At 42.1% G+C, this 57,671-nt stretch carries 46 protein-coding genes and 1 pseudogene (2 of these 47 only partly in view); 24 read left to right on the plus strand and 23 right to left on the minus strand.

Annotation, left to right across the window (positions count from 1 at the left end; translation table 11 throughout):
• From I2I13_RS06710 to I2I13_RS06720, 3 genes are all read left to right on the plus strand, one after another.
• Nucleotides 1-254: the end of a TonB-dependent receptor gene (locus tag I2I13_RS06710; RefSeq protein WP_195649191.1), read on the plus strand. 2,977 nt of this gene lie to the left of the window's left edge; 254 of the gene's 3,231 nt are visible here — the last part of the coding sequence; its start codon lies off the left edge, out of view; the stop codon is at nt 252-254.
• A gap of 13 nt (nt 255-267) precedes the next feature.
• Complete coding sequence (locus I2I13_RS06715) at nt 268-2,280, plus strand: RagB/SusD family nutrient uptake outer membrane protein (protein WP_195649152.1); 2,013 nt, start codon at nt 268-270, stop codon at nt 2,278-2,280.
• A gap of 344 nt (nt 2,281-2,624) precedes the next feature.
• On the plus strand, nt 2,625-3,374 hold the full coding sequence (locus tag I2I13_RS06720) for a GNAT family N-acetyltransferase (RefSeq protein ID WP_195649153.1): 750 nt from the start codon (nt 2,625-2,627) through the stop codon (nt 3,372-3,374).
• Nucleotides 3,375-3,433: 59 nt separating this feature from the next.
• On the opposite strand, the gene I2I13_RS06725 is transcribed toward I2I13_RS06720, so the two are convergent.
• Nucleotides 3,434-4,432, minus strand: a complete 999-nt coding sequence (locus I2I13_RS06725) for a M28 family metallopeptidase (RefSeq protein WP_195649154.1) — start codon at nt 4,430-4,432, stop codon at nt 3,434-3,436.
• Between the two features lie 49 nt (nt 4,433-4,481).
• A complete protein-coding gene (locus I2I13_RS06730; RefSeq protein ID WP_195649155.1) occupies nt 4,482-5,579 on the minus strand; it encodes a leucine-rich repeat domain-containing protein in 1,098 nt (365 codons plus the stop codon).
• A gap of 118 nt (nt 5,580-5,697) precedes the next feature.
• On the opposite strand from I2I13_RS06730, the gene I2I13_RS06735 reads away from it, so the two are divergent.
• The 4 genes from I2I13_RS06735 (at nt 5,698) to I2I13_RS06750 (ending at nt 7,688) form a co-directional block, all read left to right on the plus strand.
• Nucleotides 5,698-6,123 (plus strand): phospholipase, encoded by a 426-nt coding sequence (locus I2I13_RS06735; protein WP_148365240.1) that lies wholly within the window; start codon nt 5,698-5,700, stop codon nt 6,121-6,123.
• 102 nt (nt 6,124-6,225) lie between these two features.
• Nucleotides 6,226-7,038: a metal ABC transporter permease gene (locus tag I2I13_RS06740; RefSeq protein ID WP_007757858.1), complete on the plus strand. Its 813-nt coding sequence runs from the start codon at nt 6,226-6,228 to the stop codon at nt 7,036-7,038.
• Nucleotides 7,039-7,050: 12 nt separating this feature from the next.
• Entirely contained in the window at nt 7,051-7,464 is a 414-nt protein-coding gene (gene tsaE, locus I2I13_RS06745) for a tRNA (adenosine(37)-N6)-threonylcarbamoyltransferase complex ATPase subunit type 1 TsaE (RefSeq protein ID WP_195649156.1), read from the plus strand.
• Nucleotides 7,461-7,688 carry an immunity 17 family protein gene (locus tag I2I13_RS06750; RefSeq protein WP_117934321.1) on the plus strand — a complete coding sequence of 76 codons (228 nt, stop codon included), beginning with the start codon at nt 7,461-7,463 and terminating at the stop codon, nt 7,686-7,688. The genes tsaE and I2I13_RS06750 overlap by 4 nt, the downstream gene beginning before the upstream one ends.
• 54 nt (nt 7,689-7,742) lie before the next feature.
• Here the strand turns inward: I2I13_RS06750 and I2I13_RS06755 are convergent, their stop codons facing one another.
• From I2I13_RS06755 to I2I13_RS06780, 6 genes are all read right to left on the minus strand, one after another.
• Nucleotides 7,743-9,053: a DUF58 domain-containing protein gene (locus tag I2I13_RS06755; RefSeq protein WP_195649157.1), complete on the minus strand. Its 1,311-nt coding sequence runs from the start codon at nt 9,051-9,053 to the stop codon at nt 7,743-7,745.
• A gap of 82 nt (nt 9,054-9,135) precedes the next feature.
• Nucleotides 9,136-10,110: a MoxR family ATPase gene (locus I2I13_RS06760; protein ID WP_148365243.1), complete on the minus strand. Its 975-nt coding sequence runs from the start codon at nt 10,108-10,110 to the stop codon at nt 9,136-9,138.
• A gap of 11 nt (nt 10,111-10,121) precedes the next feature.
• Complete coding sequence (locus tag I2I13_RS06765) at nt 10,122-11,393, minus strand: DUF4350 domain-containing protein (protein ID WP_148365244.1); 1,272 nt, start codon at nt 11,391-11,393, stop codon at nt 10,122-10,124.
• On the minus strand, nt 11,390-12,007 hold the full coding sequence (locus I2I13_RS06770; protein ID WP_148365245.1) for a DUF4129 domain-containing protein: 618 nt from the start codon (nt 12,005-12,007) through the stop codon (nt 11,390-11,392). The genes I2I13_RS06765 and I2I13_RS06770 overlap by 4 nt, the downstream gene beginning before the upstream one ends.
• A 16-nt stretch (nt 12,008-12,023) precedes the next feature.
• Entirely contained in the window at nt 12,024-12,962 is a 939-nt protein-coding gene (locus tag I2I13_RS06775; RefSeq protein WP_148365246.1) for a hypothetical protein, read from the minus strand.
• On the minus strand, nt 12,943-13,905 hold the full coding sequence (locus I2I13_RS06780; RefSeq protein ID WP_148365247.1) for a stage II sporulation protein M: 963 nt from the start codon (nt 13,903-13,905) through the stop codon (nt 12,943-12,945). The genes I2I13_RS06775 and I2I13_RS06780 overlap by 20 nt, the downstream gene beginning before the upstream one ends.
• A 101-nt stretch (nt 13,906-14,006) precedes the next feature.
• Here I2I13_RS06780 and I2I13_RS06785 point away from each other — a divergent pair, with 101 nt between their 5' ends.
• Nucleotides 14,007-14,732 carry an RDD family protein gene (locus I2I13_RS06785; RefSeq protein WP_148365248.1) on the plus strand — a complete coding sequence of 242 codons (726 nt, stop codon included), beginning with the start codon at nt 14,007-14,009 and terminating at the stop codon, nt 14,730-14,732.
• A 212-nt stretch (nt 14,733-14,944) separates the two neighbouring features.
• Here I2I13_RS06785 and I2I13_RS06790 read toward each other — a convergent pair whose 3' ends face one another.
• Genes I2I13_RS06790 through dnaE form a run of 3 tightly spaced genes read right to left on the minus strand, consistent with a single transcriptional unit; the run spans nt 14,945 to nt 19,501 of the window.
• Entirely contained in the window at nt 14,945-15,280 is a 336-nt protein-coding gene (locus I2I13_RS06790) for a hypothetical protein (protein WP_004307939.1), read from the minus strand.
• A gap of 41 nt (nt 15,281-15,321) precedes the next feature.
• Entirely contained in the window at nt 15,322-15,636 is a 315-nt protein-coding gene (trxA, locus tag I2I13_RS06795) for a thioredoxin (protein ID WP_004307938.1), read from the minus strand.
• 58 nt (nt 15,637-15,694) lie between these two features.
• Nucleotides 15,695-19,501, minus strand: a complete 3,807-nt coding sequence (dnaE, locus tag I2I13_RS06800) for a DNA polymerase III subunit alpha (protein ID WP_195649158.1) — start codon at nt 19,499-19,501, stop codon at nt 15,695-15,697.
• 161 nt (nt 19,502-19,662) lie between these two features.
• Here dnaE and I2I13_RS06805 point away from each other — a divergent pair, with 161 nt between their 5' ends.
• The 3 genes from I2I13_RS06805 to I2I13_RS06815 all read left to right on the plus strand — a co-directional run bounded on the left by I2I13_RS06805 (nt 19,663) and on the right by I2I13_RS06815 (nt 21,425).
• Complete coding sequence (locus I2I13_RS06805) at nt 19,663-20,349, plus strand: phosphatidylserine decarboxylase family protein (RefSeq protein WP_004299219.1); 687 nt, start codon at nt 19,663-19,665, stop codon at nt 20,347-20,349.
• 10 nt (nt 20,350-20,359) lie between these two features.
• On the plus strand, nt 20,360-21,067 hold the full coding sequence (gene pssA / locus I2I13_RS06810) for a CDP-diacylglycerol--serine O-phosphatidyltransferase (RefSeq protein ID WP_148365263.1): 708 nt from the start codon (nt 20,360-20,362) through the stop codon (nt 21,065-21,067).
• 67 nt (nt 21,068-21,134) lie between these two features.
• Nucleotides 21,135-21,425, plus strand: coding sequence for a DUF4834 family protein (locus I2I13_RS06815; protein WP_148365264.1), 291 nt, complete (start codon nt 21,135-21,137; stop codon nt 21,423-21,425).
• Between the two features lie 14 nt (nt 21,426-21,439).
• On the opposite strand, the gene I2I13_RS06820 is transcribed toward I2I13_RS06815, so the two are convergent.
• A complete protein-coding gene (locus I2I13_RS06820) occupies nt 21,440-21,877 on the minus strand; it encodes a nucleoside deaminase (protein ID WP_148365265.1) in 438 nt (145 codons plus the stop codon).
• Nucleotides 21,878-21,915: 38 nt separating this feature from the next.
• Entirely contained in the window at nt 21,916-22,149 is a 234-nt protein-coding gene (locus I2I13_RS06825; protein ID WP_004299215.1) for a hypothetical protein, read from the minus strand.
• Nucleotides 22,150-22,216: 67 nt separating this feature from the next.
• Here I2I13_RS06825 and I2I13_RS06830 point away from each other — a divergent pair, with 67 nt between their 5' ends.
• The 4 genes from I2I13_RS06830 to I2I13_RS06845 all read left to right on the plus strand — a co-directional run bounded on the left by I2I13_RS06830 (nt 22,217) and on the right by I2I13_RS06845 (nt 25,085).
• Entirely contained in the window at nt 22,217-22,582 is a 366-nt protein-coding gene (locus I2I13_RS06830) for a YraN family protein (protein WP_148365266.1), read from the plus strand.
• 46 nt (nt 22,583-22,628) lie between these two features.
• Nucleotides 22,629-22,985 (plus strand): MmcQ/YjbR family DNA-binding protein, encoded by a 357-nt coding sequence (locus tag I2I13_RS06835; protein ID WP_148365267.1) that lies wholly within the window; start codon nt 22,629-22,631, stop codon nt 22,983-22,985.
• A complete protein-coding gene (locus I2I13_RS06840) occupies nt 22,969-23,727 on the plus strand; it encodes a biotin--[acetyl-CoA-carboxylase] ligase (protein ID WP_195649159.1) in 759 nt (252 codons plus the stop codon). The genes I2I13_RS06835 and I2I13_RS06840 overlap by 17 nt, the downstream gene beginning before the upstream one ends.
• 65 nt (nt 23,728-23,792) lie before the next feature.
• Entirely contained in the window at nt 23,793-25,085 is a 1,293-nt protein-coding gene (locus I2I13_RS06845) for a zinc-dependent metalloproteinase lipoprotein (RefSeq protein ID WP_148365269.1), read from the plus strand.
• Nucleotides 25,086-25,117: 32 nt separating this feature from the next.
• Here I2I13_RS06845 and I2I13_RS06850 read toward each other — a convergent pair whose 3' ends face one another.
• Nucleotides 25,118-25,801, minus strand: a complete 684-nt coding sequence (locus tag I2I13_RS06850) for a lipopolysaccharide assembly protein LapB (RefSeq protein ID WP_148365270.1) — start codon at nt 25,799-25,801, stop codon at nt 25,118-25,120.
• Nucleotides 25,802-25,913: 112 nt separating this feature from the next.
• Between I2I13_RS06850 and I2I13_RS06855 the strand changes: the two genes are divergently transcribed.
• Nucleotides 25,914-27,242: an MATE family efflux transporter gene (locus I2I13_RS06855; protein ID WP_195649160.1), complete on the plus strand. Its 1,329-nt coding sequence runs from the start codon at nt 25,914-25,916 to the stop codon at nt 27,240-27,242.
• A gap of 54 nt (nt 27,243-27,296) precedes the next feature.
• Nucleotides 27,297-28,007, plus strand: coding sequence for a UMP kinase (pyrH, locus tag I2I13_RS06860; RefSeq protein WP_195649161.1), 711 nt, complete (start codon nt 27,297-27,299; stop codon nt 28,005-28,007).
• Between the two features lie 105 nt (nt 28,008-28,112).
• Here pyrH and I2I13_RS06865 read toward each other — a convergent pair whose 3' ends face one another.
• From I2I13_RS06865 to I2I13_RS06895, 7 genes are all read right to left on the minus strand, one after another.
• Nucleotides 28,113-29,666, minus strand: coding sequence for a hypothetical protein (locus I2I13_RS06865; protein ID WP_195649162.1), 1,554 nt, complete (start codon nt 29,664-29,666; stop codon nt 28,113-28,115).
• Between the two features lie 10 nt (nt 29,667-29,676).
• Entirely contained in the window at nt 29,677-31,089 is a 1,413-nt protein-coding gene (locus I2I13_RS06870; protein WP_195649163.1) for an agarase, read from the minus strand.
• 3 nt (nt 31,090-31,092) lie between these two features.
• A complete protein-coding gene (locus tag I2I13_RS06875) occupies nt 31,093-33,756 on the minus strand; it encodes a glycoside hydrolase family 2 TIM barrel-domain containing protein (protein WP_195649164.1) in 2,664 nt (887 codons plus the stop codon).
• An 11-nt stretch (nt 33,757-33,767) separates the two neighbouring features.
• Nucleotides 33,768-35,882 carry a BACON domain-containing protein gene (locus I2I13_RS06880; protein ID WP_195649165.1) on the minus strand — a complete coding sequence of 705 codons (2,115 nt, stop codon included), beginning with the start codon at nt 35,880-35,882 and terminating at the stop codon, nt 33,768-33,770.
• A gap of 25 nt (nt 35,883-35,907) precedes the next feature.
• Entirely contained in the window at nt 35,908-37,521 is a 1,614-nt protein-coding gene (locus I2I13_RS06885; RefSeq protein WP_195649166.1) for a RagB/SusD family nutrient uptake outer membrane protein, read from the minus strand.
• 14 nt (nt 37,522-37,535) lie between these two features.
• Nucleotides 37,536-40,595, minus strand: a complete 3,060-nt coding sequence (locus I2I13_RS06890) for a TonB-dependent receptor (protein ID WP_195649167.1) — start codon at nt 40,593-40,595, stop codon at nt 37,536-37,538.
• Between the two features lie 131 nt (nt 40,596-40,726).
• The gene (locus I2I13_RS06895; RefSeq protein WP_195649168.1) at nt 40,727-44,758 is read right to left on the minus strand and encodes a response regulator; all 4,032 of its coding nucleotides are present in this window, start codon (nt 44,756-44,758) and stop codon (nt 40,727-40,729) included.
• 377 nt (nt 44,759-45,135) lie between these two features.
• Here I2I13_RS06895 and I2I13_RS06900 point away from each other — a divergent pair, with 377 nt between their 5' ends.
• From I2I13_RS06900 to pelA, 7 genes and pseudogenes are all read left to right on the plus strand, one after another.
• Nucleotides 45,136-46,047, plus strand: coding sequence for a DMT family transporter (locus I2I13_RS06900; RefSeq protein ID WP_148365279.1), 912 nt, complete (start codon nt 45,136-45,138; stop codon nt 46,045-46,047).
• Nucleotides 46,048-46,098: 51 nt separating this feature from the next.
• Complete coding sequence (gene frr / locus I2I13_RS06905) at nt 46,099-46,659, plus strand: ribosome recycling factor (RefSeq protein WP_004299198.1); 561 nt, start codon at nt 46,099-46,101, stop codon at nt 46,657-46,659.
• A gap of 98 nt (nt 46,660-46,757) precedes the next feature.
• Nucleotides 46,758-47,690, plus strand: coding sequence for a ribosome small subunit-dependent GTPase A (gene rsgA, locus I2I13_RS06910; protein ID WP_148365280.1), 933 nt, complete (start codon nt 46,758-46,760; stop codon nt 47,688-47,690).
• A gap of 97 nt (nt 47,691-47,787) precedes the next feature.
• Nucleotides 47,788-48,873, plus strand: a complete 1,086-nt coding sequence (locus I2I13_RS06915; RefSeq protein ID WP_148365281.1) for an efflux RND transporter periplasmic adaptor subunit — start codon at nt 47,788-47,790, stop codon at nt 48,871-48,873.
• Between the two features lie 15 nt (nt 48,874-48,888).
• Nucleotides 48,889-51,921 (plus strand): annotated as a pseudogene (locus I2I13_RS06920) (efflux RND transporter permease subunit).
• Complete coding sequence (locus I2I13_RS06925; RefSeq protein ID WP_195649169.1) at nt 51,918-53,261, plus strand: TolC family protein; 1,344 nt, start codon at nt 51,918-51,920, stop codon at nt 53,259-53,261. Before I2I13_RS06920 ends, I2I13_RS06925 begins: the two are co-directional and overlap by 4 nt.
• A 33-nt stretch (nt 53,262-53,294) precedes the next feature.
• Nucleotides 53,295-54,389 carry a pectate lyase gene (gene pelA, locus I2I13_RS06930; RefSeq protein WP_195649170.1) on the plus strand — a complete coding sequence of 365 codons (1,095 nt, stop codon included), beginning with the start codon at nt 53,295-53,297 and terminating at the stop codon, nt 54,387-54,389.
• Between the two features lie 151 nt (nt 54,390-54,540).
• Here the strand turns inward: pelA and I2I13_RS06935 are convergent, their stop codons facing one another.
• Together I2I13_RS06935 and I2I13_RS06940 are read right to left on the minus strand one after the other, a co-directional pair.
• Nucleotides 54,541-56,178 carry a fumarate hydratase gene (locus I2I13_RS06935; protein ID WP_148365285.1) on the minus strand — a complete coding sequence of 546 codons (1,638 nt, stop codon included), beginning with the start codon at nt 56,176-56,178 and terminating at the stop codon, nt 54,541-54,543.
• Nucleotides 56,179-56,310: 132 nt separating this feature from the next.
• Nucleotides 56,311-57,671: the 3' portion of a DUF4954 family protein gene (locus I2I13_RS06940; protein ID WP_148365286.1), read on the minus strand. It continues 631 nt past the right edge of the window; the window shows 1,361 of its 1,992 coding nt (coding positions 632-1,992); the start codon falls outside the window, past its right edge; its stop codon occupies nt 56,311-56,313.

Consider the following 57,671-nt stretch of genomic DNA (forward strand, 5'->3'; position numbering starts at 1 on the left):
CACAGACCCGATATTTGCAAAATGCGGCTTACTGCCGTTTGAAAAATGTTACCATAGGTTATACATTACCGAAATCATTGACAGAAAAATTCTGCGTAAACAATCTGCGTTTCTTTGTTTCAGCAGAGAATCTATTTACTATCACCAGTCTGGCCGATACGTTTGACCCCGAAACTGTCGGCATCGGTAACTGGGACGGATGTACCTATCCACTATCCAAGACTATATCATTCGGTTTAAGTGCAACATTTTAAAAGATAAACGATTATGAAAAAACATATCAAACTTTTGACAATAGGGACATTGCTATTAACCGGACTGACCGGTTGTAATGATTTTCTCGACAGGGAACCACTGGATAAAGTAATTCCCGAAAAATATTTTGCATCTGAGAGTGATCTGGCTGCATACACTATCAATGCTTACCCATTTGAAACAGTGACTGATGCGTATGGCATTAATTTCTTCGGCAAAGATAATGATACCGATAATCAAGCCAGTGATGGCTCACCAGCATTCTGGATACCCGGCCAAAAGAAAGTACCGTCAGGCGAAGGCGAATGGGACTGGAGCAAAATACGAGCTTGCAATTATTTCTTTGACAACACTTTGCCAAAATTCGAAGCAGGTATCATTACCGGCAATCAAGATAACGTGAAACATTACATCGGAGAAATGTATGTGATTCGGGCATATAATTATTATAAATTACTAGTTTCTTTGGGAGATTTACCTATCATCACTACTGCTTTGCCCGACATAGAAGAAACTTTGGTGGAATCCAGCAAGCGCCAACCACGTAATAAGGTGGCACGCTTCATTCTGGACGATTTGCAAAAAGCAACAGAATTATTGCTTGACAAAGGTCCCGGTGGAAAGAATCGCATCAGCAAAAACGTAGCCCACTTGCTACGTGCACGCGTTGCCCTCTTCGAAGCAACTTGGGAAAAGTATCACAAAGGAACCGCTTTTGTACCCGGTGGAAAAGGATGGCCGGGTAATCCCGCAGATATAAGCGGTTTTAATATTGATACAGAAGTAGCTTATTTTCTTGATGAAGCAATGAAATCATCAAAAGTAGTAGGCGACTATATCGTCGGAAAACTGGCAGATAATACCGATACCCCCGAAGGTATGAATACCAGTCTGGTTTCCATCAATCCTTATTACACCATGTTCTGCGATGAAAACATGGAAGGATATGATGAAATATTAATGTGGAAACAATTCAAGGAAGGATTAGTAACCAGTAATTTGCAAATGGAGCTGGAGCGCAATGGCGGTGGTTCCGGATGGACTCGTGGCATGATCAATTCTTTCCTGATGCGCAATGGTCTTCCTATCTATGCAGCTGGTTCCGGCTATGATTCCGAGTGGGAAAAAGAAGGAGTAAACTCTACTTTGCAGAATCGCGATTCCCGCATTGTTATCTTTACCAAAAAGCCGGGCGATGCCAACACCGAAAACGAAGGTGACGTGAATTATTACGGAAATGACGGAGCTCCCAGCTATTGCTCAATCCGCTTCATTTATGGTGATAAAGGAAGTTTGGCAACAACTGGATTTATCATCAAAAAAGGCAAGCACTATTCAAGCCACATGGCAAATGATCACAATGCAGGAACATCAGGTGGGATCGTTTTCCGTGCAGCAGAAGCGATGCTAATTTATATGGAAGCCTCATACGAGAAAAATGGTAGAATTGACGGAACAGCCGATGGATATTGGAAAGCTTTACGCCGACGCGCCAAAGTGGACGAAGACTATAATAAAACAATCGCTGCAACACAAATGAGTGAAGAGGCTAAAGGCGATTTCGGTGCTTATTCTCATGGACAATTAATAGATGCAACATTATATAATATCCGCCGTGAACGCCGCAACGAACTTTGTGCAGAAGCTTTGCGTTGGGAAGATTTGAAACGTTGGCGTGCATGCGACCAGTTGGTGTCCAAACCTTACCGTATAGAAGGTATGCTATACTGGGGAAGCAAATATGAAACACAACTGGCAGATTTATGCAAAGTAGACCCGGCAGAAGGTAATATGTCCTCGCCAGATTTAAGCAAATATATTCTTCCTTACGAAAAAATCACGAAGAATAATCTGATTGCCGGGCAGAATGGTTTCCTCTTCACACCGGCTCATTATCTGGATCCGATAGGTATGGCTGTATTTCGTCAGACAGCCTCGGATAAGAACGACTTTACAAGTTCAGTCGTTTATCAGAATCCGGGCTGGAAAATTGAAGGCGATACCGGCGCACAGCCTGTAGAATAATAAAAAGATAAAAGAACAAGCTCATTGAATTTACAAATATATCGACCTTACTATTATATACCTGTTATCTTTTTATTTTTTCAGCTTCATTGTCTCACTTTAGATTAGGTAGAACTGCGGTCAATCGAATCCTAAGTAAGGCAATGAAGTTTTACATTAGGATGGCTCCCTGCCCCTTCACCGGATATACGAAATCATCCTTTGTGATTTCTAGGCTCTTCCAACAGAGATAATCCGCATAAATTCACTACATTTGTACTTAATTGTTTGTCAACCGTGCCAATTGAATATTACAATTACCACACTAGCCGATTGATAATATCTAACTTGAAACGAAGGTGCATATGAATACTGATTTCGTAAACTTAACAGCAGAAAATCTTTCCAATGAGCATTTATGCTGCATTATCCGTAGTAAAAAATCTCATCCGGGCATTGAAGCAAAACGGCAATGGCTTTCCGACCGACTGAAGGAAGGTCATGTTTTTAGAAAGTTAAATGCAAAAGCTACGGTCTTTATTGAATATGCTCCTCTTGAAAAAGCCTGGGTTCCGATAATAGGAGGCAACTACTATTACCTCTATTGCTTATGGGTTTTAGGCAGTCCCAGAGGAAACGGATATGGAAGTTCGTTGATGGAGTACTGTATAGCTGATGCTAAAGAAAAAGGTAAATCCGGCATTTGTATGCTTGGAGCAAGAAAACAGAAGAATTGGCTTTCAGACCAATCATTTGCAAAGAAGTTCGGCTTTGAGGTGGTTGACACTACCGATAATGGATATGAATTGCTTGCCCTTTCTTTTGATGGGACAACCCCGAAATTCACTCCAAATGCTAAAAGGCTAAAAATAGAAAGCGAAGAACTGACTGTTTATTATGATATGCAATGCCCTTATATCTATCAATACATTGAGATGATTAAACAGTATTGCGAAACAAATAATGTTCCTGTTTCTTTCATTCAAGTGGACACATTAGAAAAAGCAAAGCAATTGCCTTGTGTTTTCAACAACTTCGCCCTGTTTTATAAAGGAGTTTTTGAAACTGTGAATCTGCCAAATATCGACTACTTGAAAAGAATACTCAAAAAATAAGAAGTACAATCCTGACACATTTTCCCGTTCATTATCAGGATTGTATTTTATCTGTTTCCTTAAAATGACTTCTCATTCGCCATCTTCCACATATTGAGAAAAGATGCTTTGGTAATTTCCACTATTTTATCCCAATTCAATCGATCTGCATGATCGGAAGGCTGGTGATAGTCAGGATGCCCGTCGGTATGATACCAGATGATCGGAATATTGACTTTGGCAAACGAACCGTTATCACTTCCTCCTATCGGATGATCCCAGGCGCGATAATCCGGTTCCAACTGTAAGCCGTGTTTTTTGATATCCTCTTTCAGCCAATCACCAAAAGCCGGATGAGCAGCTGTATAGAAATAGACAACATGTTTAGGCTGTTGAGGTTTGTTATTACGTCCAATCATGTCAAAGTTCAGATACCCTTTTATTTGAGACAAGAAAGGACAAGTTTGTACAAAATATTTAGAGCCTAGCAATCCTTTTTCTTCTCCATCCCAAAAGGCAAAGATTACATTCCTTTCGGGTTGCTGTCCACTGGCAAGAAAGGCTCTCGCTATCTGCAACACTGCCGATACACCGGAAGCATTATCATCAGCACCATTGTATATTTGATCGCCGTCGAGTGCAGGATCGATGCCTAAATGATCGAAATGAGCCCCTACAATCACATATTCTTTCGTGTTTTTACCAGGAATCATTCCCAATACATTCCTCATAGAGAGCTTCTGATGGACTTCCTGTTTCAGTTTAGCTATGGAATCAGGATGTACTTCCAGGCGCCCTTTTTTCTGGCGTTCTTTGCGATAAGCATCAAAAGGCTGGAAATAACTGTCAGTCAAAGGTGGGATTCCCATCCATTGCAATAAAGAGGCAATATACTCCGAAGTCACACGTGAACCGTGAAAACCCGCCTCACGACCTTGCAACTCATCGCCTGCCAAAAAGTTGATAGTAGCCTCGGCGGAGGAACGATTGATCGTATTTAACCCTCTCTCAATAGAAGATTGGGCAAAAGTAATGTTTCCAACAAACAGGAATGCTAATAGTAAATAATTTCTCTTCATTATACTTCAAATATCTTAAGTCGTTTTTCATTTATTGATAAGGTAAGTTTCAATTCACCCGCCAATGTTTATTCTGTAATATAGTCTCATCACAATCTGCCGCTCCCGGATTATTCTTGTACATAATCACACATTTATCATAATAAGCGGGATACCCTGTAACATCCGGCAAAGTATTAAAGATATTATTAAGTTGATCTTTATCCAATTTGTTATATCGGCAATCAAGTTTTCTCAAATTATTATTCATTGGGATAGACAAACTCTTTAATTGATTATTATAACAATCCAAATACCACAGTTTTTTATTACCAGATGTATCAAGGTCTGTCAATTTGTTAGAGCTACAATATAATTCAGTCAATGACATTAACTTGTTCAAAAAGTCCAGTTTCTGAAATACACATCCTTCAATATGCAATACACTAATCATATTATCATCATCTATTTCCAAAGCCGACAACTGCGGTGTACCGGTTAACTCTACCGTATGTAATGCTGGTAACTTTTTCAATGAAAGTGAAGTTATTCCATTATCTATACAATACAACGAGGTCAAAAATTCACAATGCCCCAATTTTATGGAAGTCAATTTCGGATTAGTGTATACCTGTACCGTTTTCAGATTCAGACACTCATCAAAATGTAATTCTTCCAAACCCTCCCAATTTCCAATATTCATATATTCCAAATTAGGGCAGGAAGTATTCAAATCTAAGAAACTGCTTTCTTTTATACTATTTAATTCAATCCTCTTCATCCTGGGAAAATCCCCCAAATGCATATTACTTACCGGCATCAACACACCACTAACACTGAAAGCTGTCAATTCCTCTGCCCAAACCCTTACCGTGAAACTCCTTGAAGGCTTATATCTGTATTGAATCGAAGCATTATCGGGATGTTCGATTTTTTGTAATCGTCCATCACCCCATTCGATAGCAATTCGTCCACCACCTGCATTCATTTCTATCACCTTCCATTCACCGCTAGCATCTACCGTGAATTGAATAGTATTTGCATCTGTCAATTCAGGAATCTCGAAGTCGTCCCCAAACACACTTTTGTCTTCACTGGAACAGGAAGAGAATCCTAATAACAAGCATACTCCTATCAAGCTAAATAACAGTTTCTTTTGTTTCATCATGTATGAACTTTAGGTTAGTAAGATACAAAAGTAAGAAAAGAAATAGATAGCCTAACATGATAGAATGCAAATTTATAAGTAACTTTGCACAAATTTGATTTGTAACTGTTATATTGTCATGTGGATACTTATTATAAGTCTGGTACTGCTGGGTGTTATCGCGCTGATAGCCGGAATCATCCGCAACAAAAGACTACAAAAGAAAATAGAGAAAGGCGAACTGGACCGTATGCCGGAAGTGAAGGAAGTAGATGTGGAATGCTGCGGCCAACATGAAGTATGCGAACGGGATAGTTTGTTGGCTGCTGTCAGTAAAAAGATAGAATATTACGATGATGAAGAGCTGGACCAGTTCATTGGCAGACCTGGAAATGCATATACGGAAGAAGAGACAGATATGTTTCGGGATGTACTGTATACAACATTGGATGTAGAAGTGGCCGGATGGGTGCGTAGTCTTCAACTCCGTGGCATCGAACTGCCGGATGATCTCAAAGACGAGGTCTTTCTAATTATCGGAGAAAGAAGAAACGGAGAAAGTTGAGAGGTAATAGGCAATAGGTGATAAATGATAGGTGAGAGATGATGGCCTGTTGTTATCATCTAATCACGGTCTTTAATTTTTAATCTTTAATTTTTAATTTACTTGGATTTACTACAATATACATTCTTTCAACACGCCTTGTTGGGTAGTCTGCTGGCAAGCATTGCCTGTGGGATTATCGGTACCTACATCGTTACCCGCCGCCTGGTATTTATCAGTGGAGGAATCACTCATGCTTCTTTCGGAGGAATCGGGTTAGGATTGTTTGCCGGCATTTCCCCGATACTCTCGGCGGCTGTATTCTCGGTTTTATCAGCCTTCGGTGTGGAGTGGCTCAGCAGACGGAAAGATATGCGCGAGGACTCTGCCATTGCAGTATTCTGGACGTTGGGAATGGCACTCGGAATCATGTTCAGCTTTTTGTCACCCGGATTTGCACCAGACTTATCAGCTTATCTTTTCGGGAATATCCTGACCATCAATCAAATTGACTTATGGATGCTCGGCATATTGGCACTCATACTGACCGGATTCTTTTATCTGTTTATCCGTCCTATTGTATATATTGCCTTTGACCGTGAATTTGCACGTTCGCAGAAGATTCCGGTAGAGATATTCGAATACGTGTTGATGATGTTCATCGCATTGACTATTGTAGCCTGCCTGCGGATGGTAGGTATTGTGTTAGCCATATCTCTTCTCACCATTCCACAAATGACGGCCAACCTCTTCACTTATAGTTTCAAGAAAATCATCTGGTTGTCCATCGGTATCGGTTTCTTGGGATGCTTGGGCGGATTATTTATTTCTTATCATTGGAAAGTCCCCTCGGGAGCTTCCATCATATTCTTCTCTATCCTGATTTATGCTGTCTGCAAAATCGGAAAGAGTTGTTGCAGGAAAAAGTCATCATAATAGATATAGTATATGGAAATCAAAATTCAATCACTGGAAAGGATCCATGAAGCAGCCCGGGAATTCATCGCTGCTATGGGCGACAACACTGTATTTGCTTTATACGGAAAGATGGGTGCCGGTAAAACCACATTTGTGAAAGCACTCTGCGAAGAATTGGGTGTAGCCGATGTTATCAGTTCTCCGACTTTTGCTATTGTCAACGAATACCGTTCGGACGAAACCGGGGAGTTAATCTATCACTTCGATTTTTACCGCATCAAGAAACTAAGTGAAGTGTACGACATGGGATACGAAGATTATTTCTACAGTGGTGCTCTCTGCTTTATCGAATGGCCGGAACTGGTGGAGGAATTACTACCGGGTGACGCCGTAAAAGTAACAATTGAAGAATTGGAAGACGGAAGTAGAGTGATTAAACTATGACCGGGCAATATATCGTACAAGGAATCTTTGCGCTGGCAGGAACTGTCTCCCTGCTGGCGTCATTGCTTAACTGGGACTGGTTCTTCACAACACGTAATGCGCAAACCATTGTCAGAAACGTAGGACGCAACCGGGCACGACTCTTCTATGGGATATTAGGGATTATCATTATCGGCATGGCTATATTCTTTTTTGTGGAAACACGAAAAGCCATAGGATTATAAGTTCTATGGAATAATAAAGAAGAATAAAAAGTCTGACTATTATTGATATTCATATTACAATAGTTGCCGTGACTTCATCTCCAGATACTTATTAATCACATCAATTGAAAGGTTATCCGGTGTGGTTAATAAGGAATAGATTCCATGTTGTTTCAAAGTAGATACAATCAGCCGCTTTTCGTAAGCAAACTTTTCTGCGATCACGTGACGATAGTAACTTTCCGTATCTTTTGCGGGTTGAGCTATATATTCTTTCAGATCGACATCCTCGAAAAAGACTACAAGCAAGCGATGCTGGCGGTTTAATTGTTTCAAATAAGATAATTGACGGTTCATACCTCCTATACTCGAAAAGTTTGTGTATAGTACTAACAAGCTACGTTTGCTGACATGCTTGTTCAAATGGACACAAAGAGCCGAGAAATCCGTCTCTCCGAAAGTGGTCTGCTGACTATAAAGATTCTCTAGCAAGGTTTGCATATATCCCGGTTGCTTAGAAGCAGGAACAAAAGAATCGAAATGCTCATCAAAGGTCACTAAGCCGGCTTTATCTTCTTTCCGCATGGCAACATACGATAATACCAGCGAAGCATTAATCGCATAATCCAACAGAGTCATCCCTCGGAAAGCTTGCTGCATCACTCGACCTTTATCTATCACATTATAAATCTGTTGGGAACGTTCGTCCTGATATACATTCACCATAAGTTCATGTCGGCGGGCACTTGCTTTCCAATTAATCGTGCGGTAATCATCACCTTTTACATACTCTTTGATCTGCTCAAACTCCGTATGATGTCCTACCCGGCGAATACGCTTTATTCCCAATTCAGTCAGATTATCACTTATTGCCAACAATTCATATTGATGGAGCATCAGATAGGACGGGTACACTTTAATATCCAGAGGTTCCGCACAAGTATAACGTCGGGATATAAAGCCGATTTTTCCGGTCACAAAAACTCTGATATGACCGAAAGAGTAAACACCACGATGAGTAGGGCGAAGATGATAGGTAACTGTTTTTCCCTCGTTTGCTCCAAGCTTCACCTGAAAGTCAACATCACGTTTCTGAAAGATAAAAGGAATCTCATCTATGATCTCTAAAGATACAGGATGCGAATAACTACTTTCCACCCGAATACTCACTTCATTTTCGTCACCATTGGAGAAGCGGTCGGCACACTGACGGAAAGCGCGGATTCCACGAATGCGATAAAGAGAATATGCATCTGCCAGTACCACCAGAAGCAGGACAAAAAGAGTCCACTGCCCGATGACAAAGAACGGAGCAAAGACGTATCCGCTACCCAATAACAGGATAACTACGACAAGGGCAATATAGAAACGACGAGTTAAAAACAACTGATTAACAGATTAATTAGAAATTAAAGATTAAAGACTGTGGTTAGATTGTAGCAATAAACTATCAACTATCATTTATCAACTATTTCGGAACTTCCACTTTATCAATCAAACGTTGTGTCACTTTCACCGGAGAATAACCTTCCATTTCAGCTTCCGCAGTCAGGATCAGACGGTGCTGAAGTACATAGGGAGCTACAAACTTAATATCTTCCGGCGTCACAAAATCACGTCCCTGCAAAAGGGCATAAGCTTTCGACGATTGCAGCATGGCTACAGATGCACGTGGAGAGGCTCCCAAATATACGGCTTTACTGGTACGGGTCTGCTGCACAATCAATGCGATGTATTGAAGCAACGTTCGATCTACAAACACCTGATTCATGAAAGCACGGAGCGACAGCACTTCTTCTTTGGTAATGGCGGGAGTGATATCATCCAACTTCACCAATGCAGCATTAGTATGATGACGTTCCAGAATGTTCACTTCTTCCTCTAATGAGGGATAATCCATTGTTATCTTCATCAGGAAACGGTCGAGCTGTGCTTCGGGAAGTTTGTATGTTCCTTCCTGCTCTACCGGATTCTGGGTAGCCAGAATCGTATAAAGATCTCCCATCCGATGAGTAGTTCCGTCAATACTGATCTGACGTTCTTCCATTACCTCAAACAAGGCGGCCTGTGTCTTGGCAGGAGCACGGTTGATTTCATCCACCAATACAATATCTGCAAAAATCGGTCCCTGATGAAAATCAAAGCCATTGGTCTTCATATTAAACACAGTCGTACCTAACACATCACTCGGCATTAAGTCCGGAGTAAACTGGATACGACTGAAATCGGCATCAATCAGACGGGCAGTCAAACGAGCCAACAGTGTCTTAGCAACACCCGGAACACCTTCTATCAATACGTGTCCATTCGCCAGAATAGCCGTCAGTACCAAATCGACAGTCTGCTCCTGTCCTACTATGACGCAAGCAATCCGGTCTTTCAACTCTTGTATCTTCTCGGAAAAGAGAGTTAAATCTACTCGCTGTTCTGTATTCTCTTCCATAAATTTCTTCTTTAGATATGATTGATTATTTCATTCATTTTATCAATATACACTTTCATCTGATCCGCATCAATCGTACGTCCTCCGTAAATCACCGGACGTACTTCGCGGATCAGTTCCGCAATCTCTTGTATATCCATTCCTGTTTTCCGGGCAATTCTGTTGAAAGAGCGTTCATCATCTTCCACTTCTTCAATATCTACCTGAATCTCCCTCCGAAGTTCTTCGGCCAAATAGGAAAACTTCTTTCGGACCAGATCCGCATGATCTTTCTTTTGAAAGTAAAGTGTACCTATCAGTTCGGTAAATTCAAGAGATTTATTGGCCGGTTCCTGAATAACAGGGATAGCCCGTTGCCGTCTCTTCGCAGTAAATATCATGAAGAGTATGATGGTAATCATTGTCAGATATAACGCCCAACGAAGCGGCTGGTGTGCCAAAAGATAGCGGAAAGGCGATTGCTGCACCTGTGCCGTCTCCTTCATGTATCCCTCTGTACGAACTATGGGCAGTTTTCCCATCTGTGACAACAGACGGAAAATATAGGTTGCATTCTTGCCATCCAATATACCGTAATTGGTGAAAATCAACGGAGTGGAAACTAAAATGACCTCTCCTTTACCCCACTGACGGGACATCGCTACAGGCATATAAGTAACACTATCCGTGACCAGTGAGTCCGCCTCGGTTTCGTATTTAAATTCATTCGACTCAAGGACTTTTTGTGCCAGCACCCTTTCAGGAAGCGAATCTCCCCAAAAATAAGAAGAGCACAACTGGGGATAAAAATAAAAGGTCTGACGGGGATAAACCGCCGAATCTCCCACCCAGCACAGACTGTCTTTTAACAAGAATGAAGTTGCATATTTCTTCAAAGCCATCGGACTGAAATAAGAATAATAAGACCTGAAACTCAAAGTATCTTCCAGATATCTGCCAAACAAGGTACTCACCAGCATGATCTTATCTCCACGTTCCGCCATTTTCAACAGAGCGTTTACATCAACATCCGACAATCTCAAATTATCAGAGATTACCAATACCCCTCTGCGCTGCGTCGTATCTTCCTGCTCCAACTGATAGAGACTTTTTTTCGAAAAGGTGTAGCCCTGTGGCAAAGAAGAAGACAACAGACTATCGAATATCGCGCATCCGAAAGGTTGCTCATCATAATGTCCGAAAGTGGGCTTCCATACAAAGTTCTTCGGCAAATGATATTCTATTGCAAACATGATAAATAGAAAGGCGGCAATAAAGATAATGAACCAGCGGCTTCCTTTCATGAGACGCCTCCTTTCTTTATTTCTCCCTGTAGAGACTGCATGGTCAGGAAGAGTTCTTCCGTCGCCTCAAAGTTACCATAACGCACCCGCAAGAAATGATTGGTCAGTTGCCGGAATGCCGGCATCCGTACTTCATTAATATATTGGGTAGGTGTTTTATAAAGTTGCCAGTCAATACGTTCCGCATCACTAAGTTGTTTCAAAGTTTGCAAATAAAGCAAACGTACCGCTTCCCGGTAATCCTGACGGGAAAGTGCCTCTGCAATACCTCCCGGAAAATCCACACCGTAAATTGTATCCTCTTCAATCGTATAAGGCAATGCATTCTTACGAGAGACCATAAACAATTCGGGACGTTTCCGATAGAGAAACCAAACAATCAACAGCAAAATAAAAATCGCAATACATATCAGGATAAGCCCTGAATACTCTTCAGCAAAACGACTGCCAAATATTTTACGCATCAATTCCCCAAACTGCCTGCTGATCCACTCAAAGACATTCATCTCCGGAGTAATCAATTCACGGTTATAGTTGTATGCCGGATCAGACTGCCAAAGGGCAATCTGCACCGTATCACAGACTAATGTATCAGCCGGGGAAGTGAGATTCATTTAGTTGAGGTCTGTTTTAGAGTTTGTCAAAATTATCAATATCACTTTCTACCGTTATGCTATCTACCACTTCCGATGCATGACCGTACTGATAAACCAAGCCGACGATACTGAATATAGCCGACAAGTAAGAACCATACAACATCAGGATAGAGAACAAATATTGTGCGAAGTTCAGTCCGACTGATGAAGAAGTTGCCCCCCCATCACTCATCGTAAAGATCATTTTGACAATATAGATCACATACCAGGGTATAGAAACGATTCCTTGCAATACGCTGGCAATAAGCCCCATCACCAGTAATATCAGAAAGACTCCGCCCCACGTAGCAAATCCTAGCCGGAATGTTTTCGCAAATGCCTCGCCCAACGAAATGTCTTCAAACAAGTAGATGGGAGCCATTAATGCCAAAGGTACCATAAATGCGAATAAAAGCGGGATGGTCAGAATGAGCGTGAAAGGTGTTAACACAGCCAATAGAACAACAAGGATCACCGCAAAGAAGAACAAGAAACCACAAGCAATTCCCATCAGGAACAGCCTCTTGACATTACGGAGCAGCAACGATTTTATATCGCTAAATACAATTCCATTCAGGCGTTCTTCCCGTTCATTGTACAATCGTACCATCGCATAAATCAGGGAAGTCAGCAGCAAACCTCCCAAGCATGAGAAGAAGATCACTCCTGCATAATTCAATGCAAATGAGGGTCCCAGAGCAGCCAATGGATTCTCACCTATTCCTCCTGAAGTCTGCATAGCAGTAAGATCTGTCATACTTCCCATTAAACCACTAAAGTTAGCAGCCTGAATGATGCATATAGGAAGTATCAGATAAGTTGAATACTTAAACAATTGTTTCCAATTCTCTTTTATAAAATCAAAAGAAGCGTTCAACTTCTCACCGAAAGGACGTTTCACATACATCGCAATCTTAGGTTTCTGTGATTCCATGTTTTTTTCTATTTGGTAAATAAATATAGTAGAATATAATAAATGCCAGAGAAGTGAGTATCACACCAAGCCTCAACATATCGGGAAGTTCTGTGTGACGGGTAATAAAACCTTCTATAAAGCCTGCCATAATGAATACCGGGACAGTGCCGATCACTATTTTCAAGCCTCGCTTCGCCCCTCTTCTGAAAGATTCCAGTCGGGAATAGGTGCCGGGAAACAGCCAGCCGTTGCCTAAAGCTAATCCGGCAGCACCGGCCACAATAATCGCCCAAATCTCAAGCGTTCCGTGCAGCCAGATGGCAAGACTGGATTCCCACAACAAATCGTGTTGATAAAAGAAAGTTTGAAAAGCTCCTACCATGATGCCATTGGAAAGAAGCATATATCCTGTGCCGAAACTAGTCAGCAATCCCATGGCAAAACAGTTGAAAGATACCATCACGTTATTAAGCGTAATGCCTAGAAACATCGGTACTTCAGAAGAACCGTTATACACGGCCATGGGCTCACCATTGGCTATATTATCAAGTGTCATATCTACATAACCGTTTCCTAATATCAGCCGGACAAAATCCGGATCATTCGCTGCTGATAATACACCGATTAATGCGCTGGCTACAAAAATCAGAAAGGAGGTCAGTAATTCGCGGCGTGCATCGTGCATGGTTCGTGGCACTTCCTGTGTCCAGAAGGTAATAATGCGTGTCCACTTCTCGCGTTTATTCCGGTAAATCTCGTTATGTAATGCCGAAGCCAGATTATTCAGATAAATAGTAATACGGGAAGTCGGGAAATGTGTTTGAGCAAATGCCAAGTCAGCTGTCAAGTCCGTATATGCATCGGCCAGTTGATCGGGAGACAGACTCGCCGCCCGCTCCACAACCTTCTCTGTCTCCTTCCATTTTTCAATGTTCCGACGAATAAACGTTACTTCTTTCATGCTTATCAATAGATTTCAGATAAGTTTTGTCCGAAACCGGAAGCAAAAATAAGAGAATTATGATATATTTGCAACGGAATCCTAAAAATGTTTAACCTGAAATGGCAGAATCTACGATAATAACCGGACAATTCGTTCGTATCAGCCAAACGCCAGCCAGTATCGGCGAACGACTGATGGCTTTAATCATCGATTATTTTCTGATCGGGCTTTACATCTTGTCCACTGCCACTCTCTTATCCGAATTAAGTTTACCGTCAGGATTCAGTTTATTCTTTTTCCTATGTATCGTTTATTTGCCGATTCTCGGTTATTCTTTTCTTTGTGAAATGTTCAATCACGGACAGAGTTTCGGAAAGAAACTTATCAATATCCGTGTTGTAAAAGTGGACGGTTCCACTCCCAGTATAGGCTCTTATCTGTTAAGATGGATTCTTTTCCCCATTGATGGTCCCATCACAAGCGGGCTGGGGCTTCTGGTCGTTTTATTGAATAAAAACAATCAACGGTTAGGGGATCTTGCTGCCGGTACGATGGTGATTAAAGAGAAAAACTACCGTAAGATACATGTCAGCCTGGATGAATTTGATTATCTTACCCAGAATTATAATCCGGTATATCCGCAATCGGCTGATTTATCACTCGAACAAGTGAATGTAATTACCCGAACACTGGAATCCAGCGAGAAAGACCGGGCAAGACGTGTCATGGCACTTGCTAAGAAAGTACAGGAACTGCTTTCCATTACTCCTCGTGACGATAATCAGGAAAAATTTCTTCAGACTATACTTCGCGATTATCAGTATTATGCATTGGAGGAAATATAACCAGAATACGCTGTTTCAGACTATTCAGGCAAGGGATTATTCTCACCACAGTGAGAATTAATTCTCATTGCAATGAGTATTTTTTCTCATCGCAGTGAGAACTTTTTCTCATAGGCATAAGAATGTTTGAGAAAAACACCGCACAAAAAAGGGGTATACTCACAGAGCACACCCCTTATCTTAATTTTATCTACAATGAGACCGGACGTCGTTTAGTCCACTTGTCCCAGAGAGTTTCCGTATTCCATCTCTCCCTGAACCACAAAGAGGACTTCTTCAGGATCATATTCTCCTACTTCATCCTTTTTGGCTTCTTTTACAATGTAAGCCACAACCTCTTCCAAATCGATGTTGACATAACCATCTTCATCAGGCTGAGCGTCGAGAATGCCACTTTCAGAGTAATACTCGTCGATTAAATCGAGAAAATAATACAATTCGTCGTCCGAGAACTTTTCCTTCAGTTCTTGAGGCAGATAGTTTTTGATAAACTCGATGGTCTTTTCGTCATCGGCATCTGCTAATAAAAAATCGTCTTCCAGTCCCATGATAATTTAAGTATTAAGTAATAGGTATTAAGTATTATCGACTATAAAAGCTTCTTTACTTTTTCCGCAAATACCGGTTTAGCAACTGCACCTACCTGCTTGTCTACTATTTCACCGTTCTTGAAAAACAATACAGTAGGAATATTACGGATACCATATTCGGCAGCCATATCGCCATTTTCATCTACATCGCATTTACCGATGATTACTTGTCCTTCAAACTCCGCAGCCAATTCTTCAATGATAGGAGCCACCATCTTGCAAGGGCCACACCAAGGAGCCCAAAAATCTACAACAACCGGTTTTCCTTCTGCAAGAACCTCTTTATAGTTGCTGTCTGTAATTTCTAAAGCCATTTTTTAAGTATTAATTATTAAATGTTATTTTGTTAGCTTATTCTCGCCACAAATATAATCAATTTATATGAAATCCCAGTTCGGGACGTTCCTTTAAATATGTTATTAAATCCCGGCCTACTGAAAGCCTAACCGGACGGGAAATCAAATCAACCGACATATGAGTTACATCAGCATCATCTGTCACCTTGAAGTATAGTTCCGTATTTCCCGGATGTTCCTTTGTCAGAGTAGCGAGTTCAGTGACCAAAGCCGAGTTCAAGACAGACAGGGGAATGATAATCGTGATCTTCTGCACCAGTTCTTCTTTCACGTCGGGAAGAAGTTCCATAGAGGTGATTTTCACTTCCAGCTCATCTTGCCGCCATTGCTTGGCCTGACAGCGGGCCTTAATATACAAGAACGTTCCTTCATTAAGATATCCCTGGTAAGTCACCCAGTCATTTCCCCAGAATGGTATCTCGGTAGAACCTGAATAATCTTCGATCTTGGCGATACCATACGGATTTCCGTTCTTGCTGACTCCACGACGAACACTGGTCACAATCCCTCCCATCGTTATTTCACGACCGACAAGTGCGGCTTTATCTTCCAAATCCGCCATACGTGTATTGCAAACATGTTCTAATACGATAGAGAATTCATCCAACGGGTGAGCGGAAAGATAGATACCAACCAAATCACGTTCACGGTTCAGACGGTCAAGATCACTCCAACGTTCTACCCCTTGAGGTATTTCAGGAGTTGCAACATCAATAACGTTTTCGCCGCCGAACAGGGAATTGACGGCAGCCGCCTTATCTGCCTGATAACGGTTACCATAACGCATCAATGTTTCCAGGAACACTTCCCCCTTAGAGTTTACAGCAAAATATTGTTCCCGTTTCAGTTCCGGAAAACTATCAAATCCTCCGGCTAATGCCAGACATTCCATATTTTTCTTGTTGCAGGCATTGAGGTTGACACGTTGTACAAAATCAAAGATTCCAAGGAAAGGACCATTCAGCCTGCGTTCTTCCATAATACTTTGCACGGCAGCTTCACCTACACCTTTGACAGCTCCAAGTCCAAAACGAATATCGCCATCATGGTTTACGGTAAACTTCAGGTTACTTTCATTCACATCCGGCCCCAGTGTCTGAATACCCATTGCTTTACATTCGTCCATCAGTTTCGTGATATCGGTAATGTTAGACAAACTTCGACTCATCACAGCCGCCATGTATTCAGAAGGATAATTCGCTTTCAGATAAGCTGTCTGGTAAGCTACCCACGAATAGCACGTAGCATGCGACTTGTTGAAAGCATAAGACGCAAACTTTTCCCAGTCTGTCCAAATCTTCTCAAGCACTTTCGGGTCATGTCCGTTCTTTCTTCCGCCTTCAATAAATTTAGGTTTCATGTGATCCAGCTTGTCACGCAACTTCTTACCCATCGCTTTACGAAGCGCATCAGACTCACCACGGGTAAAATCGGCCAATAAGCGCGACAAAAGCATCACCTGTTCTTGATAGACCGTAATCCCATACGTATCCTTCAAGTATTTCTCCATTACCGGAATATCATACTCAATCGGTTTGCGGCCATGTTTACGATCAATAAAATCAGGTATATAATCCATCGGTCCCGGACGATAGAGGGCATTCATGGCAATCAAATCTTCGAATGTAGAAGGCTGCAATTCACGCAAATACTTCTGCATACCGGCAGATTCAAACTGGAATGTACCAATTGTACGTCCGTCACTATATAATTTATAAGTAGCCGGATCAGAGATATCGATCGCATCGACATCCACCTCAATATTACGACTTAAACGGATATTTTCAACGGCCTCTTTAATGATAGACAAGGTTTTCAGACCGAGGAAGTCCATCTTAATCAATCCGGTATCTTCAATGACCGAACCTTCATATTGAGTGACAAGCATCTTTTCACCCGTTTCCTTATCATCAGCAGTGCTGACAGGTACCCAGTCGGTAATATCGTCACGACAGATAATCGTACCGCAGGCATGCACACCCGTACCACGTACGTTGCCTTCGAGCATTTTGGCATACTTGATCGTATCCCGCAACAGTGGATCAGATGACGCTTCTGCTGCTTGCAATTCGGGAACATAAGCAATGGCATTCGGCAAATTCAGTTTCTTGTCAGGGATCTTGTCAGGAACCAATTTACACAAACGGTCTGATTCTGACAAAGGCAACTTTTGCACACGTGCAACATCCTTGATAGCCATCTTTGTCGCCATGGTACCATACGTAATAATATGCGCCACCTTTTCCTGACCATATTTATTCGTCACCCAACGAAGCACCTCACCACGACCGTCATCATCAAAGTCCACATCGATATCAGGCAAGGAAATACGATCCGGATTCAAGAAACGCTCAAACAGCAAATCATATTGGATAGGATCTATCTTCGTAATACCCAGACAATAAGCCACCGCCGAACCGGCAGCCGAGCCACGTCCCGGACCAACCGATACACCCAGTTCCTTACGTGCGGCATTGATAAAGTCCTGTACAATCAAGAAATAACCGGGGAAACCCATTGTTTTCATGATGTACAACTCAAAATTCATTCGTTCTTCGACTTCTTCCGTCAGAGGTTCGCCATAAATTCTCTTAGCTCCGTCAAAAGCTAGTTTTGCCAGATAGTCTCCTTCAAGTTTAATACGATAGAGTTTATCATAGCCACCCAAACGTTTGATTTTCGCTTTCGCATCCTCTTCACTCAATACCACATTGCCATGTTCATCCTGAGTAAACTCGTCGAACAAGTCTTTTTCCGTAAACTTCGCCCGATAGCCTTCCTCCGTTCCGAAATCTTCCGGAATAGCAAAAGTAGGCATGATAGGTGCATGATCGATAGAGTAATATTCTACCTTGTCAAGAATCTCCAATGTATTGCTCAATGCTTCGGGCACGTCAGCGAAGAGTTCATTCATCTCTTCGCGTGTTTTCATCCATTCCTGTTTGGTATAAAGCATACGGGTAGGATCATCCAAATCCTTACCGGTACTCAAACAGATCAAACGGTCGTGCGCTTCCGCATTCTCTTCATCTACAAAGTGAACGTCATTCGTACAAATCAGTTTGATATTGAATTTCTTAGCATACTCTATCAGATGCTTATTCACATTCACCTGTAACGGATAACACTCGTGATTGGCACGGGGGACAGTCGCTTTATGGCGTTGTAATTCCAAATAGTAGTCATCCCCAAACAAGTTCTTATACCATTGTATTGCTTCTTCGGCTTCTGCAAATTGTCCGGCAGTAATCCGTTTCGGCACCTCACCACCAAGACAGGCCGAACAGACAATAAGTCCTTCGTGATATTTTTCCAGTTCGCTACGGTCAGTACGCGGACGCATATAATAACCACGCGTCCACGCGTGTGATACTAATTTGATAAGGTTGTGATAACCTGTTTCATTCTTAGCCAATACGATCAGGTGATAACCACTCTGGTCGGGCTTGCCTTCTTTCAGGTCCATGGTGCGGCGTGCCACATACATTTCACAACCGATAATCGGTTTGAATAGTTTGTTTTCCGCTTCCACAATCTTAGCTTTGCAAGCAGCAATCTCCGCCTCCTTATCCTCGCACTCTATCGTGCCGGCCTCAATTCCTGCAATTCGCTTCTTCAGATCCTTGACTTCACCTTTCGGACCACTGTTCTTTTTATTGACGTAGTTCGTAAATTCCTTGATACCGAACATATTTCCATGATCGGTCACGGCAATACCCTTCATCCCATTCTTCATGGCTTTATCGACCAGACGAGCTACACTAGCCTGACCATCCAACAAAGAATATTGAGTATGGACATGTAAATGAACGAAATCCTGCATAATGATAAGTAGTTAATTTGAAGGCATAAAATTACTACCTCCTGGGTTATAAACAAAAATAATCCTCAAAAAGTTATCAACATTCGCATTTCTATGCTCATTTACTTGCTGAATTTTTAAATTAAGTATATTTTTGCAGACAATATCATTAAACAGCATTCATGGGCCGACTAAAGAAATTGAAAAAAATACGTATTCACCGCGAAGGAACACATATATTATGGGCTAGCTTTTTGCTATTGCTATTGATTAATGCGGCTCTTTATTGGGGAATCGATTGCAAAATACCATTTTATGTGGTAGCAGTAGCGAGTATAGCAGTCTATCTGCTGATGGTGAATTTCTTTCGATGTCCGATCCGTCTCTTCGGACAGGACACTGAAAAGATTGTCGTTGCACCTGCCGATGGAAAAATCGTCGTCATCGAAGAAGTCGATGAAAACGAATATTTCCATGACCGCCGGTTAATGATATCCATCTTCATGAGCATTGTGAATGTACATGCCAACTGGTATCCGGTGGACGGTACCATTAAAAAGGTAGCACATCATAATGGAAACTTTATGAAAGCATGGTTGCCGAAAGCCAGCACAGAAAACGAACGTTCTACGGTAGTGATCGAAACTCCGGAAGGAGTGGAAGTACTCACCCGGCAAATTGCTGGTGCAGTGGCACGCCGTATTGTCACCTACGCTGAAGTAGGAGAAGAATGTTATATTGACGAACACATGGGATTTATCAAATTCGGTTCCCGTGTGGATGTGTATTTACCCATTGGCACAGAAGTATGTGTCAGCATGGGACAATTAACGACCGGTAACCAAACGGTTATCGCCAAACTTAAATAATTCTGTCACAATGACAAACGTTATTAAAAACAGTATTCCGAATACCGTAACCTGCCTAAACCTTTTCTCCGGTTGTATTGCCTGTGTTATGGCTTTTGAAGGGAAATATGAACTGGCTCTACTTTTCATTGCTTTAAGTTCCATTTTCGACTTCTTCGACGGATTGTTGGCTCGTATGCTCAACGCACATTCCATTATCGGAAAAGACTTGGACTCATTGGCAGATGATGTCAGTTTTGGAGTTGCTCCTTCACTGATCGTATTCTCTCTGTTCAAAGAAATGTATTATCCGGCAAGTATGGAGTTCATCGCTCCTTACCTACCCTATTTGGCATTCTTAATTTCTGTTTTTTCAGCATTGCGTCTGGCTAAATTCAATAATGACACGCGACAGACCAGTTCTTTTGTCGGACTTCCGGTTCCTGCCAATGCGTTGTTCTGGGCCTCTCTAGTAGCAGGGGCGCATGATTTCCTGATATCAGACAACTGCCATCCTGTCTACCTTCTTATACTTGTCTGTCTGTTTTCCGGACTACTGGTATCAGAAATACCGATGTTTTCGCTGAAATTTAAAAATCTGTCATGGAATGACAACAAAATCAGTTTTATATTCCTGATTATCTGTATTCCCCTCCTTATATTTCTGGGGATCAGCAGCTTCGCCGCCATCATTGTATGGTATATTTTACTTTCACTTTTTACAAGAAAAAGTAAATAAACAATCTCTTGGCACGTTTGTTGTACTATGAGTTTTATCGAAGTAACAACATAAAAATCATAGCCCAATGCATATACTTTTATTTATACTCATTTTTATCATCGCCATTTTTGTATTTGGCCTTTCTATTGTCGGCTTCATACTAAGAACTATTTTCGGATTAGGACGTGGTTCATCTTCATCCCGCCCGAGACAAACGGAATCGGGACATACAAACCAACAGGACTATGACCAGGGAAATCGTCGTCCGATTAATGATGAAGAGGAAATATATTCCGAGAATATTTCGGAAAAAAGACATAAAAAAATATTCACCCAGGATGATGGTGAATATGTAGATTTTGAGGAAATCAAATAAACAGGATACCGCTTCTATTTTCGTTTCGCAGCAAAGAACTCTTTCATTAGTGCAGCACATTCGTCAGCCATTACTCCTTTTACAACCACAGTTTTAGGGTGTAGAGCTGAACCTGCATATTTCTGATAGCCGCGTTTTTCATCTTCGGCACCAAATACTAGCTTGCCAGTTTGTGCCCAAGCGATAGCTCCTGCACACATCACGCAAGGTTCAACCGTGACATACAAGGTACATTCGTTCAGATATTTGCCACCAAGCACATTGGCAGCAGCTGTAATAGCCTGCATCTCGGCATGAGCCGTTACATCATTCAATGTTTCTGTGAGATTATGGGCACGTGCGATAATACGCTCCTTACAAACCACGACAGCCCCAACAGGAACTTCTCCCCGATCAGCAGCTTTGCCTGCCTCTATCAAAGCCTGTTTCATGAAGTAAATATCGTCCAGCATCCCCCTTTAATTTTCAATTATTAATTTTTAATTATCGATTATCGTCTCATGTCATGTTCACCAAAAAGGGTCGGATAATCTTCTTCCATATTTTTATGGATAAACATGAGAATGGTTTCACGAAGCCAACGGGATTTGTTCGTTATCTTATATTTCTCCAGATAACGATCTACAATCAGCTGTTCTTCGTCGCTCAACAAAATGCTCATTCGTCGTTCCCTTTTGGTACATTCGACATGCATTTTCAGGCACTTTTTACTCCTTTTTCTCATATCTTCTGCAAAATTACTTTTACTTCTGTAAATACAAAGAATAAAAGCAGTAAATTTGCAAAAAAAGATGGCTAAACATAATGATTTAGGAAAAGCCGGAGAAAATGCCGCTGTAGCTTATCTTGAACAGAAAGGGTATTGCATCCGTGATCGGAACTGGAGAAAAGGACATTTCGAACTGGACATTGTAGCAGCAAAGGACAATGAACTGATTGTAGTAGAGGTGAAAACCCGCAGCAATACCCTATTTGCCGAACCGGAAGACGCTGTTGATTTACCCAAAATAAGACGTACGGTACGCGCAGCGGATACCTATATCAGATTGTTTCAGCTTGACACTCCTGTACGCTTTGATATCATTACGATAGTAGGCGATGAGATAAATTTCAAGATTGAACATATAGAGGAAGCATTTTACCCTCCTTTATTTTAAAATTCAACGCTGAAAGACACTGAATGAGTATATAATTAATAGAATTATGAATATAGAGACAGCCAGAGAATACAGCCTCAACAAAAAAGCTGTAACGGAAGATACACCTTTCGGTGATGATTTCCTAACCATCAGGGTCATGGGTAAAATGTTTTTATGTATCAATTTCAATACACCTGACAGGATTACCATGAAATGCGATCCTGAATATGCCATTGAATTGCGTGACCATTATAATGGCGTGGAAGGTGCATGGCATTTCAACAAGAAATACTGGAATCAGGTATTCTTTGACCGAGATGTGGATGATAAATTGATCAAGCAACTGATTGATCACTCTTATGACGAGGTAATCAAAAAATTTACCAAAAAGTTACGTGCAGAATATGATGCTCTCCCCTGAAATATTCCCGGTTCCATTGATTCATATCAGCGAGACTAATTCTACCAACAACTATCTGCAGTCTCTCTGTTCTAAACAGAAAGTGGAAGAACTCACTGTCGTAGTCGCCGACTTCCAGACTTCCGGTCGTGGACAACGCGGCAACTCTTGGGAATCAGATTCCGGTAAGAATCTTCTTTTCAGCACCGTCATCTTCCCTGAATTCCTGGAAGCACGACGCCAGTTTCTTATTTCACAAATTATTTCTTTGGCTATTAAGGAAGAACTGGAGACCTATACCACCGATATCTCTATCAAATGGCCGAACGATATTTATTGGAAAGAAAAGAAAATATGTGGAATGTTGATAGAAAACGATCTGATGGGACGGAACATCAGTCAAAGTATTGCAGGAATCGGGATCAATATTAATCAGGAAACATTTCACAGTTCTGCCCCTAATCCTGTTTCACTGCGACAAATCACCAGAAAAGAGTTCGATCTATTTGAAATACTGAAGAACATCATGTTGCGCATCCAGTCTTATTATAACTTCCTCAAAAAAGGGAATACGGAATCAATAGCCTGTCAATATGAAATGTCTCTTTTCAGAAAGAAAGGAATGCATCGTTTTAAAGATGCCAACGGTGAATTTCTTGCACGAATCATTTGTGTAGAACCCGAAGGAAGATTAATACTGGAAGATGAGATGCTTAACAAAAAAGGCTATATGTTTAAGGAGGTAGAATATTTACTGAAATAAACCATCCTATTTCAGATCAAAACATTATCTTTGAAACATGCGTTTTATATAAAACTCTTTTATTTATGAAAACAAGATTAATTTTTCTTCTTCCATTACTATGGATATTAATAGGATGCGATGATTCGGATTCTGCCACGTTAAATATATCAGAATCAAAGTTCAATAACATTAGTGCAAGCGGTGAATCATTGACGATAGATATTACTTGCAGTTCTTCATGGACTGTAACAAGTAATAAACAATGGTGTATTCCTAATACACAAAAAGGGGAAAATGATGGAAAGTTAATCTTAACTATTAATGCTAATTTGGAATCTGCTTCCAGAACAGCCACTGTCACTATTATAAGCCATAAGGTTAGCAAAACAATTCAAATAACTCAAAATGGCTCTACCAACACTGCTGAAGAATACCATTATAAAATCCCTGTTATCTTTCATGTATTGTATAAAGAAGATAGAAATTCTCTACAGAAAGTAAATTCAAGCCGTTTATCCTATATACTTGACAAAGTAAACAGCCTGTATAAAAACAAGAATAACAGCGTAGACATGAATCTTACTTTTACATTAGCAACAACAGATAAAAATGGAGAAACATTACCCAATCCCGGAGTAGAATATATCCAATGGTCAGAATCATATCCAATCAACTGCGATGATTTTATGAATGATGATTCGGGTAAATATGTAAAATACTTATGGGATCCGAACTCATATATCAATATTATGGTTTATAACTTCGATTCGGGCTCTAATTCTAATTTAATAACATTAGGTATCTCCCATATTCCTTTTTCTACTGCAGGTAACCACTATTTAGAAGGGCTTAGTAAAACAGACTACTCTCATCTAACATTAGCAAATTTACAATTCCCACTATGTGTCTCTATTAACAGTCTATATATTAATGAAGAATCTACTTCAACTAAATATACTACAGCAGACATCACTGTCACGTTAGCTCATGAATTAGGACATTATCTAGGACTACATCATGTCTTTGCCGAAACAACTAATGGAACGTGTGAAGATACTGATTATTGCAAAGATACTAAAAGCTATAACAAACAAGAGTATGATAGCTATTGTGACTATATATATGAGAATGAGGAAGCAAAATATACATTTGAAAATTTGGTAAAACGAACAGGATGTGACGGTATAGAGTTTATCTCTTATAATATCATGGATTATGCTATCAGCTATTCAAATCAATTCACTCAAAACCAACGTGAACGTATCAGACATGTCTTATCATATAGCCCGTTAATACCCGGACCAAAGAAAGGAGACATTAATACTCGTGCACTTAATGAAGGACCTTTGGATTTGCCAATACGAACTATAAAATAGCAAATTGAATATAATAAAAAGAGGTGAACCGCTTAGCGATTCACCTCTTTTTCTATTCTCAATATCTTATCCAATGTCTTTTGAGCTTCTGTCGATGGGAAACGTAGAACAACTTTCTGCAACGAACTACGTGCTTTCTCATATCGGGTAGTAAATAACTTCGATAATCCGTCCCGATAGCGGGCATACTGCATTTTAGTGGGAGAAGGAAGTTTCTTGTAATCCATTTCTAACTTTTTCTTCTCCTGCTCTGCCATCAAATAATAATAGTTTCCTAAAAAGATATTAGCAGCCAGATTATCCGCATCGAGTTGCAATATTTTTTCGTACATACGCAAAGCATCTTTTTCTTGTCCGCGACACACTTGCATTTCTGCACATGTTTCCAAACAATCTACATTATTTGGGTCCTTTTGCAGCAACTCTTTGTAAAACAAATAAGCTTTGTCGTAATTTCGTTTCTTTTTATAGGCGAGAGCTAATTCGGTAGCCAGTTTGGAGCTAATTTCACTATTCTTGTCCACATTCGTCCAATAATACATTTCCGTACGGTCTATATTCAGAGGAATAGTCTGCCGGAAATAGCTCACAGCCTGTCCATTCTGCCCAGCCTCAATAGCGGCAGATACTTTCTGCAACATCTCATCAACCGACTGTGCATTCAGCGCCAGCGGCAGTGAGAATAAAGATAAAAGAAAAATAGTTAAGGTCCTCATAATCCATCTGATTGCTATTTAGTTCGTGATTCACAAAGATACAACAAAAAAATAAAAAATGTACCTTTGCGGACGAAAAGAACAATCAATTTGATAAAAGTGTTTCTATAAAATGATAGATAAAAAACAATCCTCCGAAAACAGACGAATATTACGGATAGCCATACCATCGATTATATCAAATATCACCGTCCCGCTACTGGGACTTATCGATGTTACCATCGTAGGACACCTCGGTTCTCCGGCCTACATTGGAGCCATCGCTGTAGGGGGAATGTTGTTCAATATTATCTATTGGATTTTCGGATTCCTGCGTATGGGGACGAGTGGCATGACCTCACAAGCATATGGTCAGCATGATCTAAATGAAATCACCCGGTTACTGTTACGTTCCGTTGGCGTAGGATTATTTATAGCTCTTTGCCTGTTGATACTCCAATACCCTATCCTAAAATTGGCATTCACTCTGATACAAACCACACCGGAAGTCGAGCAACTGGCAACTACTTATTTCTATATCTGTATCTGGGGAGCTCCCGCCACATTAGGACTTTATGGATTCGCCGGTTGGTTTATCGGAATGCAGAATTCACGTTTTCCCATGTATATCGCTATTACTCAGAATATTGTCAATATTGTAGCCAGCCTATCCTTTGTCTACTTACTGGATATGAAAGTGGCAGGAGTGGCAACAGGAACTTTAATCGCACAATATGCAGGTTTCTTCATGGCCATATTGCTATATATGCGCTATTATAGTGCACTAAAAAAGCGAATCGTATGGAAAGAAATTATACAGAAACAAGCCATGTACCGTTTCTTCCAAGTCAACCGAGACATTTTCTTCCGTACCCTTTGCTTGGTTGCGGTCACCCTATTTTTCACCTCTGCAGGAGCCGCCCAAGGAGAAATTGTATTAGCCGTAAACACCTTACTCATGCAACTATTCACTCTGTTTTCCTACATCATGGACGGATTTGCTTATGCCGGTGAAGCATTGACCGGCCGTTATATAGGCGCCAAGAATCAAACAGCCTTACGCAACACAGTACATCACCTTTTCTATTGGGGATTGGGTCTTTCATTAATATTCACCATCCTTTATGCAATCGGCGGAAAAGAATTTCTGGGATTGCTAACCAATGACACTTCAGTAATCAACGCTTCAGACACTTATTTTTACTGGGCACTTATCATTCCGCTAGCTGGTTTTTCTGCTTTCCTGTGGGATGGAGTATTTATTGGTGCCACCGCTACCCGTCAGATGCTTTACTCCATGTTAGTCGCCTCCGCCAGCTTCTTCGGAGTATATTACGCTTTCCATCCTCTTCTGGGAAATCACGCCCTGTGGCTGGCTTTTCTCATTTATCTTTCCCTGCGAGGAATTGTACAAACCTTTTTGGGAAAGCAAATAATGAAAAAAGTAATCGCATCCCGGTGAGGCTATCCGATAAATTATCTCTATATTTGCGGCAAACAATAAAAAGCAAAAGGTATGGCAAAGTATAAAAGAATCTTACTAAAGCTCAGTGGAGAGAGCTTGATGGGCGAAAAGCAATATGGCATTGACGAAAAAAGACTGGCAGAATATGCTCAACAAATCAAAGAAATCCACGAACAAGGGGTACAGATTGGTATCGTCATCGGAGGAGGCAACATATTCCGCGGATTAAGCGGAGCCAATAAAGGTTTTGACCGTGTGAAGGGGGACCAAATGGGAATGTTGGCTACCGTTATCAATAGCCTCGCTCTAAGTTCTGCTCTTGTAGCTACCGGTGTAAAAGCACGTGTATTGACCGCAGTACGGATGGAACCTATCGGTGAATTCTACAGTAAATGGAAGGCCATCGAATGTATGGAAAACGGTGAAGTGGTTATCATGTCTGCAGGAACGGGAAATCCTTTCTTTACTACAGATACCGGTTCTTCACTAAGAGGAATAGAAATCGAAGCAGACGTTATGCTGAAAGGTACTCGCGTAGATGGCATTTACACAGCTGATCCTGAAAAAGATCCTACCGCAACCAAATTCGATGACATTACGTATGATGAAGTATTGAAACGTGGTCTGAAAGTTATGGATTTAACTGCGACCTGTATGTGCAAAGAAAATAATCTGCCTATCGTCGTATTTGATATGGACACAGTAGGTAACTTAAAGAAAGTAATCAGCGGAAAAGAGATAGGTACGTTAGTACACAATTAATCAGAAAATAAAAAGTGCGAATTTTGCAGTAGTAGTTTTTATCAAAGCTATACAGCAAAATTCGCACTTTGTCTTTCTTTTCAAATATTATATCGAAACGAATACCTATTTATCAAAATACTGGATCAAATCATACGCATTAAAATTCAATTCGCGGGCAAAGAAAGATAAATAAGGAAACAACTGATAAGAATTATCATAAAGACCCTTATTGGCAGGTTTCGACGAATTATCCGTACCATCATCATCCTGATATTTAAACCAATGCCATCCGATACAATTCTTAGCTTCAAGCAATCCTAATGTAAAATGCTGATAAGCATAAGCCCTCTCATTTTGTGTAGGAACAGAATATCCGGCTCCCGACTGGTTATTCAGATCGGAATCCTCCACCCCTTTCGTATAAAACTCACTTACAAGAAACGGCTTATCCGCCCAACTTGCCCAGTCTGCAATCGCTGTTGTCAGTTCGGGATTCCAACGACTATAATAGTTGATAGAAATGACATCACAATATTTTCCGGCAGCTCTCATCACTCCCTCCATATATTTAGGAGTTCCATGCAATCGAGTCCCCAGATAAAGCAGCTTATCATCTACTTTCATCACTGCCTCCTTCACTGCTTTATAATATTTCTCTGCTACGATACCTGCAAACTCATTATTCAAGGCATCCGTCACACTTTGTGTACCCTTGGAATCCATAAAGGCTTTTGCTGCAACATAAGCCGGGTCATTCGAACTGTTAATAGCCAGGAAACGATCCAAAATCCGGGAACTGTTTGAAGAGAAGTTTATCTCATTATCCGAGAAGAAACCCAATACATTTGGATCACGCAGATAATCTGCGAAAGCACTACCTGCCAAATATGATTCACACCATTCAGCCCATCCATTATAAAACACAAAGCCTGCAGCATTATCATCACTTCCTCCGGGATAATTATAAGATTTCGCACTCTTAAACTGACTTAGAAAAGCAAAGGAAGGTGCCAAAGTCAACGGACTGCTCGGATTGGAAGCATTATGAGTCTGAATCAACGAGTACGTTCCTGTACAGAATGCACCTGTACCATGAAAACCGATCTCACTCAATTCACGTTGAGTGGTGGACAACCACTTCTCATCAGTTCCAAACCTATTATTCCAAGCTGTTTTATTACGACTGGAAGTCCCCTTACGCAAAGAAGTCGCACTACGTTCCAGATGCAGATAACCTTCCGGATCAACCAACCACCAACGCCCGTCTATCTTCTTCGTATAAAACCTGCCCGTAGCTGCTTGTTTCGGAAGCGTTGTCGAACTTCCATACTTATTCACCGACTCCTGATATGCTTTCAATGTCTTAATAGCCGGTTTATATCCATCCATATAAGCAATAATACGTGTATTCCCCGTTGTCCAACTGGATATGGGAGGATAGGCACTGGAATACTTGACACTGATAGGACGATACATATTGGTATTTAATGACGGAGCATATACCACAGAAGCTCCGGGAACGGGCAAATCTTCCGGGTATTCCGACTCCACATCTCCCTCACCCATCACTATATCAGGAGGCATAAAATTAGGGTCCTTATCATCATCATCCGTACAAGAAACCATAGGAATAGAACTTATAAACAGTAAAGCTCCCAGTATAAATATTTTTTTCATGGTATGTATTTTATTGATTGTTATTTGATTGTTGATCGAACCAGTCGGCCAAACGATAGGCATTGATATTCAATTCTTTCATAGCATCGGCCAACGGTTTATAAAGATTGTATTCATTATCTATCAGTCCCTTGTTAGAGTCCAGATTCGAAGGATCTGCCCCTTTTGCCGTCGGATCATTATCCTGATAACGAAACCAGTGCCATCCGACACAATTTCCACTTTCCAATAATCCTAAAACAAAATGCTGATAGGCATATCCACGTTCCTGTTGAGTTTGAACGGTAAAACCTGCTCCTGTCGTATTCGCCAGTCCGGAATCCATTCCTTTCGTATAAAATTCCGTAATGATGAAAGGTTTTTGAGCCCATTCTCCCCAATGCTTCATGGTCTTCTCACTCGGCGTCCACGCTCCATAGTAGTTAATTGCAACGACATCACAATACCTGCCTGCCGCTTCCACAATCTGGCGGATAAACTTCGGTTTTCCATGTAAACGACTGCCTAGATAGAGATGATTGGGATCATACTTCCGAATCGCTTCCGATACCACTTTATAATATCGTTCAGCTACCACCCCCGCAAACTCCTCCCGGTGCTCATCGGTTATTTGCTGCAAAGTAATTCCCTGTTTTTTCAACCAGGATTCCGCATACACTCTTCCCGGATCACCAGGGTTCTGTAAAGTCAGATAGCCTTCCAGATTCTTGGGTCCGAACGGAAGTTCATTATCCGAGAAATAACCAATGATGTTTTTATCCATTTTATTTGCAACCAGTTTTTGCGCCATCTCATCACAATAAGTTTCGAATTCCGGGTCAAAAACGAAAATACACTGATTAGGATATCCCGTGTTACCAGGTAACTGATAAGTTCCTCCCCGTTTCTTACCATATCCGCTCATCAAGTTAAGAATGATTGAGCGGGTCAAAACCTCCTTGTGGGATGCATTGTAAGAAGCAATCGCCTCTTCGTTACTCCAAGAGCCCGCACCGGAAAAGCCTAGTGAATGAATCATCTGTGCCGTCCCTTCGATCCATTTTTCTTCCGTGCCGAACTTATCCAGCATGGCTTGTTTATTGCGTTCAGAGGTACCCAAACGTACTCCAACCACCACTTTTTGTAAATGCCGATATCCATCGGGATCAATCATCCACCAACGATTTCCAATACGTTCCACTCTAAAAAATCCAGTAGCCCGGTGCCTCGGAGCATCCAAATCACTTCCATACTCATTTACATGCACTTTATCAGTAGCTTTAAAACCATCCAATTGAGCAATGGTACGGGTATCATACTCCTTCCATGGAAGATCTTTCTGTCCTTTCACCCACGGACGGGCAGTGACCTTAAATGCGCGCCCCTGTCCATAGCCCAACTGGGATAACAGCAGTAAAAACAATATAACTATACTATTTTTCATCTTCTAATATTCTTTTACGATTCGTATTGCATTTAAAATAGGCACAGACTCTACCGCTCCAAAACGAACGACAAGCCCTTTTCCCTGTGAAACCGGAACAATATACTTTTTAATGACCGCACGTTCGGAACCGTATTCTTCTGCAATATTCATTTGTCTGGCAACAGATACCCCATTTATATCCACAGAAAAGACCCGGTTTGCATACTCCTCTTTCACCACATCATTACCTAAATTATACACCAAAGCCTCTCTTTTATTTTCGGAAGTAAGTTCCGTCCAATACAAATATACAGCATAGACACCATCCGGCACATCCGCTTTAAAGGCCTCAATACCTACCCGTTGCGTCTGAAAGATAGGATCCTGATCCGTTCCCAGTATATCAGTGTCGCTGGCAGGCAAAGAACCGTATCGAGTCTTGTTCGGAGCCACTTCTCCGCCAATATATCCCCATGAGCCTTTTTCATAAGCCTGTTCGGGTATCCAGCACAGTTCTGCTGTCCGGTCCTCGAAATAGCGTTGAGCGCCCAGTAATACATTGACTTCCGTAAAGCCGTTCTTCACATTGACACATTGGAAATTGCAGACATACTGGTCACGATATTCGCGTCCCTCTTTTTCAATTACAGCATCTACCACATTCTCTCCGTTAACAAAAGGAATATCCACAGAAACGACCTTATCCGATACCGGATATACTCCCAAACTCTTTCCATTTAAAAAGACTTCCACCTTATCTGCATTGGTATACACCTTCAAAGGTTGCGTACAGCTCTTTCCATCCCGACTGGCTCCTGCCCTGTTCTTCCACGATTTAGAAGCAATGTGCAGGACAGGTGCCTCTTTCAGATAAGCCTGATAAAGATAATATCCATCTTTACGTTCTCTATCCGTACTTACCAACCCTTTATTGTTCACATGAGGCATGGCGTTTCTTCTGGCTTCAGAATAAAAATCATTCAAGTTCCAAACCATAGTTCCCACGATATAATCCCTCTTTAGAATTTCAGGCAAGTAATGTTCGTGGTAGATGGAACCAAATTCACAACTAAAGTCAAACCGCATCGGCGAAAAAGAGTGAATACGAGTATCCACATCCGCCCCATATTCGGTAATGAGCAACGGTTTGTGGGGAAACTCCCTGTGAAGTTCTTCCAGTTTCTCTTCAAATCCACTCAAGCTACCACCATACCATCCATTATAAAGATTAAAACCCAATAACATCGGTAATTCTGTAATTCCCGCTTCCTGATAGATTTGAGAAGTAGAATGACAAGGCAACATGGTATAGCGTTCCGAATCCAAACTTCTTATCTGCGCCTCAACCGCCGAAGCTATTTGATGAAGGAATGTCATGTAGTCCGCCCGCTCCTTCTTATTTTCCGGATTAAAAGTAGGACGCAAAAGCACTTCATTCATATAAGCCCAAATAATAACAGATGGATAATTATAGTTCTGACAAACCATTTCTGTCACCTGTTCCACGCAATTATCCATAAATGCCTTACTTTGAGTGATGGCATTCACTACCGGAATTTCAACTGAAGTCAATAGTCCTAACTTATCACACATTTGCATCACAACCGGATCTTGCGGATAATGAGCCACTCGCAGGAAATTACTTCCCATATCCTTACTCAACTGTACATCCCGGATATGCATTTCATCCCGCAAAGCATTTCCCATTCCTTTGTAATCCTGATGCCGACTGGTACCAATCAATTTCCGATATTTCCCATTCAAGAAAAAACCTTTCTCCGCATCAAAACGATATTCACGAATTCCCAACGGATTGACAACACAATCGAGCACCTCCTCTTTTTTATTCTTCAGACGGCTATACACCTTATATATATAAGGAGAGTCCACATCCCAACGTTTAGGCTGCGTAATAGTCATGAGCGATTCAAAAGCTACATTCTTTTCTTCCGCCTTCACATTTACTTTCTTTTGTGAAAGCGCTACTCTGTTACCATCTGCATCCAAAATCTCCGTTTCAAGAATCAATGATTGATTACTCTTCAAAGCATTGGACAAGAATGTCTTCACTGAAATATTTGCTTGCAAATCCGTAATCTTCGATGCTTTGAGATACACACCACTAGAAGCGTAATGAGTAGTAGACAGTTGCACAGGAGAAGTATACACCAGATAAACATCCCGATAGATTCCCCCGAAGAAAGTAAAGTCCGCCGAAAGAGGAGCAATATCCGGATTATGCGAGTTGTCAACACTCACAGCTATCAGATTGCGTCCGGCATGAACATAATCAGTCACGTCAAACGTAAAAGCGGAATAACCACCTTTATGATTTCCTACAAACGTTCCATTCACAAACACATTCGTTTCCTGATTGGCTCCCTCAAAACTAAGATAGACTCTTTGTTCAGGGATCATTTCCTCCACTGTCACCAATTTCCTGTACCAGCCTTTTCCCCGGAAATAACCGGGAATTTCATCATCTGCATCTTTTGCATTCCACGTATGAGGAATGGAAACGTCAGTCCAACCGGAAATATCAAAGTCAGCAGTGGACGCATCTCCCTCAAAGAGGGAGAACTTCCAACCATCATTAATCGTTTGCGTCACACGCTGGCTATAAACCGTGCCGGTCATAACCAGTAACAAACAGGCTAAAATTATTTTTTGATATACCTTATACATACCTAATACCATTATTTCGAAATTGAACGGACTGCACGAACAAATCTTTTACCATCTTTTTTAGCATTCGATTTATCCCAGGCAAGCGGTTTTCCAAAACGTACATAAAATGCGCTTGTACCGCTCGACGTTTCACGACTAGCCCAATAAGAATCTCCGGTAGCAGATGCTGCTGCCGTATTCATGATAGTTCCTCCTGCACCAGTAATCACTTGATCCCAAGCTGTACGGTTTGCTTTCTCAAAATCAGTAATCGCATCCGGGTTATTCTCCGTTGCATCTGCCACTGCAGTCCCATTATAAGTTTCAAACATCTGTTCCAAATCCGTTCTCGTAGGCCAATACCATCCGGAACCTTTATCCATACAATATTTAAGAGCGGGCATTTCTGCTGCATTCGGCAATGCTGCCAACGCAGTAGTATTTGCCAAGCCATTGTCATTGGATAAAGTTAAACCGGTAGAAGCCGGAGAGCTTGCCGTAGACCATGCCAGATTCTCTCTGTCCAATGACATAATCTTAGCCTTACCACGATTAGTACCATCTACCCAGAACACAATGCCTCCTTTTAACGAACCATTATCCGCAATCACCTGTCCCACCGCAAACTCGGAACTTAAAAGCCCTCTTTGTGTAATAGTAACTTCTTGCTTAGGTGCATTCGCTCCGCTTCCGGCTATTACCGTAGCAGTCGTTATCCGGTTAGAACTATTCAAATTAGGAGATAATGTCCAGAAATAAAGAGTTTTACTTGTTACATCAACATACGCTTTCACCCAAGACTCATCAGTTATATTTACTGTAAACTCTGTTTCATCAGAAATCATCGTTATTCCTTCTGATTTCGTCACAGCATCAGGAGTAATAGTCACGGTATTTGTACTTAACTCGAGAGAAGCGCCTCCTTCAGCCGCAACATTCTGATTCACCGTTACCTCCACCGACTTAGCGGCTGTGCCAGTACCGGCTGTAACCGTAGCAATAGTCGTACGAACATCGCCAGTGGTATTTTTAGATTTTGCCTTGAACGTAACTGTTGTGCCCGAAATAATATACGAAAGCCAGGAATCATTTGCCAAAACCACACTAAATACCGTTTTATTGGATGTCAATGTCACATTTGCTTCCGCTTCATTAGCTCCTTCCAATGTCACAGGATTCGGATTAACCGTCAATGTTGCCGGTTCTTCAGGATAAGTATAATCACCGATTGTACGCATACATCTCACAAAACGGTTAGTAGCAGTCTTATTTCCTGCGTCAGCTCCCGATTTACCGAAACGTACCCAATAAGCCTGATTACCCGCTGCGTTTTCCGTACTCGACCAATAGCTTTCGCCATTGCCCGAACCGGCAGCCTCGTTCATCACATCACCTTGTAAATCAGTCAACATCTTATCAAATGCAGCACGTGCCGCCTTCTCTACTTCCGTCAGTTTATCAGGTACGGCTGAAATAAAATCCGGATCAGCATGTCCAACACCATTATAGGCATCAAACAATTCCCATAATTCATCACGGGCAGGCAGATACCATCCGTCACCCAACGACTGGCAATATGCTACCGCATCATTTGCCGACGGAGAAGTGAACAAGGCAGAATTAGCATATCCGTTGACGGTGGAAAGTGCATTATGAGACATCACAGAAGCCTCGAAAGGATTCCCTCCCTGACGCTTCACTGAAACCGCTTTTCCTACCATATTATCCGAAGGATCTACCCAGAAAATCATACCGATACCCTCATCCACACTTTGTCCTATCTTCAAAGAAAGATCCGGTTCTTTAGAATCCTGGGTAACCGTCACCTCCACTGTATATGAGCCGCAAGTCAGTTTCACAACAGTCGTTCTTGCATCTTCACCGTCATTTTGTGCCAAGGCCGTGTAGACAACACTTTTAGAACTTACATCTACAGAAAGCCACTCCGCTTCATACTGTGCAACAACCTGACCGACATTGGTATATAACAGCGACGTAACAGAAGAACCCGCCGCTTTCGCCAAATTTACTTTTGTATCTTTACAATTAAATTCAGGCATCACGCGTACCGATGCATCATCGACACAGGAAAGCAATCCCAGATTTAAAATCAATAAGAAGTATATTATTTTTTTCATATTCATTCATGTTTTACAGATAATCAATCGCTTAATACCAGTTCTCATTCTGTGGGAAATTCTCTTTCCCCATCAAGTCAATCTGTTCCTGTGGAATAGGCCAACATTCGTGCTTTCCAACCACAAAACTGGTACGGCATTCCGCATAGTCTTTATCCAGATAAGGGTTTTCAGCCTTCGTCTCGCCATAATGCGCTTTCACTCTTTCGCCCAAGAGTCCCAAACGTTTCAACAAAGGCCAGCGAACGCCTTCAAAATTCAACTCACGGGCATATTCATCCAAAAGTATATCCTGTGTCAGAGGACCTGCAAATTTATCATTTCCCGCACGTTCCCATGTTTTATTGTAACAGCGCAAAGCATCTGTACTCATACCTCCGTCACGACGCATATATGCCTCTGCCGCCATTAAGTAAGTTTCTGCCAGTCGATAGACAATCAGATCCTTGAAACCCGTTGTCCGGTCCGGATTATCAGCCGTCGTCCATTGGTCAAAGTATTTTTTCGACATAAAATGCAGTGTTTCACAATAGCTGGAACTCTGTGTTAGAGGAATCAATTCTCCATATTTAGGAGAAGTCGGGTCATTGTATTTAAAGCGGTGAACAAACAACTCATTATATCGCGTATCTTTTGCCTGATCGTACAGACTCAACAGATAGGTATTCGGATAAATACGTCCCCAACCATATCCACCCTGATCGGCTGTATTGATACAACCCGAAATTTTATTGATCCGGGTAGTGGTTTGAATAGAGATACGATGTCCGGCAACCGGAGTTCCGGAACCACCTCCACCCAAGTTTTGTGAATATTGGAAACTCCATAACACTTCCGGAGATTTCAAATCTGCCCCATTAAATACATTCTCGGCTTTCTTTTCCATCGAGTAGATGCCTTCCTGCTTAAAGATATCCTCACATTCCTCAATGGCTGTATCCCAATCCGACTCCCACATGGCAACCTGTGCACGGACATGTTTGGCAGTAGCTTTTGTTACCCGTCCATACAATACATTTCCATTATTTAGAGGAAGCGACCAGTCCAATCCTTTCATGGCATCGTCCAAGTCAGTTGTAATCAGTGTCATCAGTTCTGCGTGAGAAGCCGGTTTGTATTCCCGTTTCAGATTGTCGACAGTAGTCGGGGTGATATTCAGATAAAGACGGTCAAAGCGTTTCCAGAGTTCAAAATAGCTCCGTCCTCTGAAGAATTTCGCTTCACTCCATGCATGGAGCACATCGCTGTCGTCCAGCCCCAGGGCTTCTGCGGCTACAATAATTTCATTTGCTTTTCCAATAATACCATAGTGATGTTTCCAGAACTTATTGACATCCCCAGTACTTGGAGTAAAGCTCGTATTCAAACGTCCGATTGAAGTAGAAACACCTGCTCTAAGTATCGCAATATCCGTATTAAAGTCACACATAGTAACGATGTACAGATTGGATTCATTATTATCCGCTCCACCCGGCAATTCACGTGCCAGGGAGTACAGACCTGTGACAGCTGTATTCAACCCTTCGGGAGTAGTGAACAGATAATTGTTCGTCACGTCTGTCTTTGATTCCAGATTTAATAAATCCGAGCAGGAAGCGGTCAACATTCCGCAGATGACAAAGGCTGTATATATTAACTTTTTCATAAGGATTCTTTATTTTAGAATGAAACATTGACACCAAATACATATTGTTTGGACTCCGGATAAGACCCGGGAGTCAGTTCGGGACTATAAGACTTAAACTCCGTAAATGTCAGCAAATTAGTAGCAGTTGCATACAGACGCAATTTATGAATCGGAGTATTCTTCAATAGTCTGGCCGGGAAAGTATATCCCAATTGTAAGGTGCGTAAACGGATATAAGATGCATCCTGAATAGCGATGGCACTCAAATAAGAAGGGTCTGCACTATAAGAAGGACGCGGGAATTTGTTCGACGGATTGAACGGAGTCCAGTAATCCACCTTCACTCCATTCAGTTTTCCGCGCAAAGAACCTCCGGAATTATAGTCATACAAATAACTATTCTTTATCTTTCTGCCGGAAACTCCATACCAATCCATGAACAAGTCAAATCCTTTCCAGTTCCATGTGGAAGAAAGAGAGACGGTAAATTTCGGATCCTTCCGGATAGGCACTCTGTCATCTGCCGTGATCTTTCCATCTCCATTGTTATCACGCACTTTAACCATACCCGGTTCAATAGCGCCGCCGTAATCAATCGGGCTGTCGGCTACACCGTCATTGTTACTGTCATAGGTGTTTTTCAGCGTATATACCAGATTCCCCGTACCGTCACGAGTGATATCAAAATCATCATACTGAAAAATTCCGTCTACCAGATAATCATAATATACATTGATCGGTTCTCCGATAATCCACCCCTGTGCTACCTGACTGGCGGGTTTACCATTTTCATCGAGCGTATCGTCAATACGGACAATTTCATTCTTATACATACTGAAATTGGTTCCAAGCGACCAGGTAAACTCTTTCGTACGTATCACATCACCATTTAAAGAAAGATCGATACCACTGGATTTCGTCTTTCCCAGATTATCCAGCATAGTGGTATATCCAAGTGATGCATTCAAAGAGCGTTCCACCAATAGATCTTTCGTATGCGTATTGTAATATTCCACCGTACCATTCAGGCGACCATTGAAGAAACTAAAATCAACACCTAAATTAGCCGTTGCAGACTGTTCCCATTTCAAGTTCGGGTTAGAAAGCTCCTTACCCGGCAAATATCCCATCTGGAAAGTATCTCCAAACTCATATCCTTTATTATCTGCGAGCCCCAAAGTCGTATAATTGCCGATACCGTTCTGATTACCAACAATACCATAACTGACACGCAGTTTGAGGTTATCAATCCACGACACATCTTTTAGGAAATTCTCCTGATTGACACGCCAGGCAAAAGCAGCCGACGGGAATGTACCCCATTTATTTTCTTTTCCGAAACGGCTGGAACCGTCGCGACGAACAGCCACATTCAACAGATAACGGTCTAAAAGCGAATACTGTGCACGAGCCATGAACGACACCAGATTATTTTCATTAAACTGACGACGGGGCTTGCCTGTAAACTCACCTTGAGAAATGAAATTCCAGTCTTTATCTACCGGAAGATTCTCTACTGAATAGCCGATAGACTTCGAGCCATTATGGTCGACAGACTGCACACCGGTCAACGTCAACTGATGTTTCTTATTGCGGATAGGCACTTTATAAGTCACAATATTCTCAACCAGCCAGTTCTGCGTGCGTGATTCGTCGAGCACAGCTGTTCCTCCGCCTCCCGGATATTGGGAATCTTTATAGGAGCCGTCTTCAGATGTCTGATTATAAACGGAAGTATTCAGACGATAATTGAATCCCTTGAAAGGCTTCACATCCATAAAAAAGTTCAGGCGGTAATTATCGCGGGAGACTTCACGTCCGTAATGTTGGGCACGGTACAAAGGATTATAATTTCCTTCCGAGTTGATATACTTTGTATACTTGCCATCCGCATCATATATTTCCGCCAATGGGGAACTGGTAATAAAATCATTAAAGTTACCATCCTCACGATCTTGTTTAGTCATCGCATAAGAAGAATTGATGCCAAAACTAATCCACTTTGATATTTCAAAGTCCAGATTCAACCTTAAAGAAAACTTCTGGTATCCCGATCCGGTAACCACCATTCCCTGTTGGTCAAAATAGTTGGCACCTGCCGATACTTTGATTTTCTCTGTTCCTCCACGTACACTGACATCATGATTATGGTAAATTGCATTTCTGAACATTTCTTTTTCCCAGTCGATAAACTTTCCGCTGGCCCATACCCGCTGCATAACCTCATCTTCCAATGCCTCGGCTATCGAAATCTCACGTGCATCAACAATTCCCTTATCATGCGCCTTCGCTTCACGGCGAAGCTGCATATATTCTTCGGGAGAATAGAAATCAAAATTCCTCCAGAGAGACTGGATGCCCAGATAACCATTATAACTGACTTCCACCTTTCCGGCTTTACCGCGTTTGGTAGTAACCAGTACCACACCGTCACTGGCACGTGCTCCATAAATAGCCTGCGACGCAGCATCCTTCAGAATTTCAACCGACTCAATATCGTCCGCACTCAACGTGCTAAACTCCGTTGCACTGGAAGGAGAACCATCTATGATATATAAAGGAGCATTGTCCGCACTGATAGAACGGGAACCGCGAATGGTGATCGAAGGAGTCGATCCCGGACGTCCCGAACTGCTCGTTACATTCACACCTGCGGCACGTCCACGCAACATATCAGCCACATTGCCGGCGGGAAATGTCTTCATTTCATCCGCTTTGACCGAGGCTACCGAAGTTGCCACATCACTCTTACGCTGAACTCCATAACCGACAACGACCAATTCATCGAGCATTTTCGACTCTTCTACCATATCCACATTCAATACCGTTTTCGTACCGACACGTATCTTCTGTTCCTTATATCCTATACAAGAGAAAACAAGGGTAGATTTTGCAGATACACTGATTGAATATTTTCCATTTACATCCGTCACTGTACCGTTAGTAGTCCCCTCCTCCATAATATTAGCTCCGGGGATTGGTCCAAGTGCGTCTGTCACAACTCCAGAAACTCTGACGTTTTGAGCACTAACCTCTAAAGAGATAAGAAAGGCTGTCAGGAACACAGCCCATTTAATTACGATGTTTTTCATACTATGTAATAATTTGAATGATTACAGCGCAAAAATCCAAATAATTAGCGATTTCGAATAATAGAATCGTCCGTATAAAAGTTCAAATAGTACAATTCTCGCTAAGAGAGAAACACATAAAACGCTATATATTAACAATTTGTGTGTTTTCTTCGATAAGCAGCCGGAGTAATATCATAAGCATTCTTAAAGCACCGGATAAAATAACTTGGATTAGAAAAGCCGTAATCAAATGCTATATCAGCAATCAGGGCATTGGGATCATTGATTAATTTTTCTGTTGCCTTTTTCAGTCTCAAAGATAAAATAAAGTCATTCGGGGTCTGTCCGGTCAATGCTTTCAGTTTAGTGAAAAGCAACGTTCTGCTCATGCACATCTCCCGTGCAAAAGTGGCTACGTCAAAGTCTGCGTTATCAATATAAGATTCCACAATCGCCGTAGCATCCATCAGCATCTTTTTATCGATCGGATTAAATGGAAGATCTTCCACTTTAGGTTCATCATTCCGGGCAAACCGCTGCTGGAGCAGTTTACGAGTCTGGATGATATTGTTGCAACGGGCCACCAATATCTTGATATTGAAAGGTTTGGAGATATAATCATCCGCTCCCGTCTGCAAGCCCTCTAAGGTATGTTCTTCCCGGTTGCGGGCAGTCAGCAATACCACAGGAATATGACTGGTCTGCAAATTGCTTTTCAACTTCTCGCACATCTCCAGGCCGGACATGACGGGCATCATAATATCACTCACAATCATCTGTGGTTGTAGTGAAGAGGCCTGCTCCAATCCTTCCTGCCCGTCGGCAGCCGTATATACATCATATATCTGTTCAAAAATCTGTGCCAACACCTTACGCATCTCCGGATTATCCTCCACAATCAGTATTTTCACCGTTTTATCCGGCTTCACCATTTCCGAGATTTCTTGAGGCTCTATTACATAATGTTCGGCAACGCGTTCATCTGCAGAGGAAGATGCTTCCACATTCACATTTGCATCCCGGTGAAGAGTAACGATAAAAGACGTTATTCCATTCGGCTCACTTTCCACTCCGATAGTTCCCTGATGCAATTCCACAATACCTTTTGCCATTGCCAGCCCGATACCCGATCCTTTGACAGTCCGTGTAGTTGTTGCCGAATCATCCTGCCAAAACCGTTCAAATACATGTTTGATCTTGGACTTTTCAATACCGACACCCAAATTGTTGACTGAAATCACAATGTCATTCTCTCCTTCCGCTGCCAATTCTACAGAAATCCAGTCACCGGGCTTCGTATATTTAAAAGCGTTGGACAATAGATTATAGAACACTTTCTCTATCTGCGTCTTGTCAATATACAAATCCGCTTCTTTCAAAGTGGAAGAAAAGCGGAGATCGATCTTATTCAGCTGCGCATAGCTATAGAAAGAACAACAAATCTCCTCTATCACCGCAACAATATTCTCTTTGGAAATTTTCAATTTCAGATATCCCTGATCCTGCTTACGGATATCAATCACCTCATCCACCAGATTATTCATCCGGCGGGAGTTCTTATAAATCTCCAAAATCTTATTATACACCTCGGGGATCATGTCTTTATGCATCAGGAGCATCTCAAGCTGACTGGATATAAGCGTTAACGGAGTACGGAACTCATGCGATACATTGGTAAAGAAACGTAGTTTGGACTGGTTCACATTTTCGATATACTCTTTTTCCCGTTTCTCGGCCAATAGAGAATGTTGCAAGGTTTTCCGTATCCAGAACATACGGATAATATAGCCTGCAATAAGAATACCTGCCAATATCATCAGCAAAATAAACCATGCCCGTTGATAAACGGGAGCCTCCACTATCAGCTCAAAACTGGCAGAAGGTGCTTCTTGATCGTGAATGCGCAACTGGTCGCCACGAACATGAAAAGTATAACGCCCCGGATGAAGATTGGTATAAGTAACCATCGTATTATCTCCCGCCTTCATATATTCGTTATCAAATCCTTCAAGTTTATATTCCAGACCGATGTTGGAAATATTATTCAGGGTATTACTCGCTATCTCAAAAGTGACGGAAGAATACCTGGGCGGCAATACCAATTGATGTTCATACAATACCGTTTCCTTGATAAGTCCCAACGAATCAAGGGGTTGAATTTCCGTATTATCCACAAGCACGCGTTTTACGAACACATTATACTCCACAGACTGCTTGTTCAGTTTCTCCTGGGCTATGGAAACGATGCCTGCCAGTCCACAGACATAAATATCGTGGTCGGACGCAATGTACAGCCCTCCGTCATTCACGTTATTCAAGGGAAAATCACTCTGCCTGTTATAGTTCTCGAATGTGGTAGTGGCTAGATTGAATTTAGAGAAACCGCCATTCGTTGCCACATAAATGGAACCGTCCAGCGGACTCTCTACCAATCCGGTGATAAATCCATTCTCCAGTCCCTGCTTCGCTCCGTATCCTACAAAGATATCTTTCTTCTTATCGAACAGATAAATTCCCGATCCCGTAGATCCCAGCCATATACGTCCTTTTCTATCACATAAAATGTGATTAATGTGGTGCTGCGCCGTGCTCTGCGCTATTTGAGAGAAAGGATAACTATGGGAAATGCCTGCTTTCAAATTGACCCGTATCAGATCAAAAGAAGTGGTCAGCCACAAATCCCCTTCTTTATCAAACGTCATATCCCAAACCTGCGACAAATGTCTGGAAGCTAAAGAAGGATGTTCGAAATAATGCAACCGGAGATGTTTTTTATCCAATACAAGCAGCCCACCCTTGGCGGCTATCAATAAGGAATCGTGACCGGAAAACTCTATCATTTTTACCAGATTATAGGCCCTGTCAACCGTTTTCCCCTCCGGAGTATCGATATTTTCCGAAATAGATTCTATATGTCCGGTCGACAGATTAATCCGGTTGATGCCCTGATAAAGCGAAGCTACCCAAAGATAATCCGATTCTTTCTCATAATACAGAGACTTCACAATCTTAAAAGACAGCTCTTGAGCATATAAATGTTTAAGCGGGAAAAAACGTTTGGCATGTTTATCATAATAGTTCAATCCGCTTCCTTCACTTGCAAACCAGATCCGCCCGGAACGGTCTTCGGCAATGGAACTGATGATATAGGAATTCAAATGCCCGCCAACAGCCGTAGACGAACGGTAAAAGTGATACGCATCATTCGCTACATTATAATATTGTATTCCCTGATAGAAAGTGCCCAGCCATAAAGTTCCCGAAGTGTCGTAATGCATCGAAATGATGGAACGTGTATCGGCCGCCTCCACATTCAAGTCATATTCATAATCCGTAAACTCTCCGGTAGAGAGATTTAAAGTCTGCAAACCGGCATAAGTTCCGATATACAGAAGACTATCATTGGCTTGTGTCACATGGCGCACATTATCATGGTTGATCGTATGATCAGCCACCTTATTATATCTGTAATGAGTAAGCTCCCCATTTGCCTCCAACCGGGTAAGTCCCCGGTTTCTGGTAGCTATCCAGATGCTCCCGTTTCTGTCTTCCGTAATTGAATTAACAGCCCCCACATCAATATGACGGGTGATATGAGCAGCCTGATCGATACAATAAATACCCTTGGAAGAAGTACCCACCACCACGGTCTGATTCTGACGAACCATTAGACTGTTCATCAATACATCCCCGCCATCTGAAGAAAATGAAAAGAATAATTCGGGCGCCTGGTCAAGGTCACGATAACGATAGATTTCTTTTCCGGTAGCTATCCACAACGCGTCGTGCGCATAGCAGATTCCTGCAACTTCTCCTTCACGCAGCACCTTAAAGCGGTTCAAACGCATGTCATAAAGAGTCACACTCTGCAAACTACGGATAAAAAGCAATCCTTCCCTGTTTCCGCAAACCTGCCGGATATTATTTATATTGATTGAATAGGGATTCGCGTTATCCGGTTTGAAGACTTCAAATTTACGACCGTCAAAGCGGTTCAGTCCGTCTTGAGTACCAATCCATAAAAATCCGAATTCATCCTGATAGAAACAATTGACCGTTTGATGCGAAAGTCCTTGCCTTACATCTTTAAAACGCATATTGATATCCTTCGTCACATTTGCCATGCAACAAAGTACCGATATAAACAGGCAGTAAATAACAAGAAAGTTAGCTTTGGTCATCAGTGTTTTTCGATAATTCGGATGCAATATTCGAGAAAATCCAAGATATATGCAAGCATTTATTCAAAAAACTGTCTGGCTACTACCTGTTAATTATCCCCCGGACTGCATATAACTAATCCCCCGATCGAATAAAATTAATCGTCTGACAGTTGATTCTTTTTCGTCTGACAGTTGTCAGACGAAAGTTCAACAGTAGTCAGACGCAAGTTCAACAACTGTCAGACGATTAATTTTATGCATAAACAAGATTAGTTCCCTCTTTACTAAGAAATAGTTTTTAGCATACGAAAGATTAAATTATACTATCAACCGCCTAAACACTTGTTTATCATTGGTGAACTGCGTACTTTTGCACGCCAATAAAAAATAGAACAATGACCCCAAAAACCAAAGGTTTTATCTATGGAGCGATTGCCGCTGCCAGCTACGGTATGAATCCTCTTTTTGCACTTCCGCTCTATGCAGCCGGAATGAGTGTCGATACCGTTTTATTCTACCGTTATTTCTTCGCCGCAATCGTACTGGGTATTCTGATGAAAATGCAGCATCAATCCTTTGCGCTTCACAAGGCAGACGTTTTGCCCTTAGTCATTATGGGATTGCTATTCTCTTTTTCATCACTGCTTTTGTTTATGAGCTATAATTATATGGATGCCGGAATAGCTTCTACCATTCTCTTCGTCTACCCGGTGATGGTAGCTGTCATTATGGGGATATTCTTCAAAGAAAAGATTTCCGCAATTACCGTCTTTTCCATCCTGCTGGCGCTTTCAGGTATCGCCTTGCTCTATCAGGGAGATGGAAACAAACCGCTGTCGACTTTGGGAATCATCTTTGTTCTGTTGTCCTCACTCTCTTATGCTATATATATAGTAGGCGTGAACCGTTCGACACTGAAAAACCTGCCGACCACCAAGCTTACATTCTACGCCATTTTGTTCGGACTATCGGTTTATATCGTCCGTTTAAATTTTTGTACGGAGCTACAAATAATACCGTCAGTCTGGCTCTGGGCCGACGTACTGACACTAGCCATTCTGCCGACTGCCGTATCACTGATCTGTACCGCACTCGCCATCCATTACATAGGCTCTACTCCAACAGCCATACTGGGTGCCCTGGAACCGGTGACAGCTCTATTTTTCGGTGTTCTCCTGTTTCACGAAAAACTGACTCCCCGGTTAATGGCAGGTATTTTAATGATTATCACTGCTGTTACCTTGATTATCATCGGTAAGTCACTCATAAAAAAGATGGGAATGCTGTTGCAGATGAACAAAAAATAATATACTTTTGCTACTTAATCAATCAAAATGCAATTTTAAATCTCAAAAAATATGGTAGACGTAAAGACTTGCCTTGACAATGCACAAGAAAAAATGGACATGGCCATCATGTATCTGGAAGAAGCACTGGCACATATCCGCGCTGGAAAAGCGAGTGCCCGCTTATTAGATGGTATCCGCGTAGATTCTTACGGAAGTATGGTGCCTATCAGCAATGTAGCAGCAATTACTACTCCGGACGCCCGCAGTATCGTAATCAAGCCGTGGGATAAAAGCATGTTCCGTGTTATCGAAAAAGCAATCATCGACTCTGACCTCGGTATCATGCCCGAAAACAATGGTGAAATGATCCGTATCGGTATTCCTCCTTTGACGGAAGAACGTCGTAAACAACTGGCAAAACAGTGTAAAGGAGAAGGTGAAACAGCTAAAGTAAGTGTACGTAACGCTCGTCGTGACGGTATCGACGCACTGAAGAAAGCTGTAAAAGACGGACTGGCAGAAGACGAACAGAAGAATGCGGAAGCCAAACTGCAAAAAATCCATGATAAGTATATCAAGCAAATCGATGATATGCTGGCTGAAAAGGATAAAGAAATTATGACTGTTTAAATTGAAAATTGAGAATTAAAAATTGAGAAATAAAGTGCGGCATACTACATGTCACAGTTCATTCTCATTTTTTAATTCTCAATTCTCAACCTCAATTTATGAAGGGATTAGTAATCAAAAACACGGGTAGTTGGTATCAGGTGAAAACCGATGACGGACAATCTATCGAATGTAAAATCAAGGGTAATTTCCGACTGAAAGGGATTCGCAGCACCAATCCTGTCGCAGTGGGCGATCGTGTTCAGATTATACTTAATCAGGAAGGAACTGCTTTTATCAGCGAGATCGAAGACAGGAAAAACTATATCATCCGCCGTTCTTCCAATCTTTCCAAACAATCCCACATCCTTGCCGCCAATCTCGACCAGTGTATGTTGGTAGCAACCGTCAACTACCCCGAAACTTCCACTATTTTCATTGACCGCTTTCTTGCATCCGCAGAAGCTTATCGCGTTCCCGTCAAACTCGTATTCAACAAGGTAGATGCTTACGACGAGGATGAACTCCGCTATCTGGACGCACTTATCAACCTATATACACAGATCGGTTACCCTTGTTTCAAGGTTTCTGCAAAAAACGGTAATGGGGTGGACGAAATAAAAAAGGCATTGGAAGGCAAGATCACTTTATTCTCCGGACATTCGGGAGTCGGCAAATCGACTCTTATCAATTCCATACTGCCGGGCATAGAAGCCAAGACCGGCGAGATTTCTTCTTACCATAACAAAGGTATGCACACCACTACTTTCTCCGAAATGTTCCCCGTGGAGGGAAATGGCTACATTATCGACACTCCGGGCATCAAGGGGTTCGGTACATTCGATATGGAAGAAGAGGAAATCGGGCATTATTTTCCCGAAATATTCAAGACTTCCGCCGACTGCAAATATGGCAACTGCACTCACCGTCATGAACCCGGATGTGCCGTACGCAAGGCCGTAGAAGAACACCTTATCAGCGAATCGCGCTATACCTCTTATTTAAATATGCTGGAGGATAAAGAGGAAGGCAAATATCGGGCTGCTTACTGATTAACTCTTTTTTACCCTTTCTTTCTTTAAACCTTTCCCGACGGGGGAAGTCTAATCTCTAAAGATGTATCATAACTGCTATATACAATACTAAACCATGAATAAAAAAACTAAATGGGGCATCATTATTCTTGTTGGTGCCGGAATTATCGGTGGAGGAATCTATTCACAATTACCGAAAAAAAACGACGAACTAGCAGCTGCCGACAAAGTGATGGGCGGCAATCAGAAAAAAGGAAAACAAGTTCTAAATGTAAATGCTAAAGTCATAAAGCCACAATCCCTGACAGACGAGTTTACCACTACCGGCGTACTTCTACCCGATGAAGAAGTGGATTTGTCTTTCGAAACTTCGGGAAAAATTGTGGAAATCAACTTCGAAGAAGGAACGGCCGTAAAGAAAGGGCAGTTGCTTGCCAAAGTAAACGACCGGCAGTTGCAGGCACAATTACAACGTCTCGTTTCACAATTAAAACTGGCAGAAGACCGTGTATTCCGCCAAGACGCTCTGTTGAAACGGGATGCCGTCAGTAAAGAAGCTTACGAACAGGTGAAAACGGATTTGGCAACCCTGAACGCAGATATAGAGATCATCAAAACCAATATCGAGTTAACCGAACTTCGTGCTCCGTTCGACGGAGTGATCGGACTTCGCCAAGTCAGTGTCGGTACTTATGCCTCTCCGACTACTGTTGTTGCCAAACTGACTAAAATCGCTCCATTGAAAGTGGAATTCTCCGTACCGGAACGTTATGCCAAGCAAATCAAGAAGGGGACTAACCTGAACTTCAGCGTTGAAGGAAACTTGGATGCTTTCGGCGCACAAGTGTATGCTGTGGAATCAGCTATTGACCCGAACCTGCATCAGTTTACCGCCCGTGCATTATACCCGAATGTCAATCACATCCTGCTTCCCGGCCGTTACGCAAGCGTGCTGTTGAAAAAGGATGAAATACCTAACGCAATTGCCATTCCCACAGAAGCAATTGTACCGGAAATGGGTAAAGACAAGGTCTATCTGTATAAATCAGGAAAAGCCGAACCGGTGGATATTATTACCGGCATCCGCACCGCATCTGAAGTGCAGGTGATCAGAGGATTACACATGGGAGATACCATCATTACTTCAGGAACACTGCAACTACGTACCGGACTTGCCGTTACTCTTGACAACATTGATTAATAATACCAGCACCTTATGAATATATCCGAATTAAGTATACGTCGCCCGGTATTAGCCACAGTATTAACGATCATCATCCTCCTTTTCGGATTCATCGGATACAATTATCTGGGTGTCCGTGAGTATCCGTCGGTGGATAATCCGATCATTTCTGTCAGCTGCTCTTATCCGGGAGCTAATGCCGATGTTATCGAGAATCAAATAACCGAACCGTTGGAACAGAATATCAACGGTATTCCCGGTATCCGTTCTTTGTCCAGTGTGAGTCAGCAGGGACAAAGCCGCATCACGGTAGAATTTGAATTGTCCGTCGATCTGGAAACGGCGGCCAATGACGTACGTGACAAGGTTTCACGTGCCCAGCGTTATCTGCCCCGCGACTGTGACCCTCCGACCGTTTCAAAAGCGGACGCTGACGCCATGCCCATCCTGATGGTTGCTCTTCAAAGTGACAAGCGCACGTTATTGGAATTGAGCGAAATCGCAGATTTGACTGTAAAGGAACAATTACAGACGATTGCCGACGTTAGTAGTGTATCTATCTGGGGAGAAAAACGTTACTCCATGCGCCTCTGGCTCGACCCGGTAAAGATGGCAGGATATGGTATTACTCCTATCGATGTTAAAAATGCCGTGGACAATGAAAACGTGGAACTTCCTTCCGGTAGTATCGAAGGAAATACCACCGAACTGACTATCCGCACACTGGGATTGATGCATACTGCAGATGAATTCAATGATTTGATTATCAAAGAAGAGGATAACCGTATTGTACGTTTCAGTGATATCGGACGTGCAGAACTGGGACCCGCTGATATCAAGAGTTATATGAAAATGAACGGAGTTCCTATGGTAGGTGTCGTAGTCATTCCACAGCCGGGTGCCAACCATATTGAAATCGCGGATGCTGTATATCAGCGCATGGAGCAGATGAAAAAAGATTTGCCGGAAGATGTGCACTATAATTATGGTTTTGACAACACCAAGTTTATCCGCGCATCTATCAATGAGGTTAAATCGACTGTATATGAAGCTTTTGTACTCGTAATCATCATTATCTTCCTCTTCCTGCGTGACTGGCGCGTCACATTAGTGCCTTGTATCGTAATCCCTGTCTCTCTGATCGGAGCATTCTTTGTTATGTATCTGGCAGGATTCTCCATTAATGTACTTTCCATGCTCGCCATCGTACTGTCGGTGGGGTTGGTGGTGGACGACGCCATCGTTATGACAGAAAATATTTATATCCGTATTGAAAAGGGAATGGCTCCCAAAGAAGCGGGAATAGAAGGAGCTAAAGAAATCTTCTTTGCCGTCATCTCAACGACTATCACGCTGGTTGCCGTATTCTTCCCTATCGTCTTTATGGATGGAATGACAGGATGATTGTTCCGGGAATTCAGTATCGTTATTTCGGGTTCAGTCATCATTTCTTCGTTTGCGGCATTGACTTTCACTCCGATGCTGGCAACGAAATTGCTTATAAAGAGGGAAAAGCAAAGTTGGTTTTATGCGAAGACCGAACCATTCTTCGAAGGAATGAACCGGCTATACAGCCGGTCACTTGCCGCTTTCCTCAGCAAACGCTGGATTGCTCTTCCATTTACCTTCATCACCATTTGCCTGATCGGTTTTCTATGGAATGCCATTCCCGCAGAAATGGCTCCACTTGAGGACCGTTCGCAAATCAGTATTAACACCCGGGGGGCAGAAGGTGTCACTTACGAATATATCCGGGATTACACGGAGGATATTAATCAACTGGTAGACTCTATCCTTCCCGATGCGGAAGCTGTTACCGCCCGTGTATCCAGTGGTAGCGGAAATGTACGCATCACATTGAAGGATATGCAAGACCGTAACTACACACAGATGGAAGTTGCCGAGAATATCTCGAAAGCGGTACAGAAGAAAACGATGGCACGTTCATTCGTACAGCAGCAATCTTCTTTCGGCGGACGCCGTGGAAGTATGCCCGTTCAATACGTACTTCAAGCCACCAATCTGGAAAAATTAGAAGAAGTGCTGCCTAAATTTATGGCTAAGGTATACGAAAATCCTGTTTTCCAAATGGCGGACGTCGACTTGAAATTCAGCAAGCCGGAAGCCCGTATACAAATCAACCGTGACAAGTCCAGCATCATGGGGGTAAGCACTAAAAATATTGCTCAGACATTGCAATACGGATTGAGCGGTCAGCGTATGGGATATTTCTATATGAACGGGAAACAGTATGAAATTCTGGGGGAAATCAATCGCCAGCAACGTAACAAGCCTGCCGACCTGAAAGCTATTTATGTACGTAGCAATAATGGGGATATGATTCAGCTGGATAACTTGATTGAACTGGAGAGCGGAATTGCTCCTCCAAAGTTATATCGCTACAACCGGTTTGTGTCTGCTACCATTTCCGCAGGTTTGGCGGATGGCAAAACAATCGGACAAGGTCTCGACGAAATGGACAAGATTGCCAAAGAGACACTCGATGATACCTTCCGTACTGCTCTGGCAGGAGACTCCAAGGAATATCGCGAAAGTTCTTCCAGTCTGATGTTTGCTTTCATTTTGGCAATCCTTCTGATCTATCTGATTCTGGCCGCCCAGTTTGAAAGTTTCAAAGATCCGTTGATTATTATGTTGACAGTGCCGTTGGCTATTGCCGGAGCCTTGGTATTCATGTATTTCAACAATATTACAATGAATATTTTCAGCCAGATCGGTATTATCATGCTGATCGGCCTGGTGGCAAAGAATGGTATTCTTATTGTGGAATTTGCCAATCAGAAGCAGGAAGCCGGAGAGGACAAAATAAACGCTATTAAAGATGCCGCCCTGCAACGCCTACGTCCGATTCTGATGACTAGTGCTTCTACGGTCTTGGGACTTATCCCGCTGGCGTTTGCCACCGGAGAAGGTTGTAACCAACGTATTGCCATGGGTGCGGCAGTTGTGGGCGGTATGGTGGTCTCCACTCTGCTCACGATGTATATTGTACCGGCTATTTACAGTTACATTTCAACTAACCGAATCAAAAAATTACAAGAATGAAACAGAAAGGAATCTGCATGAAACGCATCATCTATATTACCATTGCCTGTGCTTTCTTATCAGTCTCTTTTGCTAAGGCACAACAGATACGCACCCTGAAAGATTGCCTGGAGGAGGGATTACAAAACAATTATTCTCTACGTATCGTACATAATGAAGAGCAGATCAGCAAGAATAATGCAACGCTAGGGAATGCCGGATATCTGCCTACATTGGACTTTTCTGCAGGATACACCGGGAATCTGGACAATATTGAAACAAAAGCGCGTGCTACCGGAGAGATAACAAAAAACAACGGCGTCTACGATCAGACGGTTAACGTCGGTCTCAACCTCAACTGGACTATTTTCGACGGGTTTAATATTAGTACTACATACAAACAGCTGAAAGAACTGGAGCGTCAAGGCGAAACAAATACCCGTATTGCCATTGAGGACTTTATTGCAGCCCTGACTTCGGAATATTATAATTTTATCCAGCAGAAGATCCGTCTGAAAAACTTTCATTATGCAATGTCACTTTCCAAAGAACGCTTGCGTATAGCAGAGGCCAGCCATCTGGTCGGAAAGTTTTCAGGGCTGGATTATCAGCAGGCGAAGGTGGACTTCAATGCAGACAGTGCCCAATATATCAAACAACAGGAATTGCTGCATTCTTCACGAATCCAGTTGAACGAACTGATGGCCAACAACAATGTAAACCAAAACATTATTATCAAAGATTCCACCATCGACGTACACAGCGACTTGCAATTTGATGATTTATGGAATTCCACATTGGCAACCAATGCTTCTTTGCTAAAGGCGGATCAGAATACGGTACTTGCCCAATTGGACTACAAGAAAATAAACTCGCGCAACTATCCGTATCTCAAATTAAATACCGGATATGGATATACGTTCAACAAGTATGACATCAATGCAAACAGCAGAAGAGGTGATCTGGGCTTTAATGCCGGAATAACTGTCGGCTTCAACATATTCGACGGAAACCGACGGAGGGAAAAGAGAAATGCAAGTCTGGCTTTCAAGAATCGTCGTCTGGAACGGCAGGATCTGGAGCTAGCACTCCGTTCCGATCTCAGCAATCTATGGCAAGCCTATCGCAACAACCTTCAGTTGCTGAATCTGGAACGACAGAATCTGATAACTGCCAAGGACAACCACGATATTGCCATGGATCGTTATATACAGGGAGATCTCTCCGGTTTTGAAGTACGCGAAGCACAAAAGAGTTTGTTAGATGCAGAAGAACGCATCCTCTCCGCCGAATACAATACGAAGCTCTGCGAAATATCCCTGTTACAGATCAGTGGAAAAATTACGAAGTATCTGGAATAAGGAAGTAGTTTCCAAACATTAAATAACAAAGCCATGAGAAAACCAAGTCTTTTCTTATTGCTACTTTTTATCCTGACAAACATCTCAGCCCAAAAAGCAGCAGATTACAGAAAACAGCAAAATTACAAAGAATGGGTACACATCGCTCCCAAATTTGACGACGATTTCTTCAAGACGGAAGAAGCTCTACGCATTGGTGACAACGTGTTACTGTATCAGCAAACCACCGGAGGCTGGCCCAAGAATATCTATATGCCGGCAGAACTGACAGAACAGGAATATAAGGCAGCATTAAAGGCCAAAGAGGATACCAACCAAAGCACAATCGACAACAACGCCACCACTACGGAAATCGAATATCTGGCACGGCTTTATCTGGCTACCCAAAAAGAAAAATATAAAGAAGGAGTTCTGAACGGCATCCAATATCTGCTCAAAGCGCAATATGAAAATGGTGGATGGCCTCAATTCTATCCACGCCCCAAAGGTTATTACATACAAATCACCTACAATGACAACGCCATGGTAAGAGTGATGAATCAGCTTCGGGAAATATACGAAAAGAAGACTCCTTACACTTTCCTGCTTGAAGATATCTGCAAACAGGCACGCAAAGCTTTTGATAAAGGCATAGAGTGTATACTCAAAACACAAGTGCGCCAAAACGGAGAATTGGCAGTATGGTGTGCGCAGCACGACCGTGTCACTCTGGAACCATGCAAAGCACGTGCTTACGAACTTCCGTCATTAAGCGGGCAGGAGTCAGACAACATTGTATTACTACTTATGTCACTCCCCAATCCATCTACAGAAGTTGTAAAATCGATAGAAGGAGCCATCAAATGGTTCCAGAAGTCTGAAATCAAAAGGCTACAAAAAGAATATTTCACTAACAGCGAAGGGAAAAAAGACTATCGTATGGTTCCTTGTGAAGACTGCCCCACTCTCTGGGCACGCTTTTATGAACTGGAAACTAACCGGCCCTTCTTCTGTGATCGTGACGGTATAAAAAAATATGATATCTCGGAAATCGGACACGAACGCCGGAATGGTTATAGTTGGTATAACAAAGATGGAAGTAAGGTGCTGAAAAGATACGAGAAATGGAAGAAAGAACAGAATAAATAATCAAAGACTGATATTTACCCTACCAAAGCGAATATCCGGAAAGTCCTTAAAATGAGAAATCCCCTTACTACACGATTGTAATGAGGGGATTTTTTAATTAAAGGCTTTTACACCGTCTTCTCAAAGTCTTATATAAACGGAGTTAAACCGATTATTTAGTACAATTCCACGGTTTCAACTGTTTGAAGAAGTCGTTACCCTTATCATCTACCAGAATAAATGCAGGGAAGTTTTCCACTTCAATCTTCCAGATAGCTTCCATACCCAATTCCGGATATTCCACACACTCGATGCTCTTGATGTTGTTCTGTGCAAGGATAGCTGCCGGACCTCCGATAGAACCAAGGTAGAAACCACCATATTTCTTACAAGCATCTGTCACTTGCTGGCTACGGTTACCTTTTGCCAACATTACCATGCTACCGCCATGACTTTGGAACAGTTCTACATAAGAGTCCATACGTCCTGCTGTAGTAGGACCCATAGAACCACAAGCCATGCCTTCCGGAGTTTTTGCCGGACCTGCATAATAAATAGGATGATCCTTAATATACTGTGGCAAGTCTTCGCCGCGATCCAAACGTTCTTTCAGTTTAGCATGAGCAATGTCACGACCTACGATGATCGTTCCGTTCAATGACAGACGGGTAGCTACCGGATATTTAGTCAGTTCTTTCAGGATTTCCGACATCGGACGGTTCAGGTCGATCTTTACCACATCACCTTCACCTGCCTGACGCAGTTCTACAGGAATAAGCTCACCCGGATTTGAATCCAGTTTCTCAATCCAGATACCTTCCTTATTGATTTTACATTTGATGTTACGGTCGGCAGAGCAAGATACTCCCAAACCTACCGGACAAGAAGCACCGTGACGAGGCAAACGGATGATACGTACGTCATGAGCAAGATATTTACCTCCGAATTGCGCGCCCAATCCAATTTTATGAGCTTCTGCCAAAACTTCTTTTTCCAGTTCGATGTCGCGGAATGCACGGCCATATTCGTTTCCGGTAGTCGGCAGATTGTCATAGAAATGAGTAGAAGCCAGCTTCACTGTCAACAGGTTCTTTTCAGCAGAAGTACCTCCGATAACGAAAGCGATATGATAAGGAGGACAAGCGGCTGTTCCCAATGTTTTCATCTTTTCAACCAGGAACGGAACCAGTGTACCGGGATTCAGGATTGCTTTTGTTTCCTGATACAAATATGTCTTGTTGGCAGATCCACCGCCTTTTGTTACGCAAAGGAACTCATACTCCATGCCTTCGGTAGCTTCGATGTCAATCTGTGCGGGGAGGTTGCATTTGGTATTTACCTCATCGTACATATTCAGAGGCGCATTCTGTGAGTAACGCAGGTTCTCTTCAGTATATGTTTTATATACACCCAGCGAAAGAGCCTCTTCGTCAGAATATCCAGTCCATACCTGTTGTCCTTTTTCACCGTGGATAATAGCAGTACCAGTGTCCTGACAGAAAGGAAGTACACCTTTTGAAGCAACTTCCGCATTGCGCAGGAAAGTCAGTGCCACATACTTATCGTTTTCACTTGCTTCCGGATCACTCAGAATCTTAGCAACTTGTTCGTTGTGTGAACGACGAAGCATGAATGACACATCACGAAAAGCTGCATTAGCCATCACAGTCAAACCTTCTTTCTCAATTTTCAGGATGGGATTTCCTTCAAACTCGCTTACTGATACATAGTCTTTTGTAAGCAGATAATACTCAGTTGTATCTTTTCCCTTCTCAAACATGGGCTGATACTTAAACGGAGGTGTTGCCATAAGTTTCTTATTTTATTACGTAATTGTTAGTTAGTGTGGCAAAGGTAGTATATAAATTAAAAATTAAAGATTAAAAATTAAAGATTAAAACATAATTAACGGAGGAACTCTCCCGTTTATCATTTGCTTATTTTATTCTTGTATGCTTTCGATACGTCTAATAAGCTCGTTTCCAAGAGCTGTTTTATCTTCAATATGTTTCAAGACGGCAGTCACAAAAGTATTGCTTTCGAAATCACCGCGTACTTGCTCAAAATCCTGCTTCATTTCGTCGTGGGAGCCGTCAGCACCAAATCCGGTCATGGAAGACAACGAGAATTCTTTCTTGGCATCCTCATATACCATCTTATCCAATCCGACAACAGCTTGCTGCCATGCTTTCACGATACCGATGATATCTTGTGCTGTAATCGTTTCCGGATCCAGACCGTAGAATTCCTGAATCTTATGATAAGCCCATGTCCATTCATAGGTATAATAGTTCTCATGCATTTCTGCAAAGCTTGCATTGATGGATTTCAAACGATTGACCGTTCCCTTCTCTATCCCATCCAGCAATCGGTCGATCTCACTCTTGGGAGCAATCAGTCCGGAAACATCCACCCACTCCCCAATTCCGATTTCCGTATCAGGTTTCAGTCGTTGACGGATTTCTTCATTGCTCTGGAAGTTGATGCCTTCCAACCGCTTAATGATGGAGTTTCCCAAGAACTTGTGAATTGCGATTTCATAAAAACGAATTCCATTGTTCAGAGAGGAGTTCTTGATTTTAGCACTCTGGTAGGAGTAAATCTCTGAAGTTTCACCGGACACACGTTTCAATTCTTTCAAAATGGAACGTCCTTTAAACATTTTCTGAATGGTATAAGGACTCAACAGATTATAATTGATATAATCCAGCCGGTTCGGATCCTTTCGATTATCACGCTTCGGCCATTTCTGTGCATCACGAATGGTACCTACACTTCTTAAGTTAACTCCCGGAACCAGATAAGTGGTATTCCGCTGCTCTATCAGGTAAGAGAAAGGAAGATTGGAAGTATCGGCATGATTAACATGACGTCCCATTACCAAAGAGAAGGCCCCAACACGTGCCGGCCACAGGATATATGAATCGGAAGTGGTTTTCGCTCCTCTTTCCATCGTTCCCTGATGGATAGGGCCTAACTTATACATGTGATTACTCTGATTGGACCCCGAACCCGCATTCATAAACGAGAACATACCGGCAATCAATAAAGTAGATTTATGGTGTGTCACTGTAAAAGGACCTGCAAAAATAGCACATGCCTCACCGTTCTCTCCCTGACAATTACTGAAAAACAAAGAATCGGAAGCAGAATAATTGTGTCCCAGCTTGCAGGACTGACCGACGAAGCAACGAGTCAGCATCGTGCCGTCATCCACTTTAGAGCCGGAAGAGATAATGAAGTCATCACAGATTACACCGTGTCCGATATGAACAGGTGCCGTCACGTTACTGTTGATGCTGC

The sequence above is a fragment of the Bacteroides sp. D55t1_190419_B8 genome, assembly GCF_015558905.1.
GTDB lineage: Bacteria > Bacteroidota > Bacteroidia > Bacteroidales > Bacteroidaceae > Bacteroides > Bacteroides vicugnae.

What these genes read in the sequence shown, in the direction of transcription:
- I2I13_RS06880 (WP_195649165.1), bottom strand. Translation starts at nt 35,882, where the DNA reads ATGAATATGAAAAAAATAATATACTTCTTATTGATTTTAAATCTGGGA.
- I2I13_RS06735 (WP_148365240.1), top strand. Translation starts at nt 5,698, where the DNA reads ATGTGGATACTTATTATAAGTCTGGTACTGCTGGGTGTTATCGCGCTG.
- I2I13_RS06725 (WP_195649154.1), bottom strand. Translation starts at nt 4,432, where the DNA reads ATGAAGAGAAATTATTTACTATTAGCATTCCTGTTTGTTGGAAACATT.
- I2I13_RS06915 (WP_148365281.1), top strand. Translation starts at nt 47,788, where the DNA reads ATGAATAAAAAAACTAAATGGGGCATCATTATTCTTGTTGGTGCCGGA.
- pelA (WP_195649170.1), top strand. Translation starts at nt 53,295, where the DNA reads ATGAGAAAACCAAGTCTTTTCTTATTGCTACTTTTTATCCTGACAAAC.
- I2I13_RS06835 (WP_148365267.1), top strand. Translation starts at nt 22,629, where the DNA reads ATGAATATAGAGACAGCCAGAGAATACAGCCTCAACAAAAAAGCTGTA.
- I2I13_RS06760 (WP_148365243.1), bottom strand. Translation starts at nt 10,110, where the DNA reads ATGGAAGAGAATACAGAACAGCGAGTAGATTTAACTCTCTTTTCCGAG.
- I2I13_RS06730 (WP_195649155.1), bottom strand. Translation starts at nt 5,579, where the DNA reads ATGATGAAACAAAAGAAACTGTTATTTAGCTTGATAGGAGTATGCTTG.
- I2I13_RS06865 (WP_195649162.1), bottom strand. Translation starts at nt 29,666, where the DNA reads ATGAAAAAAATATTTATACTGGGAGCTTTACTGTTTATAAGTTCTATT.
- I2I13_RS06890 (WP_195649167.1), bottom strand. Translation starts at nt 40,595, where the DNA reads ATGAAAAACATCGTAATTAAATGGGCTGTGTTCCTGACAGCCTTTCTT.
- I2I13_RS06825 (WP_004299215.1), bottom strand. Translation starts at nt 22,149, where the DNA reads ATGAGAAAAAGGAGTAAAAAGTGCCTGAAAATGCATGTCGAATGTACC.
- I2I13_RS06875 (WP_195649164.1), bottom strand. Translation starts at nt 33,756, where the DNA reads ATGTATAAGGTATATCAAAAAATAATTTTAGCCTGTTTGTTACTGGTT.
- frr (WP_004299198.1), top strand. Translation starts at nt 46,099, where the DNA reads ATGGTAGACGTAAAGACTTGCCTTGACAATGCACAAGAAAAAATGGAC.
- I2I13_RS06770 (WP_148365245.1), bottom strand. Translation starts at nt 12,007, where the DNA reads ATGAATCTCACTTCCCCGGCTGATACATTAGTCTGTGATACGGTGCAG.
- I2I13_RS06935 (WP_148365285.1), bottom strand. Translation starts at nt 56,178, where the DNA reads ATGGCAACACCTCCGTTTAAGTATCAGCCCATGTTTGAGAAGGGAAAA.
- I2I13_RS06785 (WP_148365248.1), top strand. Translation starts at nt 14,007, where the DNA reads ATGGCAGAATCTACGATAATAACCGGACAATTCGTTCGTATCAGCCAA.
- I2I13_RS06895 (WP_195649168.1), bottom strand. Translation starts at nt 44,758, where the DNA reads ATGACCAAAGCTAACTTTCTTGTTATTTACTGCCTGTTTATATCGGTA.
- dnaE (WP_195649158.1), bottom strand. Translation starts at nt 19,501, where the DNA reads ATGCAGGATTTCGTTCATTTACATGTCCATACTCAATATTCTTTGTTG.
- I2I13_RS06780 (WP_148365247.1), bottom strand. Translation starts at nt 13,905, where the DNA reads ATGAAAGAAGTAACGTTTATTCGTCGGAACATTGAAAAATGGAAGGAG.
- I2I13_RS06900 (WP_148365279.1), top strand. Translation starts at nt 45,136, where the DNA reads ATGACCCCAAAAACCAAAGGTTTTATCTATGGAGCGATTGCCGCTGCC.
- I2I13_RS06805 (WP_004299219.1), top strand. Translation starts at nt 19,663, where the DNA reads ATGGGCCGACTAAAGAAATTGAAAAAAATACGTATTCACCGCGAAGGA.
- I2I13_RS06815 (WP_148365264.1), top strand. Translation starts at nt 21,135, where the DNA reads ATGCATATACTTTTATTTATACTCATTTTTATCATCGCCATTTTTGTA.
- pyrH (WP_195649161.1), top strand. Translation starts at nt 27,297, where the DNA reads ATGGCAAAGTATAAAAGAATCTTACTAAAGCTCAGTGGAGAGAGCTTG.
- I2I13_RS06720 (WP_195649153.1), top strand. Translation starts at nt 2,625, where the DNA reads ATGAATACTGATTTCGTAAACTTAACAGCAGAAAATCTTTCCAATGAG.
- trxA (WP_004307938.1), bottom strand. Translation starts at nt 15,636, where the DNA reads ATGGCTTTAGAAATTACAGACAGCAACTATAAAGAGGTTCTTGCAGAA.
- I2I13_RS06775 (WP_148365246.1), bottom strand. Translation starts at nt 12,962, where the DNA reads ATGGAATCACAGAAACCTAAGATTGCGATGTATGTGAAACGTCCTTTC.
- I2I13_RS06765 (WP_148365244.1), bottom strand. Translation starts at nt 11,393, where the DNA reads ATGAAAGGAAGCCGCTGGTTCATTATCTTTATTGCCGCCTTTCTATTT.
- I2I13_RS06870 (WP_195649163.1), bottom strand. Translation starts at nt 31,089, where the DNA reads ATGAAAAATAGTATAGTTATATTGTTTTTACTGCTGTTATCCCAGTTG.
- I2I13_RS06925 (WP_195649169.1), top strand. Translation starts at nt 51,918, where the DNA reads ATGAAACAGAAAGGAATCTGCATGAAACGCATCATCTATATTACCATT.
- I2I13_RS06830 (WP_148365266.1), top strand. Translation starts at nt 22,217, where the DNA reads ATGGCTAAACATAATGATTTAGGAAAAGCCGGAGAAAATGCCGCTGTA.
- I2I13_RS06750 (WP_117934321.1), top strand. Translation starts at nt 7,461, where the DNA reads ATGACCGGGCAATATATCGTACAAGGAATCTTTGCGCTGGCAGGAACT.
- I2I13_RS06850 (WP_148365270.1), bottom strand. Translation starts at nt 25,801, where the DNA reads ATGAGGACCTTAACTATTTTTCTTTTATCTTTATTCTCACTGCCGCTG.
- I2I13_RS06840 (WP_195649159.1), top strand. Translation starts at nt 22,969, where the DNA reads ATGATGCTCTCCCCTGAAATATTCCCGGTTCCATTGATTCATATCAGC.
- I2I13_RS06885 (WP_195649166.1), bottom strand. Translation starts at nt 37,521, where the DNA reads ATGAAAAAGTTAATATATACAGCCTTTGTCATCTGCGGAATGTTGACC.
- I2I13_RS06790 (WP_004307939.1), bottom strand. Translation starts at nt 15,280, where the DNA reads ATGGGACTGGAAGACGATTTTTTATTAGCAGATGCCGATGACGAAAAG.
- pssA (WP_148365263.1), top strand. Translation starts at nt 20,360, where the DNA reads ATGACAAACGTTATTAAAAACAGTATTCCGAATACCGTAACCTGCCTA.
- I2I13_RS06855 (WP_195649160.1), top strand. Translation starts at nt 25,914, where the DNA reads ATGATAGATAAAAAACAATCCTCCGAAAACAGACGAATATTACGGATA.
- I2I13_RS06715 (WP_195649152.1), top strand. Translation starts at nt 268, where the DNA reads ATGAAAAAACATATCAAACTTTTGACAATAGGGACATTGCTATTAACC.
- I2I13_RS06820 (WP_148365265.1), bottom strand. Translation starts at nt 21,877, where the DNA reads ATGCTGGACGATATTTACTTCATGAAACAGGCTTTGATAGAGGCAGGC.
- tsaE (WP_195649156.1), top strand. Translation starts at nt 7,051, where the DNA reads ATGGAAATCAAAATTCAATCACTGGAAAGGATCCATGAAGCAGCCCGG.
- I2I13_RS06845 (WP_148365269.1), top strand. Translation starts at nt 23,793, where the DNA reads ATGAAAACAAGATTAATTTTTCTTCTTCCATTACTATGGATATTAATA.
- rsgA (WP_148365280.1), top strand. Translation starts at nt 46,758, where the DNA reads ATGAAGGGATTAGTAATCAAAAACACGGGTAGTTGGTATCAGGTGAAA.